At 61.7% G+C, this 40,628-nt stretch carries 36 protein-coding genes (1 of these 36 only partly in view); 28 read left to right on the plus strand and 8 right to left on the minus strand.

All coding sequences use genetic code 11. From position 1 onward, the window contains the following. The 4 genes from D8U70_RS02360 to selO form a co-directional block, all read left to right on the plus strand. Positions 1-1,083, plus strand: partial view of a methyl-accepting chemotaxis protein gene (locus D8U70_RS02360; protein ID WP_130928228.1) — the 3' portion only. The gene continues 543 nt to the left of window position 1, outside the view; only the last 1,083 of its 1,626 coding nucleotides appear in the window; its start codon lies beyond the left edge, outside the window; its stop codon occupies positions 1,081-1,083. Between the two features lie 294 nt (positions 1,084-1,377). Then, the gene (locus tag D8U70_RS02365; protein WP_024011302.1) at positions 1,378-3,120 is read left to right on the plus strand and encodes a potassium/proton antiporter; all 1,743 of its coding nucleotides are present in this window, start codon (positions 1,378-1,380) and stop codon (positions 3,118-3,120) included. 34 nt (positions 3,121-3,154) lie between these two features. Continuing rightward, positions 3,155-6,508 carry a mechanosensitive channel MscK gene (mscK, locus tag D8U70_RS02370; protein ID WP_101156543.1) on the plus strand — a complete coding sequence of 1,118 codons (3,354 nt, stop codon included), beginning with the start codon at positions 3,155-3,157 and terminating at the stop codon, positions 6,506-6,508. 48 nt (positions 6,509-6,556) lie between these two features. Then, the gene (gene selO, locus D8U70_RS02375) at positions 6,557-8,020 is read left to right on the plus strand and encodes a protein adenylyltransferase SelO (RefSeq protein ID WP_110644856.1); all 1,464 of its coding nucleotides are present in this window, start codon (positions 6,557-6,559) and stop codon (positions 8,018-8,020) included. Positions 8,021-8,026: 6 nt separating this feature from the next. Here selO and D8U70_RS02380 read toward each other — a convergent pair whose 3' ends face one another. Then, positions 8,027-8,428 (minus strand): transcriptional regulator, encoded by a 402-nt coding sequence (locus D8U70_RS02380; RefSeq protein WP_024011299.1) that lies wholly within the window; start codon positions 8,426-8,428, stop codon positions 8,027-8,029. After that, positions 8,425-8,721, minus strand: a complete 297-nt coding sequence (locus D8U70_RS02385) for a type II toxin-antitoxin system HigB family toxin (protein WP_071174172.1) — start codon at positions 8,719-8,721, stop codon at positions 8,425-8,427. The genes D8U70_RS02380 and D8U70_RS02385 overlap by 4 nt, the downstream gene beginning before the upstream one ends. Positions 8,722-8,914: 193 nt before the next feature. On the opposite strand from D8U70_RS02385, the gene trxC reads away from it, so the two are divergent. Continuing rightward, a complete protein-coding gene (gene trxC, locus D8U70_RS02390; RefSeq protein ID WP_024011297.1) occupies positions 8,915-9,349 on the plus strand; it encodes a thioredoxin TrxC in 435 nt (144 codons plus the stop codon). Positions 9,350-9,480: 131 nt separating this feature from the next. Here trxC and D8U70_RS02400 read toward each other — a convergent pair whose 3' ends face one another. Beyond that, positions 9,481-10,251: a ParA family protein gene (locus D8U70_RS02400; protein ID WP_016772022.1), complete on the minus strand. Its 771-nt coding sequence runs from the start codon at positions 10,249-10,251 to the stop codon at positions 9,481-9,483. A gap of 356 nt (positions 10,252-10,607) precedes the next feature. Here D8U70_RS02400 and D8U70_RS02405 point away from each other — a divergent pair, with 356 nt between their 5' ends. The 21 genes from D8U70_RS02405 (at position 10,608) to D8U70_RS02505 (ending at position 29,166) form a co-directional block, all read left to right on the plus strand. Beyond that, entirely contained in the window at positions 10,608-11,333 is a 726-nt protein-coding gene (locus D8U70_RS02405; protein ID WP_073471623.1) for a beta-ketoacyl synthase chain length factor, read from the plus strand. After that, positions 11,309-12,121, plus strand: coding sequence for a lysophospholipid acyltransferase family protein (locus D8U70_RS02410; RefSeq protein ID WP_073471622.1), 813 nt, complete (start codon positions 11,309-11,311; stop codon positions 12,119-12,121). Before D8U70_RS02405 ends, D8U70_RS02410 begins: the two co-directional genes overlap by 25 nt. Beyond that, positions 12,099-12,374 (plus strand): phosphopantetheine-binding protein, encoded by a 276-nt coding sequence (locus D8U70_RS02415; RefSeq protein ID WP_039756723.1) that lies wholly within the window; start codon positions 12,099-12,101, stop codon positions 12,372-12,374. The genes D8U70_RS02410 and D8U70_RS02415 overlap by 23 nt, the downstream gene beginning before the upstream one ends. Positions 12,375-12,383: 9 nt before the next feature. Then, complete coding sequence (locus D8U70_RS02420; protein ID WP_016772026.1) at positions 12,384-12,638, plus strand: acyl carrier protein; 255 nt, start codon at positions 12,384-12,386, stop codon at positions 12,636-12,638. Beyond that, positions 12,635-13,180, plus strand: a complete 546-nt coding sequence (locus tag D8U70_RS02425) for a hypothetical protein (RefSeq protein WP_122705098.1) — start codon at positions 12,635-12,637, stop codon at positions 13,178-13,180. The genes D8U70_RS02420 and D8U70_RS02425 overlap by 4 nt, the downstream gene beginning before the upstream one ends. Next, positions 13,177-14,856 carry an acyl-CoA synthetase family protein gene (locus D8U70_RS02430; RefSeq protein WP_130928229.1) on the plus strand — a complete coding sequence of 560 codons (1,680 nt, stop codon included), beginning with the start codon at positions 13,177-13,179 and terminating at the stop codon, positions 14,854-14,856. Before D8U70_RS02425 ends, D8U70_RS02430 begins: the two co-directional genes overlap by 4 nt. Then, positions 14,849-15,583: a glycosyltransferase family 2 protein gene (locus tag D8U70_RS02435; protein WP_130928230.1), complete on the plus strand. Its 735-nt coding sequence runs from the start codon at positions 14,849-14,851 to the stop codon at positions 15,581-15,583. The genes D8U70_RS02430 and D8U70_RS02435 overlap by 8 nt, the downstream gene beginning before the upstream one ends. Next, a complete protein-coding gene (locus D8U70_RS02440) occupies positions 15,580-16,527 on the plus strand; it encodes a glycosyl transferase (RefSeq protein ID WP_016772029.1) in 948 nt (315 codons plus the stop codon). The genes D8U70_RS02435 and D8U70_RS02440 overlap by 4 nt, the downstream gene beginning before the upstream one ends. After that, entirely contained in the window at positions 16,508-18,052 is a 1,545-nt protein-coding gene (locus D8U70_RS02445) for an aromatic amino acid ammonia-lyase (RefSeq protein ID WP_130928231.1), read from the plus strand. The genes D8U70_RS02440 and D8U70_RS02445 overlap by 20 nt, the downstream gene beginning before the upstream one ends. Then, positions 18,045-18,470, plus strand: coding sequence for an acyl-CoA thioesterase (locus tag D8U70_RS02450; protein ID WP_071174164.1), 426 nt, complete (start codon positions 18,045-18,047; stop codon positions 18,468-18,470). The genes D8U70_RS02445 and D8U70_RS02450 overlap by 8 nt, the downstream gene beginning before the upstream one ends. Further along, complete coding sequence (locus D8U70_RS02455) at positions 18,467-19,069, plus strand: outer membrane lipoprotein carrier protein LolA (protein ID WP_071174163.1); 603 nt, start codon at positions 18,467-18,469, stop codon at positions 19,067-19,069. The genes D8U70_RS02450 and D8U70_RS02455 overlap by 4 nt, the downstream gene beginning before the upstream one ends. Next, positions 19,053-21,383: an MMPL family transporter gene (locus tag D8U70_RS02460; RefSeq protein WP_130928232.1), complete on the plus strand. Its 2,331-nt coding sequence runs from the start codon at positions 19,053-19,055 to the stop codon at positions 21,381-21,383. The genes D8U70_RS02455 and D8U70_RS02460 overlap by 17 nt, the downstream gene beginning before the upstream one ends. Further along, positions 21,380-22,543 carry a sodium:proton antiporter gene (locus D8U70_RS02465; protein WP_130928233.1) on the plus strand — a complete coding sequence of 388 codons (1,164 nt, stop codon included), beginning with the start codon at positions 21,380-21,382 and terminating at the stop codon, positions 22,541-22,543. The genes D8U70_RS02460 and D8U70_RS02465 overlap by 4 nt, the downstream gene beginning before the upstream one ends. Beyond that, the gene (locus tag D8U70_RS02470; protein ID WP_024011286.1) at positions 22,530-23,777 is read left to right on the plus strand and encodes an NAD(P)/FAD-dependent oxidoreductase; all 1,248 of its coding nucleotides are present in this window, start codon (positions 22,530-22,532) and stop codon (positions 23,775-23,777) included. Before D8U70_RS02465 ends, D8U70_RS02470 begins: the two co-directional genes overlap by 14 nt. Next, positions 23,774-24,499 carry a class I SAM-dependent methyltransferase gene (locus tag D8U70_RS02475; RefSeq protein ID WP_130928234.1) on the plus strand — a complete coding sequence of 242 codons (726 nt, stop codon included), beginning with the start codon at positions 23,774-23,776 and terminating at the stop codon, positions 24,497-24,499. The genes D8U70_RS02470 and D8U70_RS02475 overlap by 4 nt, the downstream gene beginning before the upstream one ends. Before the next feature lie 122 nt (positions 24,500-24,621). After that, entirely contained in the window at positions 24,622-25,092 is a 471-nt protein-coding gene (locus D8U70_RS02480) for a hypothetical protein (RefSeq protein WP_130928235.1), read from the plus strand. Further along, positions 25,089-26,285, plus strand: a complete 1,197-nt coding sequence (locus D8U70_RS02485; protein WP_130928236.1) for a beta-ketoacyl-[acyl-carrier-protein] synthase family protein — start codon at positions 25,089-25,091, stop codon at positions 26,283-26,285. Before D8U70_RS02480 ends, D8U70_RS02485 begins: the two co-directional genes overlap by 4 nt. Then, positions 26,282-26,746 (plus strand): hotdog family protein, encoded by a 465-nt coding sequence (locus D8U70_RS02490; RefSeq protein WP_073471610.1) that lies wholly within the window; start codon positions 26,282-26,284, stop codon positions 26,744-26,746. Before D8U70_RS02485 ends, D8U70_RS02490 begins: the two co-directional genes overlap by 4 nt. Next, positions 26,739-27,467: a 3-oxoacyl-ACP reductase FabG gene (gene fabG / locus D8U70_RS02495; protein WP_041477582.1), complete on the plus strand. Its 729-nt coding sequence runs from the start codon at positions 26,739-26,741 to the stop codon at positions 27,465-27,467. The genes D8U70_RS02490 and fabG overlap by 8 nt, the downstream gene beginning before the upstream one ends. Further along, positions 27,467-28,693, plus strand: a complete 1,227-nt coding sequence (locus D8U70_RS02500; RefSeq protein ID WP_041477581.1) for a beta-ketoacyl-ACP synthase — start codon at positions 27,467-27,469, stop codon at positions 28,691-28,693. The genes fabG and D8U70_RS02500 overlap by 1 nt, the downstream gene beginning before the upstream one ends. Positions 28,694-28,722: 29 nt before the next feature. Further along, a complete protein-coding gene (locus tag D8U70_RS02505) occupies positions 28,723-29,166 on the plus strand; it encodes a hypothetical protein (RefSeq protein ID WP_041477580.1) in 444 nt (147 codons plus the stop codon). A gap of 209 nt (positions 29,167-29,375) precedes the next feature. Here the strand turns inward: D8U70_RS02505 and D8U70_RS02510 are convergent, their stop codons facing one another. Next, positions 29,376-29,759: a type II toxin-antitoxin system PemK/MazF family toxin gene (locus D8U70_RS02510; protein ID WP_076565246.1), complete on the minus strand. Its 384-nt coding sequence runs from the start codon at positions 29,757-29,759 to the stop codon at positions 29,376-29,378. Between the two features lie 186 nt (positions 29,760-29,945). On the opposite strand from D8U70_RS02510, the gene D8U70_RS02515 reads away from it, so the two are divergent. Then, positions 29,946-30,383 (plus strand): hypothetical protein, encoded by a 438-nt coding sequence (locus tag D8U70_RS02515; protein ID WP_041477579.1) that lies wholly within the window; start codon positions 29,946-29,948, stop codon positions 30,381-30,383. Positions 30,384-30,486: 103 nt separating this feature from the next. Here D8U70_RS02515 and D8U70_RS02520 read toward each other — a convergent pair whose 3' ends face one another. After that, positions 30,487-31,389, minus strand: coding sequence for a LysR family transcriptional regulator (locus D8U70_RS02520; RefSeq protein WP_076565243.1), 903 nt, complete (start codon positions 31,387-31,389; stop codon positions 30,487-30,489). Positions 31,390-31,507: 118 nt separating this feature from the next. Between D8U70_RS02520 and D8U70_RS02525 the strand changes: the two genes are divergently transcribed. Next, the gene (locus tag D8U70_RS02525; protein ID WP_130928237.1) at positions 31,508-32,782 is read left to right on the plus strand and encodes an MFS transporter; all 1,275 of its coding nucleotides are present in this window, start codon (positions 31,508-31,510) and stop codon (positions 32,780-32,782) included. Positions 32,783-32,958: 176 nt separating this feature from the next. On the opposite strand, the gene hemE is transcribed toward D8U70_RS02525, so the two are convergent. The 3 genes from hemE to gltB all read right to left on the minus strand — a co-directional run bounded on the left by hemE (position 32,959) and on the right by gltB (position 40,176). Beyond that, positions 32,959-34,026: a uroporphyrinogen decarboxylase gene (gene hemE / locus D8U70_RS02530; protein WP_016772044.1), complete on the minus strand. Its 1,068-nt coding sequence runs from the start codon at positions 34,024-34,026 to the stop codon at positions 32,959-32,961. 252 nt (positions 34,027-34,278) lie between these two features. Continuing rightward, positions 34,279-35,697 (minus strand): FAD-dependent oxidoreductase, encoded by a 1,419-nt coding sequence (locus D8U70_RS02535; RefSeq protein ID WP_007909438.1) that lies wholly within the window; start codon positions 35,695-35,697, stop codon positions 34,279-34,281. Positions 35,698-35,730: 33 nt separating this feature from the next. Further along, complete coding sequence (gene gltB, locus D8U70_RS02540) at positions 35,731-40,176, minus strand: glutamate synthase large subunit (protein ID WP_122747978.1); 4,446 nt, start codon at positions 40,174-40,176, stop codon at positions 35,731-35,733. Positions 40,177-40,628 lie beyond the last annotated feature (452 nt).

Below are 40,628 nucleotides of genomic sequence, written 5' to 3' on the forward strand. Positions count from 1 at the left end.
AAGGATCAGTACTCGCTGTCGTTCAATCTGGTGGTGACCCTGCTGGTGATCGCCAGCGGCCTAACCCTGCTGTTCGCCTGGTTGCTGACCGTGAGCATTACCAAGCCGATTTCCAAGGCACTCGAGGCGGCGGAAACCATCGCCGAAGGCAACCTCACCCAGCCGATCCATGTCGATGGCGAAGATGAAGCCGGGCGCCTGCTGGCGGCGATGGCGAAGATGCAATCGAAGCTGCGCGACACCCTGCAGCGCATCTCCGGTTCGGCCACACAGCTTGCGTCCGCTGCGGAAGAGCTGAACAGCGTCACCGATGAAAGTGCTCGCGGCCTGACCCAGCAGAACAACGAAATCGAGCAGGCCGCCACTGCGGTCAATGAGATGACCAGCGCTGTCGAAGAGGTCGCGCGCAACGCGGTCAGCACTTCGGAAGCCTCGAAAAACGCCACCACTTCGGCGGGCGACGGTCGTGATCTGGTGCAGGAAACCGTCAGCGCCATCGAACGCATGAGCGCCGATGTGCAGAGCACCGCGTCGCTGATCGGCGCCCTGGCCAATGAGTCCCGCGACATCGGCAAGGTGCTCGACGTGATTCGTGGCCTCGCCGACCAGACCAACCTGCTGGCATTGAACGCAGCGATCGAAGCGGCGCGCGCCGGTGAGGCCGGGCGTGGTTTCGCCGTAGTGGCGGACGAAGTGCGCGCTCTGGCCCATCGCACCCAGCAGTCGACCAGCGAAATCGAACGCATGATCGGCAGCATCCAGAGCGGCACCGAACACGCCGTGGATTCGATGCGCAACAGCACCGAGCGCGCCGAATCGACGCTGAACATCGCCCGTGGCGCCGGGATGTCGCTGGACACCATCAACAGCGCCATCGTCGAAATCAACGAGCGCAACCTGGTCATCGCCAGCGCCGCCGAAGAGCAGGCGCAGGTGGCGCGGGAAGTCGATCGCAATCTGGTCAACATCCGCGATCTGTCGGTGCAATCGGCGACCGGCGCCAATCAGACCAGCGCAGCAAGCAATGAGCTGTCGCGGTTGGCGCTGGATCTGAACAACATGGTTGGGCGGTTCAGCCTGTAACACACCTCGCTGGAGCTTCCCCTGTGGTGAGGGGATTTATCCCCGTTGGGTGGCGAAGCCGCCCCAAAAGCAGCGTATGCGGTTCCCTTTAAGGATCCGCGTACAGCGGTTTTACGACGGCTGCGCCGCCGAACGGGGATGAATCCCCTCGCCACAGTCATCACTCGCCGCATTTCCAGGGTGATTCTGCAGAAAAGCTTTTTGACAGCATCACATTTCAACAGGTTAGAATCGCTGGCACGCAGACTGCATGGTCAGTTTGTGCCTCGTCTTTACGCTTCTGGAGTACTGCCTTTGAATGCGACGACCATCAACAGCCTGTTCTTGATCGGCGCGTTGCTGGTAGGCGCAAGCATTCTTGTCAGTTCTCTTTCTTCACGTCTCGGCATTCCGATTCTGGTCATCATTCTCGCGGTCGGCATGGCTGCCGGGGTCGATGGTGGCGGGATCATTTTCGATAACTACCCGACGGCCTATCTGGTCGGCAACCTCGCCCTGGCAGTGATCCTGCTCGACGGCGGCTTGCGTACGCGGGTGTCGAGTTTCCGCGTGGCCTTGTGGCCGGCGCTGTCGCTGGCCACGGTCGGGGTGTTGATCACCACCGGGCTGACCGGCATGGCCGCTGCGTGGCTGTTCGACCTCAATCTGATTCAGGGCCTGCTGATCGGCGCCATCGTCGGTTCGACCGACGCCGCTGCGGTGTTCTCGCTGCTCGGCGGTAAAGGCCTCAACGAACGGGTCAGCGCCAGTCTGGAAATCGAATCCGGCAGCAACGACCCGATGGCGGTGTTTCTCACCGTCACCCTGATCGACATGCTCGCCAGCGGCGAAACCGGCCTGCACTGGAGCCTGCTGACCCACCTGATCCGCGAATTCGGCATCGGTGGTGTGATCGGTCTGGGCGGCGGTTGGGTGATGCTGCAACTGGTCAATCGCATCAATCTCGCCGCCGGGCTCTATCCGATCCTGATCATTGCTGGCGGTCTGGTGGTGTTCGCGCTGACCAACGCCTTGCATGGCAGCGGCTTCCTCGCTGTCTATCTGTGCGGTCTGGTGATCGGCAACCGCCCGGTGCGCAGCCGCCACGGCATTCTGCACATGCTCGACGGCATGGCCTGGCTGGCGCAGATCGGCATGTTCCTGGTGCTGGGCCTGCTGGTCACGCCCCACGATCTGCTGCCGATCGCCCTGCCCGCCCTCGGTCTGGCGCTGTGGATGATTCTCTTCGCGCGGCCGCTGTCGGTGATGGTCGGCCTGCTGCCGTTCAAGGCCTTTCACGGTCGCGAAAAAGCCTTTATTTCCTGGGTCGGCCTGCGCGGCGCGGTGCCGATCATTCTCGCGGTGTTCCCGCTGATGGCCGGGCTGCCGCAAGCGCAGTTGTATTTCAATCTGGCGTTCTTCATCGTGTTGGTGTCGCTGCTGGTGCAGGGCACGAGCCTGCCGTGGGTGGCCAAGCTGCTCAAGGTGACGGTGCCGCCGGAACCCGCGCCGATTTCCCGGGCGGCACTGGAAGTGCACGTCACCAGCGAGTGGGAACTGTTCGTTTACAAGCTCGGCGCGGAGAAATGGTGCATCGGTTCGCCCCTGCGTGAGTTGAAAATGCCCGAAGGCACACGCATCGCGGCGCTGTTTCGTGGCCAGCAACTGCTCCATCCGTCGGGTAGTACGGTGCTGGAAGTCGATGATTTGCTGTGTGTTATTGGCCATGAACACAACTTGCCGGCCCTCGGCAAACTGTTCAGCCAGGCACCGCAACGCGGCCTCGATCTGCGTTTCTTCGGCGACTTCGTGCTCGAAGGAGACGCCCAGCTTAAAGCGGTTGCAGCGCTGTATGGCTTGCCGGCCGAAGGCATCGATCCGGACATGACCCTGGGTGCGTTCATTGCGCAAAAAGTCGGGGGTGCTCCCATCGTCGGCGACCAGGTGGAGTGGAACAACACCCACTGGACGGTGGCGGTCATGGACGGGAACAAGATCGGCAAAGTGGGCGTCAGATTCCCCGAAGGAAGTCGCCCGGGCCCCGGACTCTTCCTCTAAACTGCTCCCACTCTCACTTGCTTGACCGGTCTCTATGCCTACCCTGCGCTCCTTTTTCGCCGCGGCCCTGCTGGGCCTCAGTCTTGTCGTCGGCCCGCTGCATGCTGCCGAACCACCGTCCAGCGATGCCGTGCAGGCCAGCCTCGACAAGCTGGCCGACAGCAAACTGCCGGACGCCGACAAGAAGACCCTGCAGACCGTGCTGCAGAACACCCTCAATCAGCTGAACAACCAGCGTGATTACGAGCAGAAACTGATCGATCTCAAGCGTCAGCTGGCCAACGCGCCGAAGCAGACGATTGAAAATACCCGCGAACTGAGCCGCCTCAAGGCCACCGCACCGGTGCCGGTCGCGCAGCGTTTTCCTAAGGAGTCGATTCAGCAACTGGAGCAGATCCTTACCGATCGCTCGACCCAGCAGAGCGATCTGCAAAAAGCCCTGGCCGAAGCCAACAGCCTGATCATCACCGCACAGACTCGCCCCGAGCGTGCGCAGGCGGAAATTTCCGCCAGCCAGACGCGCATCCAGCAGATCAACACCATCCTCAAATCCGGCAAGGACACCGGCAAAACCGTCACCGCCGAACAGCGCGACCAGTTGAACGCCGAACTGGCCGCACTCAATGCGCTGATTCCGCTGCGCCGCCAGGAACTGGCCGGCAACACCCAGTTGCAGGATCTCGGCAATGCCCAGCACGACTTGCTTTCGGAGAAATCCGATCGCCTGGACCGCGAGATCCAGGAACTGCAAACCCTGATCAACCAGAAACGTCTGGCGCAGTCGCAGGAAACCGTTACCCAGCAATCGATCGAAGCGCAGAAGGCCGGCGGCAGCAGCCTGCTGGCGAGCGAGAGCGCGACCAACCTCAAGCTTTCCGACTATTTGCTCAAGAGCACCGACCGTCTCAACGAAGTCACGCAGCAGAACCTGCAGACCAAACAGCAACTCGACACCCTGACCCAGAGCGATTCGGCACTGGACGAGCAAATCAACGTGCTCAAGGGCAGCCTGCTGCTGTCGAAAATCCTCTACAAACAGAAGCAGGCGCTGCCGCACTTGAAGGTCGACCGCGACCTCGCCGACCAGATTGCCGATATTCGCCTGTATCAGTTCGATGTCAGCCAACAGCGGGAGCTGCTGAGCAATCCGGCGACCTACGTCGACAATTTGCTGGCCACGCAGCCGCCGGAGCAGGTCACGCCGCAATTGCGCAAAAGCCTGCTCGATCTGGCTAACACCCGCGCTGATCTGCTCGAGCGGCTGAACCGCGAGTTGAGCGCGATGCTCAACGAATCGATCACCCTGCAGCTCAACCAGAAACAATTGCTGAGCACCGCGCAAAGCCTGCGCGCGACCCTCGACGAACAGATGTTCTGGATCCCCAGCAACAAGCCGCTGGACGTGGAATGGATGCGCGGTGTGCCCGAGCGCCTGGAGCGGCAGGTCAACACCCTGCCCTGGGCGTCGAGCCTGAGCGAACTGACTGACGGCCTGACCCAGCGCCCGCTGCTGTTCCTGCCATTGGCGCTGCTGATCGGCGCCCTGTTGTGGCGACGCAAGGCGCTGTACGGACGACTCAACAAGGTTCACCAGGACATCGGCCACTTCAAGCGCGACAGCCAGTGGCACACGCCGCAGGCGATTCTGATCAACATCCTGTTGGCGATGCCGGTGGCGCTGGGTCTGGCGCTGTGCGGTCTGGCCTTGCAGATCGACGCGCGCGGGCAGAACGCCAACATGGGCGCGGCGCTGTTGCAGATGGGCCAGGCCTGGCTGGTGTTCTACACCGCGTACCGGATCCTCGCGCCGGGTGGCGTGGCGGAATTGCACTTCCGCTGGGAAAAACCGCAGGTCGAGTTCCTTCAGGGCTGGGTGCGTCGACTCGGCCTGGTAGTAATGGCGCTGGTCGCCGTGGTAGCCGTCGCCGAGTTGCAACCAGCGGCGCTGGCTGATGACGTGCTCGGCATGCCGGTGGTGCTGACCTGCTACGCCTTGATGGCGTGGCTGCTCAGTCGCCTGCTGATCAGCAGCCCGACGCACCAGAACGCTTCGCTGTTCCGCAAAGCCGTCGGAGTGATGTTCACCCTGCTGCCGATCGCCCTGTTTGTCGCGGTGTGCTTCGGCTACTACTACACCGCGCTGAAACTCAGCGATCGCTTGATCAACACCCTGTACCTGCTGATGTTCTGGCTGGTGATCGAGGCCACCTTTGTGCGGGGCCTGAGCGTTGCCGCGCGGCGTCTGGCTTACCAGCGCGCGCTGGCCAAGCGGCAGGCGGCGAAAGAGGCCGGCGACGGCGAAGCGGTGATCGAAGAGCCGACCCTGGACATCGAAAAGGTCAACGAACAGTCCCTGCGCCTGATCCGCCTGGCCCTGCTCGGCGGTTTCATCGCGGCGCTGTACTGGGTCTGGTCGGACCTGATTTCGGTGTTCTCGTATCTGGACAACATCACCCTCTACGAATACACCAGCGGCACCGGCGCCAACATGAGCATGGTGCCGATCAGCATCGGCGACATGCTCGGCGCGCTGATCATCATCGGCATCACCTTCGCTCTGGCGCGCAACTTGCCCGGCCTGCTCGAAGTGTTCGTGCTGTCCAAACTCAATCTGGCCCAGGGCAGCGCTTATGCGACAACCACGCTGCTGTCCTACGTGATTGCCGGCGTTGGTTTTGTCACCACCCTGTCGACCCTCGGCGTCAGTTGGGACAAGTTGCAATGGCTGGTGGCAGCGCTGTCGGTGGGCCTCGGTTTCGGTATGCAGGAGATCTTCGCCAACTTCATCTCCGGCATCATGATCCTCTTCGAACGCCCGGTGCGGATCGGCGACACCATCACCATCGGCAACCTCTCGGGCACGGTGAGCAAGATCCGCATCCGCGCCACGACCATCACGGATTTTGACCGCAAGGACATCATTGTCCCAAACAAGACGTTCATCACCGGACAACTGATCAACTGGTCGCTGACCGACACCATCACCCGCGTCACGTTGAAACTCGGCGTCGATTACGGCTCGGATCTGGATCTGGTCAAGGAACTGCTGCTCAAAGCAGCCCGGGAAAACCCGCGTGTGCTCAAGGAACCGGAGCCACACGTGTACTTCCTCAACTTCGGCGAAAGTACCCTCGACCACGAACTGCGCATGCATGTGCGTGATCTCGGTGACCGCAACCCGGTGCTGGATGAGGTCAACCGCTTCATCAATCGCGAGTTCAAGAAGCAGCACATCAACATCTCGTTCCGGCAGATGGAGGTTTATCTGAAGAACCTGCACGGTCAGGAATACAAGATGGTGCCTGTGGAACCCGAGAACAAAACCATCGTGCCGGTCGTCGACGGGCAGAAGCCGTTGCCGGAACCGCCACCGAGCAAACTCGACTAACCGACATGGTCCCAGCAGAATGCTCGGACATTCTGCTGGAGCTGGCCCGTGAAAGCCCTCGACGAACTGACTTTCGACAACCGCTTTGCCCGCCTGGGCGACGCGTTCTCTGCGCACGTGCTGCCCGAGCCGATCGACAACCCGCGTCTGGTGGTCGCCAGCCCGGCCGCTCTGGCCTTGCTCGATCTCGATGCGGCCAGCGCCGACACCGAAGAATTCGCGCAACTGTTTGGCGGCCACAAGCTGTGGGCCGACGCCGAGCCACGGGCGATGGTGTATTCCGGGCATCAGTTCGGCGGTTATACCCCGCAACTGGGTGACGGGCGCGGCCTGCTGCTGGGCGAGGTGTACAACAACGCTGGTGAGCACTGGGACCTGCACCTCAAGGGCGCCGGACAGACGCCCTTTTCGCGCATGGGCGATGGTCGCGCGGTGCTGCGCTCATCGATTCGCGAGTTTCTCGCTTCCGAAGCGCTGTACGCGCTGAACATCCCGTCTTCGCGGGCCGCCTGCGTGATTGGCTCCGACACGCCGGTCTGGCGGGAAAAGCAGGAACGCGCGGCGATGGTGCTGCGTCTGGCGCCGAGCCATATCCGCTTCGGCCACTTCGAATATTTCTACTACACCAAACGCCCCGAGCAGCAGAAACAGCTTGGTGAACATGTGCTGGCGATGCATTTCCCCGAATGCCTCGAACAACCGGAACCGTATCTGGCGATGTTTCGCGAGATCGTCGAGCGCAACGCCGAGCTGATCGCCAAGTGGCAGGCTTATGGCTTCTGCCACGGCGTGATGAACACCGACAACATGTCGATCCTCGGCATCACCTTCGACTTCGGCCCGTTCGCCTTCCTCGATGACTTCGACGCGCATTTCATCTGCAACCACTCCGACGATCAAGGCCGCTACTCGTTCAGCAATCAGGTGCCGGTGGGGCAGTGGAACCTCAGCGCCCTCGCCCAAGCACTGACGCCATTCATCAGCGTCGAAGCCCTGCGCGAAACCCTCGGCTTGTACCTGCCGCTGTTCCAGGCGCACTACCTGGACCTGATGCGCCGCCGCTTCGGCTTCACCACCGCCGAGGACGACGATCAGCAACTGCTGGAAAACCTGCTGCAACTGATGCAGAACAGCGGCGTCGACTACACGCTGTTCTTCCGCCGCCTCGGTGAAGAGTCAGCCGAACAGGCTATCGCCCGCCTGCGCGATGACTTCGTCGACATCAAAGGTTTCGATGCCTGGGGCGAACGCTACGTCGCCCGGGTCGGCCGCGACGGCAATGCCGATCAGGCACAACGCCGCGCACGGATGCATGCGGTCAATCCGCTGTACATCCTGCGCAATTACCTTGCGCAAAAAGCCATCGATGCGGCTGAGCAAGGGGATTATTCCGAGGTGCGCCGGCTGCATGCGGTGCTGAGCAAACCGTTCGACGAGCAGCCGGGGATGGAAAGTTACGCCGAGCGACCGCCAGAGTGGGGCAAGCATTTGGAGATCAGTTGTTCGTCGTGAGTCGACTCAGATAAACACTTCGATCGGTACATTGAAACGTTCAGCGAGCCAGCGGATCTGGCGCAGGTTGAGCTTTCGTTTCCCGCTCAAAATTTCTGACACGACGGATTGAGTACCCACGCCAGGAAGGTCGCTCTGAGTGAGGCCGTGTTCGCGCATCATATAGCCGAGCACTTCTTCACCGCTCGCTTCAGCCATCGGATGATGGGTGCGATCCCATTCCTCGATCCAGTCGCCGATGATGTCCAAAAGGCTCATCAATGGATGCGACTCATCTTCCCCGGTTAGTTCGAGTATCTCATCGACCGCCCGCACCAAGGCGTCATAATCCTCTTCGCTCTTCGGCTTTCGAACCAGCGGAGCGACATATTCCCAGTGCTCGGCCACTGTCTTGATCAAAATGCTCATACCTTCCCTTCCTTCCATTTGCCCCGATCATATTCGCGATGATCCAGAACATATTTTATGTACAACCTCTGCGATCGATAACTGACGAAAGCTATCAGTCGCAGCTTGTTGCCGCCCAGGTCAAAGACATGAAACTGGCCCACCTTGTCGATCGCAGGAAATATCGATTTCATCGCCGAGAAGTCCTTGGGACAGCTTCTCTTTGCCAGTCGAAACCACTGCGCCAGTGCGCTCGCGGATTGTGGCCATTTTTCCTTGGCCTCTCTGATGGGTTTTTCGCTAAACACATGCATGCAACATCCTTATCGCATTCTGCTATGGGAAGTTAATCGAAGGGCGCGATTATCGCAATGTGCGATAGAAGCAGACAGACCGACGGTGCGTCCGGTAAATCTCAGCCTAGGTCTAACCTCGAATGGTGCACGATTGAAAATATGAGCAAACGTCTCCACCTACCTGTCATCAGCTCTCTTTTGGATTCCGCTCATGACCACCCCACTCCTCATCCCCTGCCCCACCTGCAACGGCCTCAATCGCATCCCCGCCGAGCGCCTGGCTGACCAGCCCAAATGCGGGCGCTGCAAGTCTGCGGTGTTGTTGAGCAAACCCTTCGAACTCAAGCAGGGCGATTACGCCAGTCAGATCAAGGGCGATCTGCCGTTACTGGTGGATGTCTGGGCGGACTGGTGCGGGCCGTGCAAGTCGTTCGCGCCGGTGTTCGAACAGGCTGCGGCACAGTTGGCGGGCAAGTGTCGGCTGGCCAAGCTCGACAGCGAGGCGAACCAGCAGTTGTCGGCGCAATTGGGGATTCGCTCGATTCCGAGTCTGATTCTGTTTAAAAACGGCAGGGAAGTGGCGCGGCAGAGCGGTGCGTTGCCATTGCCGCAGTTGATGGCGTGGCTGCGTAGCCAAGGCATCTGACCCACCACAAATCAGAACTGTGGGAGCGAGCCTGCTCGCGAAGGCGGTCGATCATTCAGCGCCGATGGTGAATGTGCCGGCCTCTTCGCGAGCAGGCTCGCTCCCACAGGATTTGCGTGTGAGTCGGGGAATCAGTGGTCTTCCAGCAGATTGTGCAGTTCCACAAACTGCTGGGTCAGCTTGTGCCGTGGATCGAGGTGGATCAGCGGCATGCTGGCCTGGTGCGACTCGCGCATGCGCACCGAACTGCTCAGGTACACCGGCAATACCGGCAAGCCTTCGGCGATCAATTCATCGAGAATCTGCTGTGGCAGACTGGCCCGCGCCTGAAACTGATTGACCACGATGCCTTCTACCTCCAGGCCTTCGTTGTGGTCGTCCTTCAATTCCTCGATCTCGGCGATCAGTCCGTACAGGGCCTGACGTGAAAAGCTGTCGCAGTCAAAGGGGATCAATACTCGATCCGCGGCAATCAGCGCCGATACCGCGTAGAAATTCAACGCAGGCGGGGTGTCGAGATAGATTCGGTCGTAGTCCTCGGACAATTCGTCCAGCAACTTGCGCAGCTTGTTGATCTTGTGTTTCGCCTCAAGCTTGGGCTGCAGGTCAGCCAGCTCGGCGGTGGCGGTAATGATGTGCAGGTTGTCGAACGGGGTTTCGTAGATGTCCGCCTGATTCTTTTTCGAAAATGGCCCGGACGACAGCGTCTGTTTGAAGAAATCGGCGATGCCCATCGGAATATCGTCGCCGGTGAGCCCGGTCAGATACTGAGTGGAATTGGCCTGGGCATCGAGGTCGACCAACAACGTGCGATAACCCTCGCTGGCGCTGACCGCCGCCAGATTGCAGGCGATGCTGGATTTGCCCACGCCACCTTTCTGATTGAACACCACGCGCCGCATGACCAAACCTCCGTGTATCAAAGAATGACCGAGTGTAGTTGGCGGTGACCGCGCTTCGCTACCTTCACGGACATGGACTACGTCGTCAGGTGTAAAAATCGACGCCCAGACATGGAAAAAACCGCCAGCCATCGCAGAGACACCTGACAGACACGCCGCGTCAAATCTGGATAATGGCCAAGTGATAGCCATGCAGCGAACCGCTCGGTACATTTTGTTGGGCAAAATGTAACCAACATTTGCTACACACCCGTCGCACCGGGATAATGCGCGCCACCCGGCGCCCTGCGCCAAGCCAAGCCTGCTGCGGCGCTGGCGACTCAACGCGTCAACGAAAGCCCGCAGGGGCGGGATGAATGTCCGTGATCAACTTCAACATCGCCCAATGGCGCGCGTGGGCCCCGGGGCTCGACAGCGTGGACGCCTGGCAGGCCTGGAGCCGACAACCGGTCGTGCTGCAGAGCAGTGATGCCGCGCCCGATGTGTCGTTTCTGCCGGCCATGCAACGCCGTCGCCTCAGCCGCCTGGCGCGGATGGCCTTCAGCGTTGGCTGGCCGCTGGCCGAAGGCCGGGTCCATCTGCCACTGGTGTTCGTCTCGCGGCACGGCGAAACCCCACGCACGTTTGAAATCCTCCGTGATCTGGCCACCGAACAGCCCTTGTCGCCAACCCAATTCAGCCTTTCAGTGCATAACGCGATCATCGGTTTGTGGTCGATCATGCGCGGTGAAACCAGCGAAATGACCGCCCTAGCGGCGGCTGGCGATGGTCTGGAACATGGCATGCTCGAAGCGGCCGCATTGCTTGATGAAGGCGCCCCGGCGGTGCTGCTGGTGATCACCGAAGAGCAACCGCCCGAGGCGTACTCGCAGTGGGTCGATGACGTGCCGTTCCCTTACGCGCTGGGTTTATTGCTCACGCCCGGTACCGACTGGCGGCTGACCCTGAACAGCAGCACCGAAACCCGGTCAAAGGCGCACTGGCCGCACGCGCTCAACCTGCTGCGAACCCTGCTCGGCCAGCAACCTGACTGCCAACATGCGTGGAAAAATCGTGTATGGACCTGGCATCGCAACCCGTGACCGCCAAACACCGCGACGCCTACTACTGGCGCCTGCTGGCCACTGCTGCGAGCTTCGCCTTGTTCGGGCTAGGCGGGCTGTGTCTGCGCCTGCTGGTATTTCCGCTGCTCGCCTGCCTGCCCGGTGACGCGCTGGTCCATCGCCTGCGCGCGCGGCGTACGGTCAGTCGCTTGTTCTGGTTTTTCGTGCGTTTCATGGCCCGCACCGGCGTGCTCACTTACAACATCGAGGGTGCCGAGCGCCTCGGCCGGCCGGGGCAGATGATCATTGCCAACCACCCGTCGCTGATTGATGTGGTGTTTCTCATCGGTCTGGTGCGCCACGCCAATTGCGTGGTGAAAAAAACCCTCTGGGAAAACCCGTTCACCCGTGGCCCGCTGCGCCGCACCGAGTACATCAGCAACGACGGCAGCATGGACATGCTCGACGCGGCCGCGCAGTCGTTGCAGGACGGCCAGACCCTGATCATTTTCCCCGAAGGCACGCGCACCCAGCCGGGGCAGGCGCCGGCCTTTCATCGGGGGGCGGCGGCAATTGCCCTGCGCGGTGCGAAAATCGTTACCCCGGTGATCATCAAGGTGAGCCCGACCACCCTGACCAAAGCCGAGCCGTGGTATCGCATCCCCCATCGCCGCGTGCACTTCAGTTTTCGCGTGGGGGCCGATATAGACCCACAGACCTTCGCCGCGCAAGGCCCCGCACCGCAGGCCTCGCGCAAGCTCAACGATTATTTGCATGACTATTTCATTAAGGAGCTCGCCGCAGATGAGCGAACTGAACACCGCTAGCCTGGTGCGTGACATCAAACTGCTGATCATCGATGCCCTCGGCCTCGAAGACATCAGCCCCGAGGACATCGGCGACGAGCAGACATTGTTCGGCGAAGGCCTCGGCCTGGACTCCGTGGACGCGCTGGAACTGGGCCTGGCGATCCAGAAAAAATACGGCATCAAGATCGACGCCGATGCCAAAGACACCCGCAACCATTTCACCAACGTGGCCAGCCTTGCGGCATTCGTCACGGCAAAACAGGCAGCTTGAGACCGGACCATGCAAACTCGTGACGATATCTTCAACACCCTGCGCGATGCCCTGGTCGAGCTGTTCGAGCTGGATCCGGCCCGCGTAAGCATGGACGCCAATCTGTATCAGGATCTGGAAATCGACAGCATCGATGCGGTTGACCTGATCGATCACATCAAACGCCAGACCGGCAAGAAAATCGCCGCCGAAGAATTCAAATCGGTGCGCACCGTCGGTGACGTGGTCGAGGCGGTGTTCCGTCTGGTTCAACCGGCCGCATGAGCCGACTGATCGGCCTGGGCCTGCTGCTGGCCGGTCTGCTGTACCCCTTTGCGGTGTATTTCGGCATGGAGCATTTCGCCCCGTGGCAATTTGCGCTGCTGCTGGGAGGCCTTTGGCTGGCGCGCGCCCTGACCGGCGAACGCAAGCCCGGCAGCCTGTGGATGGCGTGCGTGGCGATGGTGTTCTGCCTGCTGCTGGCGGTGTTCGACAGCCCGCAGCTGCTGCGCTGGTACCCGGTGCTGATCAGCGCATTCATGCTGGTGCTGTTCGGCGCCAGCCTGAAATACGGCCCGCCAATGGTCGAGCGTCTGGCGCGCTTGCGCGAGCCGGAACTGCCGCAGGTTGCCATTCGCTATACGCGCAAGGTGACGCTGGCCTGGAGCGTGTTTTTCTTCTGCAACGGTTTGTGCGCCGCCCTCCTCACCCTGTGGGCGCCGCTGGATTGGTGGATGTTGTACACCGGCCTGATCTCCTATGGATTGATCGGCCTGATGTTTGCCATTGAATGGCTGATACGACAACGGGTAAGAGGCCGTACATGAATTGGATAAAACTTGAGCAGCTGTTGCTCAAGGCACTGCCGGCACGGGCGATCTGCCAGGCGCCGGCCCTCGATCACACGCAACTGCGAGCGCAGGCCTTGAGCGTTGCCGCGGGTCTGCAAAGCCGAGGCGTGAAAAGGCTGGCCGTGCATCTGGAAGATGCCGCCGACCTCGCCATCGCCCTGCTCGGCGCGTGGCGTGCCGGCGTCAGCGTGTTGCTGCCGGCGGATCTGCAAGCGCAGACGCGTCAGCGCTGGTCGCAGGAAGTCGATCTATGGCTGACCGATCAATCCGGCGACGCCCACTTGGACGACTTCACTCAGCCCGAACTGCCCGGAGCACAACTGGATCTCGATCAATGCCGCCTGAGCCTGTGCACTTCCGGCTCCAGCGGCGAGCCCAAGCGCATCGACAAGACCCTGCGCCAATTGGCCAACGAGGTCGAAGCGCTGGAACAGTTGTGGGGCGCAGACCTCGGCGAAGCCTGCATCATCGGCAGTGTCGCCACGCAACACATCTATGGCCTGCTGTTTCGCGTGTTGTGGCCCTTGTGCGCCGGGCGCCCGTTGGTGCGCCGGCAACTGGCGTTCTCCGAAGACCTGCAACGCGCCAGCCGCGAATACCCGGCCTTCGCCTGGGTCGCCAGCCCGGCGCTGCTCAAGCGCATGGGCGACAACCTCGACTGGCCGGCCCTGAGCGCGGTGCGCCGGGTGTTTTCCTCCGGGGGCGCGTTGCCGCCGGAAGCGGCGCAAAGCCTGCACCAGCGCTTACAGCAATGGCCGACGGAAATCCTCGGCAGCTCGGAAACCGGCGGTATCGCCTGGCGTCAGGGCGAGTCGTTGTGGCAACCGTTTGCTGGCGTCGAACTGAGCCAGGACAGCGACGGCGCCCTGCTTATTTCTTCGCCTTATCTGCCTGCCGGCCATGTCGAACACAGCGCTGACGCCGCGCGCATCGCCGCCGATGGTCGTTTTGAACTGCTGGGGCGACTGGACCGCATCGTCAAACTGGAAGAAAAACGCATCTCGCTGCCGATGCTCGAGCAGGCCTTGGCAGCCCATGACTGGGTCGCCGAGGCGCGCCTCGGTGTGGTTCAGGAAAACCGCGCCTCGCTCGGTGCGCTGCTGGTGCTCAGCGAATCGGGCCTGTTCGCCCTGCGCGAGCATGGCCGCCGTGGTCTGACCGAAACCCTGCGCAAACATCTGAGCCAACATTGCGAAGCCCTCGCCCTGCCCCGACGCTGGCGCCTGCTGCGGCAAATGCCGTTGAACAGCCAGGGCAAACTGGCGCAAGCCGACGTCGAAGCGTTGCTGCTGGCCGCGCGACCCAAAGCCCCCGAAGTGCTGGAGCAAAGCGCAAGCGACGGCGAATGGAGCCTGCAACTCAGCGTGCCGCCGGATCTGGCCTACTTCAGCGGGCATTTTCCCAAGGCACCGGTGTTGCCCGGTGTGGTGCAGGTGGAATGGGCGCTGAATTTGGGTCGGCAGTTGCTGAAGCTGGACGGCGCGTTTGCCGGAATGGAAGTGCTGAAATTCCAGCAACTGGTGCGCCCGGGTGATGAAATCCAGCTGCATCTGCGTTTCGATGCCGAGCGCGGCAAGTTGTATTTCGCTTATCGCAATGACACGGCGACCTGTTCCAGCGGACGCATTCTCCTGGGGCCTGCCCATGCATAACCCCTGCGCCATAATCCCGGTGTACAACCATGAAACCGCGATCACCACCGTGGTCGATGCCCTGCTCGCACAAAGTCTGCCGTGCATTCTGGTGGACGATGCCAGCGAGCCGTCCTGCGCGCGGGTGCTCGACACTCTGGCCGAGCGCGACGGGGTTTTTCTGGTGCGCCTGACGGCCAATCAGGGCAAGGGCGGCGCGGTGATGACCGGTCTGCGCGAAGCCTCGCGTCTGGGCTACAGCCATTCCTTGCAGGTCGATGCCGATGGCCAGCACGATTTGCACGACGTCGCGCGCTTCGTCGGCGAATCCCGCGCCCATCCCGAGGCGATGATCTGCGGCTATCCGCTGTTCGACGAGAGCGTGCCGAAAGGGCGTTTGTACGCGCGCTACCTGACCCACGTGATGGTGTGGATCAACACCCTGTCGTTGCAGATTCGCGATTCGATGTGCGGCTTCCGTGTTTATCCGCTGGCGCCGACTCTGGCGGTGATCGATTCGGCCAAGGTCGGCAAGCGCATGGATTTCGACTCGGACATCCTTGTGCGGCTGGCCTGGCGCAGTCAGCCGATGCGCTGGCTGCAGACCAGCGTGCATTACCCGTTGGACGGTGTATCGCACTTTCGCCTTTTCCATGACAACGCGCTGATTTCCAGCATGCACACGCGGCTGTTCTTCGGCATGTTGCTGCGTTGGCCGCTGATTCTCTGGCGGCGGTGGAAACCATGAGTGAAGAAGTCGACAAGAAGCACTGGGCCGACCGCGAAGAGCGCGGCAGTTTCCTGCTGATGAAATTCACTGCATTCGCCGCCAAAGTCCTCGGCCGGCGCCTGCTCAGTCCGTTGCTGTACGGCATCGTCCTGTATTTCTTTTTGTTCGGCCGGATCGCCCGGCGCAGTGCCTGGCAGTACCAGCAGCGGCTGGCCGCGTGGAGCCAGCGCGACGACCTGCGTCCGAGCCACTGGCGGGTGTTCGGCCAGTTCATGACCTTCGCCGATTCGCTGCTCGACAAGCTCGATGTGTGGAACGGCAAGCTGAGCATCGAGCAGATCGAAATCATCGACCCGGCGCTGCTGCGCAAGCAGTTGCGCGGCAGTCGCGGGCAACTGCTGGTCGGCGCGCATCTGGGCAATCTCGAAGTCTGCCGGGCGCTGGCGGAGATCGGCGAAAAGGTCACCATGAACGTGCTGGTGCACACCAAGCACGCCGAGCAATTCAACCGCTTGCTTGGCGAGGCCGGGGCGACCAATCTGCGCCTGATTCAGGTCAGCGAACTCGACCCGGTGATCATGCTGCAACTGCATGAACGGCTGGAACGCGGCGAGTGGCTGGCGATTGCCGGTGACCGCGTGCCACTGCACGGCGGGCGCAGCGTGACGGTGGATTTTCTCGGCCACCCGGCGCCATTTCCGCAAGGCCCGTGGTTGCTGGCCGGCCTGCTCAAGTGCCCGGTCAATCTGCTGATGTGCCTCAAGCAACCCGACGGCCACTATCGCCTGACCCTCGAACCGTTCGCCGACGCGGTGGTGTGGACACGCCGCGAGCGCGAGCAGGTCATTCATCAGTGGGCCACCCGCTACGCGCAGCGCCTGAGTCACTATTGCCTTGAAGCCCCGCAGCAATGGTTCAACTTTTACCCTTTCTGGAAGACCGATGACGACGCCAACCCATGAGCCGGTAACCTTCGGCGAACGCCCTTTGCGCATCGAAGACGTGCTGGCCCTGGCCAACCGTCAGGCGCCCGTGCAATTGCAGGCTGACGCCGACTATCGCGAGCGCATCGCCAAGGGCGCGCGGTTTCTCGATTCGCTGCTGGACAAGGAAGGCGTGATCTACGGCGTCACCACCGGCTACGGCGATTCCTGCGTGGTCGCGGTGCCGCTGCATCACGTCGAGGCGCTGCCGCGTCATCTCTACACCTTTCATGGTTGCGGCCTGGGCAAACTGCTCGACGCGCAGGCGACCCGCGCGGTGCTGGCGGCGCGCTTGCAGTCGTTGTGCCACGGCGTTTCCGGGGTGCGCGTCGAACTGCTGGAGCGTCTGCACGCGTTTCTCGAATACGACATCCTGCCGCTGATTCCCGAAGAGGGTTCGGTGGGTGCCAGCGGCGATCTGACGCCGTTGTCCTATGTCGCCGCAACCCTGTCCGGCGAGCGCGAAGTGCTGTTCCGTGGCGAACGTCGTCAGGCTGCCGACGTGCATCGCGAGCTTGGCTGGACGCCGCTGGTGCTGCGTCCGAAAGAGGCGCTGGCGCTGATGAACGGCACGGCGGTGATGACCGGCCTCGCCTGCCTCGCCTTCGCTCGCGCCGATTACCTGCTGCAACTGGCCACGCGCATCACCGCGCTCAATGTCGTCGCGCTGCAAGGCAATCCGGAGCACTTCGACGAACGCCTGTTCGCCGCCAAGCCGCACCCGGGGCAGATGCAGGTCGCCGCGTGGTTGCGCAAGGATCTGGCGATCGACGCGCCAACCGCGCCACTGCATCGTCTGCAGGATCGCTACTCGCTGCGTTGCGCGCCGCATGTGCTCGGCGTGTTGGCCGACAGCCTGAACTGGCTGCGCGGCTTCATCGAAACCGAGCTGAACAGCGCCAACGACAACCCGATCATCGATGCCGAAGCCGAGCGCGTTCTGCATGGCGGGCACTTCTACGGCGGGCACATTGCGTTCGCTATGGACAGCCTGAAAAACCTCGTGGCCAACGTCGCCGATCTGCTCGATCGGCAATTGGCGTTGCTGGTCGACGAGCGCTACAACCATGGCTTGCCGAGCAACCTATCCGGCGCGCCAGCCGATCGGGCCATGATCAATCACGGCTTCAAGGCGGTGCAGATCGGCACCAGCGCCTGGACCGCCGAAGCGTTGAAGAACACCATGCCGGCCAGCGTGTTCTCGCGCTCCACCGAATGCCACAACCAGGACAAGGTGAGCATGGGCACCATCGCCGCCCGTGATGCGATTCGCGTGCTGGAGCTGACCGAACAGGTCGCCGCCGCCACCCTGCTCGCCGCCAACCAGGGCGTGTGGCTGCGCGCTCAAGCCTTCGATGCGCGTCCGCTGCCGCCGGCACTGGCGGCGATGCACGAAGAACTCGGCAAAGACTTCCCGCCGGTCATCGAAGACCGCGCGCTGGAAGGCGAACTGCGCCTGTGCCTGCAACGCATCGCCGCGCAACACTGGAGGCTGCATGCGTAGTGCCGGAGTGCTTCATGCCGATACCGAGATTCTGGTGCCGTTTTTCGACGTCGACACTATGCACGTGGTCTGGCACGGCCATTACGTCAAATACCTCGAAGTGGCGCGCTGTGCGCTGCTGGACAAGATCGGCCATAACTACACGCACATGGTCGAGTCGGGTTACGCCTGGCCGATCATCGACCTGCAACTGCGCTACGTGCGCAGCGCGGTGTTCGGCCAGCGGCTGAACGTGCGCGCCAGTCTGGTCGAGTGGGAAAACCGTTTGAAGATCAACTATCTGATCAGCGACCTGCAGACCGGCGAACGCCTGACCCGCGCAAGCTCCGTGCAGGTCGCTGTCGAAGTCAGCAGCCGAGAGATGCAACTGGCTTCACCCAAAGTCTTCACCGATGCCGTAGAAAGGATGCTGCGATGAATGTGTTTTTCAGAAGCCTCGGCGCGTTGACGCTGCTGGTCTTGTCGTCATGGGCCAATGCCTTCGACCTGCAACAACTCAGTGAACAACTGGCGAAACCGGATGTTATCCACGGCCAGTTCATCCAGGAAAAACACCTGCGCGCCCTGCCGCAGCCGCTGATCAGCAAGGGCAGCTTCGTCCTCGCGAAAAATCATGGCTTGCTGTGGCTGTTGAAAACTCCGCTGCAACAGGATTACCGCATCACCGCCAATGGCATCGCCCGCCGTGACAGCAACGGCTGGCAACTGTTGCCGAACAAGAGCGCCGGCGCCGAGCAGAACCGTTTGTTCCTCGCCGTGCTGCAAGGTGACAGCAGCGGTTTGCAGCGCGATTTCGAACTGGCCCTGAGCGGCACGGCGCAGCAGTGGCAACTGACCCTGACGCCGCGTTCGATGCTGCTCAAGCAAGTGTTCAAGCAGATCAATATCGATGGCGGCGCCCTTGTGCAAACCATCGAGCTGCTGGAAACCCAGGGCGACAGCACCCTGCTGCGCATGCAGGACAGCACGGCCGAGCAACCCTTGAGCGAAGCGGAGCAACATGACTTTGCCGAGTGAACGCAAGCTGCCCTGGCTGTTTCTGAGCCTGCTGCTGGCCGTCGTCGCGCTGGCTGCCTGGCAGTGGCGCGACGGTGCGCCGCTGTCGGCCAATCTCATGGAGCTGGTACCCGGGACCAGTCCCGATGCGCTGGAGTCGCGCGCCGAACAGCGCATGCAAGAACCGCTCAATCGCGAAATGCTGGTGCTGGTAGGTCACGCCGATCGCCAGCAAGCACTGAACATGGCTCAGCAACTGGGCGAACAATGGCAGGCCAGCGGTCTGTTCGAAACCGTGCAGTGGAACCTGCAATCCGACTTGCCGGCGCTGCGCAAGCAATTGCTGCAAGGGCGTTTGGCGATGCTCTCGGCGGATGATCGGCTGTTACTCAGCGAGCACCCCGACGCGTTCATCCAGCAGCGGGTGCAGGCGCTGTTCGATCCGTTCAACGGCTTCACCCTGGTGCCGAGCCAGGACGACTGGCTCGGCCTGACCGGGCGCATCCAGAACAGCCAGCCGAAACATGGCGCAGTGCAACTGGACATCGGCAGCGGCGCACTGGTCGCCGATGCCGACGGCAAGAGCTGGGTGATGCTGCGTGCGCGCACCACCGGCAATGCCTTCGACATGAACCTGCCGTTGCAAGTGGCAGAGCTGCTCCAGCACAGCCGCGAACAAGCGGCAAAAAGCGACGTGCAGTTGCTCGCCGCCAGTGGCCTGCTCTACGCCGCCAACGGCCAGCAACAAGCCACCCGCGAAATGACCTGGGTCGGCGGTGGTGCGACGGTTGGCATTCTGCTGTTGCTGCTGTTGGCGTTTCGCCGTTGGGGCGTGTTGCTGGCGTTCGTCCCGGTGCTGGTCGGCATGCTGTTCGGCGCGGTGGCCTGCGTTGCGCTGTTCGGCCACATGCATGTGATGACGCTGGTGCTCGGCTCGAGTCTGATCGGCGTTGCCGTCGATTACCCGCTGCACTATCTGTCCAAGAGCTGGAGTCTCAAGCCCTGGCGCAGCTGGCCGGCCCTGCGCCTGACCTTGCCGGGGCTGACCCTGAGCCTGATCACCAGCGTTATCGGCTACCTGGCGCTGGCGTGGACGCCGTTCCCGGCATTGACGCAGATCGCCGTGTTCTCCGCTGCCGGCTTGCTCGGTGCCTATCTGTCGGCGGTCTGCCTGCTGCCGGCGCTGCTGAAAAATGTCCAACTGCGCCCGGCGCAATGGCCGCTGCGCCTGGCCGAACGCCTGATTCATCTGCGTGAGGCGCTGCTCGGTTGCATTCGCACGCCCGCGCTGCTGGCCGTGCTGATCGCCTTCTGCGTCGGCGGCCTGATGCAGTTGCAGAGCAAAAACGATATCCGCCAATGGGTCGGCGCGCCGCAGCATCTGACCGACGAAGCGCAGACCATCGCGCGCATCACCGGGTATCAACCGACCAGCCAGTTCTTCCTCGTCCGTGCGGCCAATCAGGAGCAATTGCTCGAGCGCCAGGCAGCGCTGAGCGAGCGCCTGCAGCAACTGGTCAACCTCGACAAACTGCAAGGTTATCTGGCCCTCGATCAACTGGTCAGCGCGCCGAGCCAGCAACAGCAAGTGCGTGAATCACTGAACAAGCTGCCGTCGTTCTGGCAACCGCTGCTCGATCTCGGCGTGCCGGTGGCTGCGTTGCAAAATGAATTGCAGCAATTGCAGACCCTGCCCGCCGAAGACATCGACGCCGCGCTGGCCGGCCCGCTCGGTGAGCCGTATCGGACACTGTGGCTTGGACCGACTGAAGACGGCGTCGCAGCGATGACCAGTTTGCAGGGCTTGAACAATCCGTCGTTGTTGCGCGTGCAGGCGCTCGATTTGCCGGGGGTGGTGCTGGTCGATCGCCTCGGTGACCTGAACACGGTCTTTGCCGCCACGCAGATCAGCGCCGCCGAACTGAAACTGGCCTCCTGCGTGTTGATCGTGCTGGTGCTGATGCTGCCGTTCGGCCTGACCGGCGCCCTGCGTATCGTCGCCCTGCCGCTGCTGGCGGCGCTGTGCAGTCTGGCCAGCCTTGGCTGGCTCGGTCAGCCGCTGACCCTGTTCAGCCTGTTCGGCCTGTTGCTGGTGACGGCGATCAGCGTCGATTACGCAATCCTCATGCGCGAACAGGTCGGCGGCGCAGCGGTAAGTCTGCTCGGCACCTTGCTCGCCGCCGTCACCACGTGGCTATCGTTCGGCCTGCTGGCGGTCTCCAGTACGCCGGCGGTGAGCAATTTCGGCCTGTCGGTAAGCCTCGGCCTGGCCTTCAGCTTCATGCTCGCGCCGTGGGCCGGGCGCCATGAACCGGTTGCGGAGCCAGCCGCATGATGGTCTTCGGCTTCTGGTTGCTGGCTTTGGCGCTGTTTGCCCTGGCGACCCGGGTCGGCCGTCACTTCGGCCTGATTCCGATCGTCAGCCAGTTACTGCTGGCGAGCTTCGGCTTGCCGTTGCTGATGTACTTCTGGATCGAGCCGGGCTGGCAGCTCAGCGGCGCACAACTGATCGCTCCGGACTGGCTGAAAAACCTCTACAGCCTGAGCTTCGCCTCGCTGCTCGGGCATATCCTCAGCGATGTCATCGATCTACGTCTGGATCGCCAGAGCGTAAAAATCGCTGTGCCGAGTTTCGCTGTGCCGTTCGCTTGCGGGTTGGCGGTCGCGTATTGGTTGCTGCCGTCGCAGCCGTGGCTCAACGCACTGGCCATCGGACTGGTTTTCGCCATAACGGCGATCCCGGTGTTGTACCTGTATTTGCGTCACATTGATTACCCGCCCACTGCCACGCGGCGGCTGGTGCAGACCGCGATCCTGATCGATCTGACCTGCTGGACGCTGTTCGGCCTCGCCCAAGGCAGCCTGCACTTGAGCAGCCTGTTGCTGCCCGTGGCCATGGCCGGCGTGCCGCTGCTTTTGCACCTGCTGCGCGTGCGTCGCCCGCTGACTTACAGCCTCGGCTTCTTCGCGTTGCTGGTCATGGCCGAGCATTACAAACTCAACGCGCTGATTTTCGGCATCGGCTATCTGCTGTGCATGGCGCTGCTGAAAGTGCCGTTGGTGCTGCCGTTGCCGGCACGCTGGATGAGCCGCTTGCAGACGTGGATCGCGATCCCGCTGATCCTCACGTTCGGCATCGTCCAGATCGACGTCCATAGCGCCCTCGCCAGCCTCGACGCCGGGCAATGGGCGGCGCTGCTGCTGTTGCCGATTGTCAGTAAACTGCTCGGCAACTGGCTCGGCCTCGGTTGGGCTGGCGCCTCGTTCGCGGGTGCCAGCCGCTGGCGCGAAAGCGTGCTGCTGAACATTCGCGGCCTGAGCGAAATCGTCTTTCTCAATCTGCTATTGCAACAACAGCTCATCACTCCGGCGCTGTATTTCGCGCTGATGCTGATGGGCCTGATCGCGACGCTGCTGCCGGCCCTGATCGGCCTGCATCGCGCGCCCCTGAATCTGAACAGTCCTCTGCCCCGGAGCTCACGTGCCAATCGTTGAAATGGAATCCCGTCAGGTCGTGATCATCGGTGCCGGCCCGTCCGGTGCTATCGCCGCTGCCCTGCTCAAGCGCAAGGGCCACGATGTGCTGGTGCTCGAGCGCCAGCACTTCCCACGCTTCTCCATCGGCGAAAGCCTGCTCAGCCACTGCCTGGATTTCGTCGAAGAAGCCGGCATGCTCGACGCCGTCAACGCCGCCGGGTTCCAGCGCAAGACCGGCGCGGCGTTTGCCTGGGGCGAGCGCTACAGCGCCTTCGATTTTGGCGACACCTTCACCGCCGGCAAGCCGACCACGTTCCAGGTGCAGCGCGCCGATTTCGACAAGTTGCTGGCCGATCAAGCGGCATTGCAAGGCGCGGAAATCCGTTATGGCGATGCGATTGTCAGCGTCGATTTCGATCAGGCGAAACCACAACTCGATGTGCGCCGCGAAGATGGCAGCGAGTATCGCGTCGAAGCCGATTTCGTCCTGGACGCCAGCGGCTACGGCCGCGTGCTTTCGCGTCTGCTGGATCTGGAAGCACCATCGAACTTCCCGGTGCGTCAGGCGGTGTTCACCCACGTCGAAGATCACATCGACAACCCGGCGTTCGACCGCGAAAAGATCCTTGTCACCACCCATCCCGAGCATCGCGATGTATGGTTCTGGACCATCCCGTTCAGCAACGGCCGCTGCTCGGTGGGCGTGGTGGCTGCTGAGGACCATTTTCAGGGCCGCGACAGCGACCTGGATGCCTGCCTGCGCAGCTTTATCGCCGAGACGCCAAGCCTCGCCGGGGTTCTGAACAACGCGGTCTGGGACACCCCGGCGCGCACCCTCGGCGGCTATGCGGCCAATGTGAAAACCCTGCACGGCCCGGGCTTTGCGCTGCTGGGCAACGCCGCAGAATTCCTCGACCCGGTGTTCTCCTCCGGCGTGACCATCGCCATGCGTTCGGCGAGCATGGCTGCCGGCGTGCTGCACCGTCAGTTGCAGGGTGAAACGGTGGACTGGCAAAGCGAATTTGCCGAACCGTTGAAACGCGGCGTCGATACCTTCCGTTGCTACGTCGAAGGCTGGTACGCCGGCACCTTCCAGGACGTGATTTTCTATGAGGACAGCCAGGCGGAGATTCGCCGGATGATCTGCTCGATCCTCGCCGGTTATGCCTGGGACGAGCGCAACCCGTTCGTAAGCGAAGCTCGGCGCCGGCTGAAGATGATTTCCCAACTCTGCGCGCAGGACGCCTCATGAATTACCTGAGCGACAGCTACGTCGAGGAAACCCGCTTCGGTCTCTGGTTCTTGCGCAGCCACACCTGGCAGCACCATGTGCTGCGCGTGGCGATCAACGATTTGCGTGGATTATTCAGTGAGCCGCTGCCGGAACACCCGGTGCTGCTGGACGCCGGTTGCGGTCAGGGCAAGTCCTTCGGCCACCTGCGCCAGACCTTCGCCCCGCAGCGCCTGATCGGCGTCGACGCCGACCCGCACAGTTTGCAACTCAGCGCCGAAGAGGCCACGCGCCTGGGCATGCCAGTCGACTTGATCGGCAGCGATTGCGCCACGCTCAACGTCGCCGATGCCAGCGTCGACCTGCTGTTCTGCCACCAGACCTTCCATCATCTGGTCGAGCAGGAAAAGGCCTTGGCCGAGTTCTATCGCGTGCTCAAGCCGGGCGGCTATCTGCTGTTCGCCGAATCCACCGAGGCTTACATTGATACCTGGGTGATTCGCTGGCTGTTCCGCCATCCGATGCACGTACAGAAGAGCGCCGCCGGCTATCTGCAGATGATCCGCGAGCAGGGTTTCGAGTTTGCCGAGCGCAATGTTTCCTACCCGTATCTGTGGTGGAGCCGGTCGAAGGATTTTGGTTTGTTGGAGCGGCTGGGGTTGAGCAAACCCAAGCCATTCGGTGAGCGCGAAGAGACGCTGGTAAACGTCGTCGCGCGCAAACCAAAAGTGGAAGTTTCCTGATGCCACACATCACTTGTGGGAGCGAGCTTGCTCGCGAAAGCGGTGCTTCAGCCATCAAAAAATTTGAATGTGAGACGGCATTCGCGAGCAAGCTCGCTCCCACAGGGATTTCAGTGTGGCTGATGATGGTGTTCTGCGCCCTATTGCTCAACGCCTGCGCCAGCCAGCCACCGCTACCAGCGGCCAACCCGACACTGCCTCTGCCGCTGCAACTGCACATCGAGCGCGAGCAAGCCGGGCAACGTCAGGACTGGCTGCTGGTGATCCAGCGCGAAGGCGCCGGCACGCGTTGGTCGATGATGGATCCGCTGGGGATTCCCCAGGCCCGCCAGCAACTGATCGATGGGCATTGGCAGGCCGACGGTCTGCTACCGCCGAACCCGGAAGCGCGGGAGTTGTTCGCCGCATTGCTGTTCGCTTTGACGCCTTCCGCCGAACTGCTGCGCAATTATCCCGACGCCCGGCAACAGGCCGATCAGCGTTCACTGCCGGCGCGCTGGAACATCCGCTATTCACAACCGTTGAGCTTCCAATTGAATCTGCCCCAAGGCCCGCACTATCGCGTTTCCCAGTTAGGTGAATCGACGCCATGACCGCTTACCTGAATGCCCTCGGCGTGATCTGCGCTTTGGGCCGCGACAAGTCTGAAGTCGCGCGCAATCTGTTTGCCGGCGACTGTTCGGGCATGCGCCGCGAGTCCGGCTGGGTCGCCGAGCGTGAGCTGCCTGTGGCCGGCGTACACGGTGAATTGGCGCCGATCCCGGTCGAACTGATCGAGCACAGCAGTCGCAACAATCAGCTGCTGCTGGAAGCCGCGCTGCAGATTCGAGACGACATCGATCGTGCGATCCAGACCTTCGGCCGCGAGCGCATAGGCGTGGTGCTAGGCACCAGCACCTCGGGCATCGACGAGGCCAGCCGGGGTCTGGCGCATTACATCCGCGAACAGCAATTTCCTCCCGAGTACGACTATCGCCAGCAGGAACTCGGCGCCCCGGCGAATTTCCTCGCCGAATGGCTGCAACTGAGCGGCCCGGCCTACGTGATTTCTACCGCTTGCACTTCCAGCGCCCGCGCGCTGATGAGCGCTCAGCGTCTGCTCGATCTGGGTCTGTGCGATGCGGTGCTGTGCGGCGGCGTCGACAGTCTGTGCAAGCTCACGCTGAACGGTTTCTCTTCGCTGGAAGCCGTTTCAGACGAACGCTGCAATCCTTTTTCCGCCAACCGCAAAGGCATCAATATCGGCGAAGCAGCGGTGCTGTTCGTGATGAGCAAACAGCGCGGCGAAGGCCCGGGCATCGCCCTGCTGGGGACGGGCGCCAGCTCGGATGCGCACCATATTTCCGCGCCGGAGCCGAGCGGTCGCGGCGCTCTGCAAGCGATGCAGAAAGCCCTTGGCCGCGCGCATCTGCAAGCCGGGCAAATCAACTACCTGAACCTGCACGGCACTGCCACCCAGCACAACGACGCGATGGAAAGTCTGGCGGTCGCGGCGCTGTTTCCCCAAGGCGTCGCCTGCTCGTCAACCAAGCCGCTGACCGGCCACACCCTCGGCGCGGCCGGCGCGCTGGAAGCGGCGTTCTGCTGGCTGAGCCTGAGTGCCGAAAACCCTGAACAGGCGTTGCCGCCACACATCTGGGACGGCCAGGCCGATCCCGCGCTGCCGCCACTCAAGTGGGTGACCGCGAGCGAACGCCTGACGTCCATTGCACCGCGCTACCTGATGAGCAACTCGTTTGCCTTCGGCGGCAACAATGTCAGCCTGATTATCGGAGACGCCCCATGAGCCACTGGCCGCTCGCCGAACTGCTGCCGCATGCCGGCGACATGATCCTGATCGACGCCATCGAGCGCTTCGATGACGAGCAGATTTTCACTCGCCTCACGGTCAAGCCCGACGGCCTGTTCAACCTGCCCGACGGCAGCCTGCCGGCGTGGGTCGGCGTCGAGCTGATGGCGCAGAGCGTCGCCGCTTTCGCCGGTTGCCACGCCCGGCAAAAAGGCAATCCGCCGGAGCTGGGCTTTCTACTCGGCACGCGCAAATTCGAGTGCAACGTCGAAGCCTTTGCGCCCGGCAGCGAGCTGACCATCCATGGCCTGCGCTCACTGGAAGACGACAACGGCATGGGCGTATTCGAATGTCACATCCACGGCGACGGCATTCATGCCAGCGCCCGGCTGAACGTGTTCCGTCCGCCGCAAGCCAACCAATATCTGCAACAGACAAAGGAGTCGCACGATGACTGAATCCGTACTGGTCACCGGCTCCAGCCGGGGCATCGGCCGCGCCATTGCCTTGCGTCTGGCGCAAGCCGGGCACGACATCGTCCTGCATTGCCGCAGCGGCATGACCGAAGCCCAAGCGGTGCAGGCCGAAATCGAAGCATTGGGTCGCCGCGCACGCATTCTGCAATTCGACGTCGCCGACCGTGAAACCTGTAAAAGCATTCTCGAAGCCGATGTCGAAAATCACGGTGCCTATTACGGCGTGGTGCTCAACGCCGGGCTGACCCGCGACGGCGCGTTTCCGGCGCTGAGCGATGACGATTGGGACGTGGTCCTGCGCACCAACCTCGACGGTTTCTACAACGTCCTGCACCCGGTGATGATGCCGATGATCCGTCGTCGCGCCGCAGGGCGCATCGTCTGCATCACCTCGGTATCGGGCCTGATCGGCAACCGTGGCCAAGTCAATTACAGCGCCTCGAAGGCCGGGGTGATTGGCGCCGCGAAGGCATTGGCGATCGAGCTGGGCAAGCGCAAAATTACGGTTAACTGCGTCGCCCCTGGCCTGATCGACACGGCCATGCTCGACGAAAACGTGCCGGTGGAGGAACTGATGAAAATGATCCCCGCGCAGCGCATGGGCACCCCGGAAGAAGTGGCCTCTGCGGTGAATTTCCTGATGTCGGCGGAAGCCTCGTACATCACTCGCCAGGTGCTGGCGGTCAACGGAGGCCTGTGCTGATGAAGCGCGTCGTCGTCACCGGCATGGCCGGCATCACCTCGCTGGGCAGCGACTGGCCGACCATTGCCGGCAATTTCGCGGCCAATCGCAGCGGCATTCGCCGCATGGACGAGTGGGATCGCTTCACTGAGCTGAACACGCGTCTGGCCGGGCCTATCGATGATTTTCTCGTGCCGTCGCACTGGACCCGCAAGCAGTTGCGCAGCATGGGCCGGGTTTCGCGACTGGCGGTCGGCGCAGCAGAAAAGGCTCTGGCCGATGCTGGCCTGCTCGGTGACGAATCGATCAAGGACGGGCGCATGGGCGTCGCTTGTGGTTCATCTACCGGTAGCACTGACGAAATCAAAGCGTTCGGCAACATGCTGCTCAACTCGGTGGCCGAGGGCCTGAACGCCAACTCCTATGTACGGATGATGCCGCACACCACCGCCGCCAATATCAGCATTTTCTTCGGCCTCACCGGGCGCCTGATTCCGACGTCCAGCGCCTGCACCAGCGGCAGCCAGGGCATCGGCTACGCCTACGAAGCAATCAAGTTTGGCCGCCTGCCGTTGATGCTCGCCGGCGGTGCCGAAGAACTGTGCCCGACTGAAGCCATGGTGTTTGACGCGCTCTACGCCACCAGCCTGAAAAACGATGCACCCCAGACCAGCCCACGCCCGTACGACAAGGGCCGCGACGGTCTGGTGATTGGTGAAGGTGGCGGCATGCTCGTGCTTGAGGAGCTGGAACACGCCCTCGCCCGTGGCGCGCACATTCACGCGGAAATCGTCGGTTTCGGCAGCAACGCCGACGGCCAGCACACCACCCGCCCGGAACAGGTCACCATGCGCCGCGCCATGGAGCTGGCCCTGGAAGATGCCGGCCTCAGCCCGGACGCCATCGGTTATGTGAACGGCCACGGCACCGCGACTGAACAGGGCGACATCGCCGAAACGCTGGCCACCAGCAGCTTGTTCGGTGAGCACATGCCGATCAGCTCGCAGAAGAGTTTTCTCGGCCACACCCTCGGTGCCTGCGGTGCGCTGGAGTCATGGTTCAGCATCGAGATGCTCAACAGCGACCGCTATGTGCACACCTTCAACCTCGACGAGGTCGACCCGCACTGCGGCAAGCTCGATTACCTGCGCGGCGAGTTTCGTCAGATGCACCACGATTACGTGATGAACAACAACTTCGCTTTCGGTGGCGTCAACACTTCGTTGATCTTCCGCCGCTGGGCATAACCGAATCAATCCAGGTCAAGGAGACCTACATGCATTTCAAGAAATTCGCCGCCGTTACCCTGCTGCTCTGCGCCCTGCCAGCGGTCAGCCAAGCCCGCGACACGGCGGTCTACCTGCCATTCGACAAAGCCGTCGCCGAAGCCACCCGCTCCGGCAAGATCGACGGCAGCGTGAAATTCTATCTGGCCGGCAACACCCCGGCGGGCAAAGTCACCGTGGTCAGCCCCGACGCCGTGACCAACAAGAAAACCAACGCCTTCAACAAGTCCGACGAAGTCGCCTGCGAATGGGTCGCCCAATCGGCAATCATCAGCCTGCACCAGGCCGCGAAAAACGCCGGCGCCAACGCCGTGACCAACATCGTCAGCTTCTACAAGCGCAACGAGCGCAAGGACGCGCAAACCTACGAATGCCACGCCGGCGCGATCATGGCGGGCGTTGCGCTGAAGGGTGATCTGGCGAAGGTTCAGTAAGCGCCAGAAATGACAAAGGGCGCCATCCGGCGCCCTTTCACAGACAGGTTGGCTTGTCATCGCCGATTACTTGCCTGGCTCTGCGATGGCTGGTTGCCCAGGATCCTCAGAGTCTCACAAGCCCCTTTCGGGAACGCAGGCAGTATTGCTTGAAATGCATCGGCAGACAACGGCTGGCGTTTCGCCTCTCGGCGCCATATTCAGTGCCATCACAATCCCAGGGCCTGTCTCACTGCGGCTTTGATGGCGCTGAATTCTTCTATTGCGAGATGTGAAATCAGATAGACGCGCCTCCCTCTACGATCTCGACTTTTAATTCGGTCGAGCCGTGAAAGGTTGACCGTCGCCACCATGTCACATTTGGCCCAGCATTTCGGACTGGCGCCTTGTAGATGACTCGCCAGCTCAAGATGGTGATCAAGCAGACGATCAGGCGCTGTAGTACTCAAAGGCACCACAGTTACCAACAGACTATTGCTGCGGTGTTTACGCAGAACGACAACGGGCCTGACTTTCACCATCTCAGGCACTTCATAGCCTCTGAAATCGCAAATCAGCACGCTGCCCTCCTTGGGCTGGTATCGAAGAGGCATCCGTGGCACTCACTGGAAAAGAGGCGATTTTGCGCAAAAATCGAGCGTTCCCCTAAGGCAGATCCGTAACGGGAAATGTAGCTCTCTGCAATCCCCTCGCTCCCTTGCACCATCTACACTCGCTTAAGCAGGTCCCGGCTCAGTACCTGCCCTCACGGTTCTCTTTCACCGTCAAAGGAGATGACCATGCAAGTGAAAGCCCTGATGGCCGCTGCGCTTATCGCCCTGCTGCCAAGTGCCAGCCATGCCACCAACCTCATGTACATGCCTTTCGAAACCGTGCTATCGGACGCCATTCGCGCCGGTCGGCTGGATGGCAGTGTGAAGTTCTACCTGATCGGCAACGGGCCGCAGGGCACTCAGCAGTTGCTGCGCCAAGGGGTGGTCAGTGATTTGAAAACCAACGGCTTCAACAAGAGCGATCAGGCTTCGTGTGAATGGGTGTTGCAGTCGAATCTGATCAAATTGCAGGCTGATGCCAAGCGGGTCGGGGCGAATGCGGTGGTCAATATTGTCAGTTACTACGACCAGCGTGTACGCAAGGATTTGAATACCTACGAGTGCCGGGCAGGAGTTTTTGTTACCCGGGTGGCTTTGAAGGGGGATTTGGTGCGGTTGCCCTGAAATCTGTGATGTTTGGGCCGACGCCTTCGCGAGCAGGCTCGCTCCCACCTTGGAATGCGTTTCCCTGTGGGAGCGAGCCTGCTCGCGAAAGCGCCAGCCGCCTTCACACCGTCAGCGGCTCAACCTTGCGCGTCAGCAGTTCGACAAACGCCTTGGCCATCGGCGATTTCTGATCTTTGCGCTGCACCAGCCACACCGCCGAAATCGCTTCGGGATCGAGCAACGGGCGGTAGACCACGCCGTCGATGCGCATGCGTTGGTAGGACGCTGGCAGCACCGATACACCCAAGCCCGCCGCCACCAGACCGATGATGGTCATCGCCTCGCCAGCCTCTTGAGCGAAGTGCGGGCTGAAGCCGGCGTCACGGGCCAGACTGAGCAGTTGTGCGTACAGCCCGCTGCCATAGCTGCGCGGGAAAAACACGAATGGCTCCAGCGCCAGCGCCGAGAGAAACAGGCCTTCATCGCTACTTTGGGCCAGTGGATGCTTGGAACTGAGCACCGCCACCAATGGCTCGCGCATCAACTCCACAACACTCAGTGAATCCGGCAATCCGAGCGGGCGCATGATGCCGACTTCGATCGACTCGTCCACCAAGGCATCGGCGACCATGGTGCTGCTCATTTCGCGCAGGTTCAGATGCACCGCCGGAAAGCGCTGACGAAAGGAAAAAATCGCCTGCGGAATGGTCGAGTTGAACGGTGCAGACGAGGTGAAGCCAATCTTCAACTCGCCCAGCTCGCCAAGTTGCGCACGGCGGGCGACATCCGCTGCCTTGTCGACTTGCGCCAGCACCAGCCGCGCCTCCTGCAGAAACAACCTGCCCGCCTCGCTCAATTCCACCCGACGATTGGTGCGTTCGAACAAGCGCGCGCCGAGCTGTTGCTCCAGCGCCTGAATCTGCTGGCTCAGCGGTGGCTGGGAGATGCCCAGCACCTGTGCGGCCCGGCCGAAATGCAGTTCTTCGGCGACGGCGATGAAGTAACGCAGATGACGCAGTTCCATAGGATTTCCATTAGGTCGCTGAAGCTATCAAACAGGTCGAACAATATATTGGATAGAAACATTAGCCAGCTATATGATTTTTTCATTGCCTGCCCGGCTGTGCTTTCCGAGGTCTGAAGTGAAAACTGCTGTCGCGCCCCTTGCCCACGAAATCCCGCCCGCTGCCGGCGACGATACCCTCGCCGAGCTGCGGGAGATCTACATCGAAAAAGGCACGCCGGCATTCATGCGCACGGTGCTGGCGCTGTTCTGTGGCGGCTTTGCGACGTTTGCCCTGCTCTACTGCGTACAACCGATGATGCCGCTGCTGTCCCACGAATACGGGATCAACGCGGCGCAGAGCAGTCTGATCCTCTCGGTGGCAACCGGCATGTTGGCCTTCGGCCTGCTGATCACCGGGCCGATCTCCGACCGCATCGGCCGTAAACCGGTGATGGTCGCGGCGCTGTTCGCTGCCGCGTTGTGCACCATCGCCAGTTCGATGATGCCGAGCTGGCACGGCGTATTGATCATGCGCGCGCTGATCGGCCTGTCGTTGAGCGGCCTGGCAGCGGTGGCGATGACCTATCTGAGCGAAGAAATCCATCCACAGCACATCGGCCTGGCGATGGGTTTGTACATCGGCGGCAACGCGATCGGCGGGATGAGCGGGCGCTTGATAACCGGCGTGCTGATCGACTTCGTCAGCTGGCACACGGCGATGCTGGTGATAGGTGGTCTGGCGCTGGTCGCGGCGGCGGTGTTCTGGAAGATCCTCCCGGAGTCGCGCAACTTCCGCGCCCGCTCACTGCACCCGCGCAGCCTGCTCGACGGCTTCACCATGCACTTTCGCGACGCCGGTCTGCCGCTGCTGTTTCTTGAAGCGTTTGTGCTGATGGGCGCGTTTGTCACGCTGTTCAACTACATCGGCTACCGCTTGCTGGCTGCGCCGTACAACCTCGATCAGGTATTTGTCGGATTGCTCTCGGTGGTCTACCTGTCGGGGATCTACAGCTCGGCGAAGATCGGCTCGCTGGCGGACAAACTGGGGCGGCGCAAAGTGCTCTGGGCGACCATTGCACTGATGTTCGCCGGACTGGCACTGACCATGTTCACCTCGTTGTTGCTGGTGATCGTCGGCATGCTGGTGTTCACCTTCGGCTTCTTCGCCGCGCACTCGGTGGCGAGCAGCTGGATCGGCCGGCGCGCGTTGACCGCCAAGGGTCAGGCGTCGTCGCTGTATCTGTTCAGTTATTACGCCGGTTCGAGCATTGCCGGGACGGCGGGCGGGGTGTTCTGGCATCTGGGCGGGTGGAACGGGATCGGGTTGTTTATTGGTGCGTTGTTGCTGATTGCCCTGCTGGTGGCGTTGAAGCTGGCGAAGTTGCCGCCGTTGCAGGGTGTCAAAGCCTGAGATAAATCCCTGTGGGAGCGAGCCTGCTCGCGAATGCACTGTGTGAGGCAACATCAGTGTTCAATGACACACCGCTTTCGCGAGCAGGCTCGCTCCCACAGTTGATTTGGGTACGACATTAGATCGTGCAAAAGAAAACGCCCGGCATTGGCCGGGCGTTTTTTATCGGGCGCTGATCACTCGTGATACTGCGCTGACAGCTCATGCACCGCACGCAGGAACGCGCCGGCATGTTCTGGATCGACCTCCGGCGTAATGCCGTGGCCAAGGTTGAACACGTGGCCGCTGCCCTTGCCGTAGCTGGCGAGGATGCGCCCGACTTCAGTGCGGATCGCTTCCGGTTTGGCGTAGAGCACGGTCGGGTCCATGTTGCCTTGCAGCGCGACCTTGTCGCCGACACGGGCGCGGGCGTTGCCGATGTCGCAGGTCCAGTCCAGGCCAAGGGCGTCGGCGCCGGCTTCGGCGATGCTTTCCAGCCACAGGCCGCCGTTCTTGGTGAACAGAATCACTGGCACTTTGCGCCCGTCATTCTCGCGGATCAGGCCGCTGACGATTTTCTTCATGTAGGCCAGGGAGAATTCCTGATACGCCGCCGCCGACAGGTTGCCGCCCCAGGTATCGAAGATCTGCACCGCTTGCGCACCGGCCATGATCTGGCCGTTGAGGTACGAAGTCACCGATTGCGCCAGCTTGTCCAGCAACAGGTGCATGGCTTGCGGGTTGTCGTAGAGCATCGCCTTGGTCTTGCGGAAGTCTTTCGACGAGCCGCCTTCAACCATGTAAGTCGCCAGGGTCCACGGACTGCCGGAGAAACCGATCAGCGGCACACGGCCGTTGAGTTCGCGACGGATGGTACTGACCGCGTCCATCACGTAGCCGAGGTCTTTGTGCGGATCCGGGATCGGCAGGGCTTCGATGTCGGCCAGGGTGCTGACAACTTTTTTGAAGCGCGGGCCTTCACCGGTCTCGAAGTACAGACCCTGGCCCATGGCATCGGGAATGGTGAGGATGTCGGAAAACAGGATCGCCGCGTCCAGTTGCGGGTAGCGGTCGAGCGGTTGCAGGGTGACTTCGCAGGCGAACTCCGGATTCATGCACAGGCTCATGAAGTCGCCGGCATGGGCGCGGCTGGCGCGGTACTCCGGCAGGTAGCGACCGGCCTGGCGCATCATCCACACAGGGGTGACGTCAACGGGTTGCTTGAGCAGGGCGCGGAGGAAACGGTCGTTCTTCAGGGCAGTCATGTCGGCATCCGGAAAAAAAGTGCGGGCATTTTCTCAGAGCGCGAGGCAAAAGGCACGGATGTGGGTCAGCCTTTTGTCTATCGGGTCAATTTATTGCGTTGGAATGCGCTATCAGCAACACCGAGAAACAACTGTGGGAGCGAGCCTGCTCGCGAAGAGGCCGGCACATCCAACATTGAAGTTGGCTGACAGACCGCTTTCGCGAGCGGGCTCGCTCCCACAAGAGTATTGCGTTTGGCTCAGGCGCCGGGGTTAGACACCCAGGTAATCGAGGATCCCTTCAGCCGCATTGCGCCCTTCAAAGATCGCCGTCACCACCAGGTCGGAACCGCGCACCATGTCGCCACCGGCGAAGATTTTCGGGTTGCTGGTCTGGTGCTTGTACTGACCTTGCTCAGGCGCAACAACGCGGCCCTGGCTGTCGGTCTGGATCTCGAACTGTTCGAACCACGGTGCCGGGCTCGGACGGAAGCCGAAAGCGATGACCACGGCGTCGGCCGGGATGATCTCTTCGGAACCCGGGATCGGCTCGGGGCTACGACGGCCACGGGCGTCCGGTTCGCCGAGACGGGTCTCGACCACTTTCACGCCTTCGACCTTGTCTTCACCGACGATGGCGATCGGCTGGCGGTTGTAGAGGAATTTCACGCCTTCTTCCTTGGCGTTCTTCACCTCTTTGCGCGAGCCGGGCATGTTCGCTTCGTCACGACGATAAGCGCAGGTCACCGACTTGGCGCCCTGACGGATCGAGGTGCGATTGCAGTCCATCGCCGTGTCGCCGCCGCCGAGCACCACAACCTTCTTGCCTTTCATGTCGACGAAATCTTCCGGCGACTTTTCAAAGCCCAGGTTGCGATTGACGTTGGCGATGAGGAAGTCCAGCGCGTCATAAACGCCTGGCAGGTCCTCACCGGCAAAGCCGCCCTTCATGTAGGTGTAGGTGCCCATGCCCATGAACACCGCATCGTACTCGGCGAGCAGTTGTTCCATGGTCACGTCTTTGCCGACTTCGGTGTTGAGACGGAACTCGATGCCCATGCCGGTGAAGACTTCGCGACGATTGCTCAGCACGGTCTTTTCCAGCTTGAACTCGGGGATGCCGAAGGTCAGCAGGCCACCGATTTCCGGGTTCTTGTCGAACACCACCGGGGTTACGCCGCCACGCACCAGCACGTCGGCACAACCCAGACCCGCCGGGCCTGCGCCAATGATCGCCACGCGTTTGCCGGTCGGTTTGACCTTGGACATGTCCGGGCGCCAGCCCATGGCGAACGCGGTGTCGGTGATGTACTTCTCGACCGAACCGATGGTCACCGCGCCGAAGCCGTCGTTGAGGGTGCAGGCACCCTCGCACAGACGATCCTGCGGGCACACCCGGCCGCAGACTTCCGGCAGGGTGTTGGTCTGGTGCGACAGCTCGGCGGCCTGAAGGATGTTGCCCTCGGCCACCAATTTGAGCCAGTTTGGAATGAAGTTGTGCACCGGGCACTTCCATTCGCAATACGGGTTGCCGCAACCCAGGCAGCGGTGGGCCTGATCGGCCGACTGCTGGGGTTTGAACGGTTCGTAGATTTCAACGAACTCTTTCTTGCGTTGACGCAACAGTTTCTTCTTCGGATCCTTGCGCCCGACATCGATGAACTGGAAGTCGTTATTCAGACGTTCAGCCATTGTTAAAACCTCATCAAACTCTTCAGGCGCATATCACTGCGGGTTGGCACGAGTGCTGGAAAGCAGGGTTTTCAAGCTGGCAGCCTTGGGCTTGACCAACCAGAAACGCCGCAAGTAATCGTCGAGGTTCTCAGCGAGCTCACGACCCCACTCGCTGTCGGTTTCGGCGACGTACTCGTTCAGCACGTTCTGCAGGTGGCTGCGATAGGCTTCCATCGCCTCGCCGCTGATCCGCTGGATCTCCACCAGTTCGTGATTGACCCGGTCAACGAAGGTGTTGTCCTGATCGAGCACGTAGGCGAAACCACCGGTCATGCCAGAGCCGAAGTTGTAACCGGTCTTGCCCAGCACGCAGACGAAACCACCGGTCATGTACTCGCAGCAGTGATCGCCAGTGCCTTCCACAACCGTGTGGGCACCGGAGTTACGCACGGCGAAACGCTCGCCTGCGGTGCCGGCGGCGAACAGCTTGCCGCCAGTGGCACCGTACAGGCAGGTGTTGCCGATGATGGCGCTTTCCTGAGTTTTATAGACGCTGCCCTTCGGCGGCACGATGACCAGCTTGCCGCCGGTCATGCCTTTGCCGACGTAGTCGTTGGCGTCGCCTTCCAGGTACATGTTCAGACCGCCGGCGTTCCACACACCGAAGCTCTGCCCGGCCGTGCCTTTGAAACGGAAGGTGATCGGCGCCTTGGCCATGCCCTGGTTGCCGTGCTTGCGCGCGATTTCGCCGGAGATCCGGGCGCCAATCGAACGGTCGCAGTTGCAGATATCCAGCTCAAACTCAGCACCGCTGAGGTCGTTGATCGCCGACGAGGCCAGCTCGACCATCTTCTCCGCCAGCAGACCTTTGTCGAACGGCGGGTTGCGCTCAACGCCGCAGAACTGCGGTTTGTCCGCCGGGATGTGATCGCTGCCCAACAATGGCGTCAGGTCCAGGTGATGCTGCTTGGCGGTCTGGCCTTCGAGGATTTCCAGCAGATCAGTGCGACCGATCAGCTCTTCGAGGGAGCGCACACCCAGTTTGGCCAGCCACTCACGGGTTTCTTCGGCGACGTAGGTGAAGAAATTCACCACCATGTCGACGGTGCCGATGTAGTGATCCTTGCGCAATTTCTCGTTCTGCGTCGCGACGCCAGTGGCGCAGTTGTTCAGATGGCAGATGCGCAGGTATTTGCAGCCCAGTGCGATCATCGGCGCGGTACCGAAGCCGAAGCTCTCGGCGCCAAGGATCGCGGCTTTGATCACGTCGAGGCCGGTTTTCAGGCCACCGTCGGTCTGCACTCGGACTTTGCCGCGCAGGTCGTTGCCGCGCAAAGTCTGGTGGGTTTCAGCCAGGCCGAGTTCCCACGGTGCGCCTGCGTATTTGATCGAGGTCAGCGGCGAAGCACCGGTGCCACCGTCGTAGCCGGAAATGGTGATCAGGTCGGCATAGGCCTTGGCCACACCGGCGGCGATGGTGCCGACGCCCGCTTCTGCTACCAGCTTCACCGAAACCAGCGCCTGCGGGTTGACCTGCTTCAAGTCAAAGATCAACTGCGACAAATCTTCGATCGAATAGATGTCGTGGTGCGGCGGTGGCGAAATCAGGGTCACGCCCGGCACTGCGTAACGCAGCTTGGCGATCAGCCCGTTGACCTTGCCGCCCGGCAGTTGCCCGCCCTCGCCCGGCTTGGCGCCCTGGGCGACCTTGATCTGCAGCACTTCGGCGTTGACCAGGTATTCCGGAGTTACACCAAAACGACCGGTGGCAACCTGCTTGATTTTCGAACTCTTGATGGTGCCGTAACGCGCCGGATCTTCACCACCTTCGCCGGAGTTGGAACGCGCACCGAGGCGGTTCATGGCTTCGGCCAGGGCTTCGTGAGCTTCCGGCGACAGTGCGCCCAGCGAGATGCCGGCGGAGTCGAAGCGCTTGAGCACCGACTCCAGCGGCTCGACTTCACTGATGTCCAGCGGCGTGTCGAGGGTCTTGACCTTGAACAGGTCGCGAATCATCGACACCGGACGGTTGTCCACCAGCGAGGTGTATTCCTTGAACTTGGCGTAGTCGCCCTGCTGCACAGCGGCTTGCAGGGTGTTGACCACGTCCGGGTTGTAGGCGTGATATTCGCCACCGTGGACGAACTTCAGCAGACCGCCCTGCTGGATCGGCTTGCGCGGACTCCAGGCTTCGACGGCGAGCGCTTTCTGCTCGGCTTCGATGTCGACGAAACGCGCGCCCTTGATCCGGCTCGGCACGCCACGGAAGCTCAGCTCGCAGACTTCTTCAGACAGACCAATGGCCTCGAACAGCTGCGCACCACGGTACGAAGCGATGGTCGAGATACCCATCTTCGACAGGATCTTGAGCAGGCCTTTGGTGATGCCCTTGCGGTAGTTCTTGAACACCTCGTAGAGGTCGCCCAGGACTTCACCGGTACGGATCAGGTCGCCCAGCACTTCGTAGGCCAGGAACGGATACACCGCCGAGGCGCCAAAACCGATCAGCACCGCGAAGTGATGCGGGTCACGGGCGGTCGCGGTTTCAACGAGGATGTTGGAATCGCAACGCAGGCCTTTCTCGGTCAGGCGGTGGTGCACGGCACCGGTCGCCAGCGAGGCGTGGATCGGCAGCTTGCCCGGTGCGATATGGCGGTCGCTCAGGACGATCTGGGTACGCCCGGCGCGCACGGCTTCTTCAGCCTGATCGGCAACGTTGCGGATCGCCGCTTCGAGGCCGAGGCTTTCGTCGTAGTTGAGGTCGATGATCGCCCGTTCGAAACCCGGACGGTCGAGGTTCATCAGCGAGCGCCACTTGGCCGGCGAGATCACTGGCGAGCTGAGGATCACGCGCGAGGCGTGTTCCGGCGACTCCTGGAAAATGTTGCGCTCGGCACCGAGGCAGATTTCCAGCGACATCACGATCGCTTCACGCAGCGGGTCGATCGGCGGGTTGGTGACCTGCGCGAACTGCTGGCGGAAATAGTCGTACGGCGTGCGTACACGCTGGGACAGCACGGCCATCGGCGTGTCGTCGCCCATCGAGCCCACGGCTTCGTAACCTTGCTCGCCGAGCGGACGCAGCACCTGATCACGCTCTTCGAACGTGACCTGATACATCTTCATGTACTGCTTGAGCTGATCGACGTCGTAGAAAGCCGAACCGTGGTCGTTGTCTTCCATGGTCGCCTGGATGCGCAGGGCGTTCTTGCGCAGCCATTGCTTGTACGGATGACGGGATTTCAGACGGTTGTCGATCGCATCGGTATCGAGGATCTGCCCGGTTTCGGTATCCACGGCGAAGATCTGGCCCGGGCCGACGCGACCCTTGGCGAGCACGTCTTCAGGCTGGTAGTTCCACACGCCGATTTCCGAGGCGAGAGTGATGAAACCGTTCTTGGTGGTCACCCAGCGCGCCGGACGCAGACCGTTACGGTCGAGCAGGCACACCGCGTAGCGACCATCGGTCATCACCACGCCGGCCGGGCCGTCCCACGGCTCCATGTGCATCGAGTTGTACTCGTAGAACGCACGCAGATCCGGGTCCATGGTTTCGACGTTCTGCCACGCTGGCGGAATGATCATGCGCACGCCACGGAACAGGTCGATGCCACCGGTGACCATCAGTTCGAGCATGTTGTCCATGCTCGATGAGTCGGAACCAACACGGTTGACCAGCGGGCCGAGTTCTTCCAGATCCATCAGATCGTTGGTGAACTTGGTCCGCCGGGCCTGTGCCCAGTTGCGGTTACCGGTGATGGTGTTGATTTCGCCGTTGTGGGCGAGGAAGCGGAACGGCTGCGCCAGCGGCCATTTCGGCAGGGTGTTGGTGGAGAAGCGCTGGTGGAACACGCAGATCGCGGTTTGCAGGCGCTCGTCACTCAGGTCCGGATAGAACGCGGCCAGGTCGGCCGGCATCATCAGGCCTTTATAGATGATGGTCTTGTGCGAAAAGCTGCAGATGTAATGGTCGGTGTCAGCGGCGTTGGCCACCGACGAACGGCGACGGGCGCTGAACAGCTTCACGGCCATGTCCTGATCGCTCAGGCCTTCGCCGCCGATGTAGACCTGCTCGATCTGCGGCAGACGCTCAAGGGCGAGGCGGCCGAGGACGCTGGTGTCGATCGGCACTTTGCGCCAGCCGATCAGTTGCAGGCCTTCGGCGAGGATCTCGCGGTTCATGTTCTCGCGAGCGGCTTCGGCCTTGGCCGGATCCTGATTGAAGAACACCATGCCCACAGCATATTGCTTGGGCATATCGACGCCGAAGCTTTCCTGGGCAATGGCTCGCAGGAAGGCGTCGGGTTTTTGAATCAGCAGACCGCAACCGTCACCGGTCTTGCCGTCGGCATTAATCCCACCGCGGTGGGTCATGCAGGTCAGGGCCTCGATGGCCGTTTGCAAAAGGGTATGACTGGGCTCGCCCTGCATATGAGCTATCAGGCCGAAACCGCAGTTATCCTTGAATTCATCTGGTTGGTACAGACCTGCTTTCATAGACACTTTCTCACCAGGCTGCCTCTATTCGAGGCAAATTTCTTTTCAATTCAACCACTTGCGTTCCGCGCCGAACGTACGCCGGCTTAGCGGGGGCAAAAGGGTGGTCATTGTACACAGCGACACAGAGGCTCACAAATTTGACGACGAACTGTCGCAAATTCATGTCGCATTTGTGAAAGGTTTAAAGCGATCTGCTGTGCTAGTCAAAACTTTTTTAAATTCTGACCGCAACGACTCAAAAACTACTGTGACGCAGACACCACAAGGCACGCGGCCGCAGGGACGGTTGGCGCTTGCTGGCGAACCGCGTTGCACGCCAACGTGTGCGAGGCAAGGCGCGGGATGCTGCCAATGGTTGTTCCCTTGGCAAATCCCGCAACGCAGCCTCGCACACGTTGGCGCGCAACCCGAAGGGACGCGCCCCATTTTTCGCTGGGCAGCGTTGCTCG

Source organism: Pseudomonas sp. Sample_20 (assembly GCF_004307585.1).
Taxonomy (GTDB): domain Bacteria; phylum Pseudomonadota; class Gammaproteobacteria; order Pseudomonadales; family Pseudomonadaceae; genus Aquipseudomonas; species Aquipseudomonas atacamensis.

Coding starts and splice junctions, on each gene's coding strand:
- D8U70_RS02455 (WP_071174163.1), top strand. CDS start 18,467: ATGAATGTGTTTTTCAGAAGCCTCGGCGCGTTGACGCTGCTGGTCTTG.
- D8U70_RS02505 (WP_041477580.1), top strand. CDS start 28,723: ATGCATTTCAAGAAATTCGCCGCCGTTACCCTGCTGCTCTGCGCCCTG.
- D8U70_RS02450 (WP_071174164.1), top strand. CDS start 18,045: ATGCGTAGTGCCGGAGTGCTTCATGCCGATACCGAGATTCTGGTGCCG.
- D8U70_RS02415 (WP_039756723.1), top strand. CDS start 12,099: ATGAGCGAACTGAACACCGCTAGCCTGGTGCGTGACATCAAACTGCTG.
- D8U70_RS02500 (WP_041477581.1), top strand. CDS start 27,467: ATGAAGCGCGTCGTCGTCACCGGCATGGCCGGCATCACCTCGCTGGGC.
- D8U70_RS02400 (WP_016772022.1), bottom strand. CDS start 10,251: ATGCGGCGCGTGGTGTTCAATCAGAAAGGTGGCGTGGGCAAATCCAGC.
- D8U70_RS02520 (WP_076565243.1), bottom strand. CDS start 31,389: ATGGAACTGCGTCATCTGCGTTACTTCATCGCCGTCGCCGAAGAACTG.
- D8U70_RS02460 (WP_130928232.1), top strand. CDS start 19,053: ATGACTTTGCCGAGTGAACGCAAGCTGCCCTGGCTGTTTCTGAGCCTG.
- D8U70_RS02510 (WP_076565246.1), bottom strand. CDS start 29,759: ATGCCTCTTCGATACCAGCCCAAGGAGGGCAGCGTGCTGATTTGCGAT.
- D8U70_RS02420 (WP_016772026.1), top strand. CDS start 12,384: ATGCAAACTCGTGACGATATCTTCAACACCCTGCGCGATGCCCTGGTC.
- gltB (WP_122747978.1), bottom strand. CDS start 40,176: ATGAAAGCAGGTCTGTACCAACCAGATGAATTCAAGGATAACTGCGGT.
- D8U70_RS02430 (WP_130928229.1), top strand. CDS start 13,177: ATGAATTGGATAAAACTTGAGCAGCTGTTGCTCAAGGCACTGCCGGCA.
- D8U70_RS02465 (WP_130928233.1), top strand. CDS start 21,380: ATGATGGTCTTCGGCTTCTGGTTGCTGGCTTTGGCGCTGTTTGCCCTG.
- D8U70_RS02440 (WP_016772029.1), top strand. CDS start 15,580: ATGAGTGAAGAAGTCGACAAGAAGCACTGGGCCGACCGCGAAGAGCGC.
- D8U70_RS02480 (WP_130928235.1), top strand. CDS start 24,622: ATGATGGTGTTCTGCGCCCTATTGCTCAACGCCTGCGCCAGCCAGCCA.
- D8U70_RS02445 (WP_130928231.1), top strand. CDS start 16,508: ATGACGACGCCAACCCATGAGCCGGTAACCTTCGGCGAACGCCCTTTG.
- D8U70_RS02425 (WP_122705098.1), top strand. CDS start 12,635: ATGAGCCGACTGATCGGCCTGGGCCTGCTGCTGGCCGGTCTGCTGTAC.
- D8U70_RS02380 (WP_024011299.1), bottom strand. CDS start 8,428: ATGAGCATTTTGATCAAGACAGTGGCCGAGCACTGGGAATATGTCGCT.
- D8U70_RS02485 (WP_130928236.1), top strand. CDS start 25,089: ATGACCGCTTACCTGAATGCCCTCGGCGTGATCTGCGCTTTGGGCCGC.
- D8U70_RS02435 (WP_130928230.1), top strand. CDS start 14,849: ATGCATAACCCCTGCGCCATAATCCCGGTGTACAACCATGAAACCGCG.
- D8U70_RS02475 (WP_130928234.1), top strand. CDS start 23,774: ATGAATTACCTGAGCGACAGCTACGTCGAGGAAACCCGCTTCGGTCTC.
- D8U70_RS02535 (WP_007909438.1), bottom strand. CDS start 35,697: ATGGCTGAACGTCTGAATAACGACTTCCAGTTCATCGATGTCGGGCGC.
- D8U70_RS02515 (WP_041477579.1), top strand. CDS start 29,946: ATGCAAGTGAAAGCCCTGATGGCCGCTGCGCTTATCGCCCTGCTGCCA.
- D8U70_RS02405 (WP_073471623.1), top strand. CDS start 10,608: ATGTCCGTGATCAACTTCAACATCGCCCAATGGCGCGCGTGGGCCCCG.
- mscK (WP_101156543.1), top strand. CDS start 3,155: ATGCCTACCCTGCGCTCCTTTTTCGCCGCGGCCCTGCTGGGCCTCAGT.
- trxC (WP_024011297.1), top strand. CDS start 8,915: ATGACCACCCCACTCCTCATCCCCTGCCCCACCTGCAACGGCCTCAAT.
- hemE (WP_016772044.1), bottom strand. CDS start 34,026: ATGACTGCCCTGAAGAACGACCGTTTCCTCCGCGCCCTGCTCAAGCAA.
- D8U70_RS02490 (WP_073471610.1), top strand. CDS start 26,282: ATGAGCCACTGGCCGCTCGCCGAACTGCTGCCGCATGCCGGCGACATG.
- D8U70_RS02385 (WP_071174172.1), bottom strand. CDS start 8,721: ATGCATGTGTTTAGCGAAAAACCCATCAGAGAGGCCAAGGAAAAATGG.
- fabG (WP_041477582.1), top strand. CDS start 26,739: ATGACTGAATCCGTACTGGTCACCGGCTCCAGCCGGGGCATCGGCCGC.
- D8U70_RS02410 (WP_073471622.1), top strand. CDS start 11,309: ATGGACCTGGCATCGCAACCCGTGACCGCCAAACACCGCGACGCCTAC.